The following is a 57,671-nucleotide window of genomic DNA, read 5'->3' on the forward strand; positions in this document are numbered from 1 at the left end:
TTTTTCGGACAATCGGTTCGCCGTTAATTTTACCGGCCCATCATAAATGTATTTTTCGACCTGTAACCCATAAAGATTTCTTAATCGGAATCGATCATTTAACATTTGTTCAGAAAGATATCCAGTCGCTGCAATTTCGAGTGGCTGATCAAAAGATTCGTTTTGCCAGATACAAACCGTTCCCGTTCTGGTCAAGAGTCCGTGCGTCATTTATCGATGAATAGTTGATTTTTTTCTTGGAAGCTATTTGTAGAAATAATGACAAGCACTCACTATTGTTAAAACAAAGGAGTTAGAAATGATTTATGGCAAAACCTTTCATACTTGAATGGGTCATTACAGAAAATGATCACGGAAAAACAACGAGACAATACTTACAAGAGCGGGGAATTTCTAAAACTTCATTAACCGATATAAAGCTTCATGGCGGCAATATTTTAGTAGACGGCGTTCATGTAACGGTACGGCATGTTTTAAAAAAGGGGGAGCAGTTAACTGTTATTTTTCCGGTTGAGGAGCCCAGCCAAACTCTCTTACCTGAAAAAATCCCTCTTCACATTGTTTACGAAGATGATTATGTACTGGTTATAAATAAACCGGCATTTATGAATACGATACCGTCCAGAGAGCATCCGACCGGAAGTCTAGTCAATGCGGTAATGGGTTATTATAAGGAAATTGGCTTAACGGCAGCTCCTCATATTATCACAAGGCTTGACCGAAATACATCAGGACTTGTTTTAGTGGCTAAATATCGTCACATCCATCATATTCTAAGCAAACAGCAACAGGAAAAACAGGTAAAACGGGAATATGAAGCTTTTGTTGAAGGAATTGTCGCGGAAAACAATGGGATGATTGAAGCACCCATTGGTCGAAAACAGGACAGTATTATCGAACGTACTGTAACAGATGGCGGTCAATACGCCTGCACCCACTTCCAAGTTGTTGAACGATATAAACAGATTACGCATGTTAGGTTAATGCCGGAAACCGGTAGAACGCATCAAATTCGCGTACATATGGCTCATATCGGTCATCCGTTAGTGGGAGATGATTTATATGGCGGTTCACAGATCTTTTTGAACCGCCAAGCTTTACATTGTCGCCGTCTTCATTTTCTCCATCCTGTAATGGAAAAAACAATGAAGTTTTCCGTACCATTGCCGGAAGATATGGAGAAGCTTTTGCAGATTTCGGCGGATGACCCGGGTCACTGAAAAAGTATAAAAATATTATTACTAAATTGATTTTCCAGATACGATATCTAGTTGGTTTATTCACTGATATGAAGCAAGTGAACGAATTTGAACAGTTTTTTTGTGGGGCGAGTATGCCCCGATTTTGCCATAAAAAAAGTTTTTAAGGAAATTTTGTGAATTTTTCCGGAACATATTTTTGGTGAGAAGGAACTTGAATGATCTCTATTTCCGGATAGCGAAGGGCCGTTAATTTTCCGCCGAATACACAACCGGTATCAATATTATATGTATGATTAACGATTCTTACGTTATGGACCGGAGTGTGACCGTAAACAATGATCCGATTGCCTTGATAATATTTTGCCCAATCTTTTCGAACCGGTCTCCCATCCGGAAGTTTTTCCCCGTTAACATCGCCATACAAAACAAAGGTTTGAACCTCTTTATTTGTATGACCGATAAAATCTTCGCGGATTCCGGCATGGGCGATGATTAATTTTCCGCCATCCAATTGCAAATACATGGGTGCTTCTTCATATAATTTGATAAATTTTGTCCGAATTTCTCGTTGCTTTTTTACAGGCAAATGTTCATATTCAGCAACCGTTGTCTCTAATCCATGAGATATTTGCACGTTATTTCCGAGAAAATAACGATATAATTTATTACAATGATTCCCGGGTGTATAAACTGCTTGATTTTGCTTAACAAGTGAATAAACAAGTTCAATTACTTTCACGGAATCCGGACCCCGATCAGTTAAGTCACCTAAAAAGGCAAGTGTTCGATCTTGATTATTCTTTATTTCATCATCAAAAAACTGATAACCTAATTTATCCAATAACTCCATTAATTCCTCATAGCAACCATGGACATCTCCAATAATATCGATTTTCATACAATTGAATCCCTTCTTTACAATTTAAAGCAGAACATCCCTTAACGAGGGTATTTTTTACTATAAATGAAAAATTGTTTCAATGAAAGTGATATTAGGTTGACTATTACCTTAGGGATTAGTCTATGATTATTTTGTGAGGTGATCGTTATGTTCATACATGAGGTTTGCAAAAAATGTTCCTTAACAAAAAAGGCGATATATTATTACGAAAAGCAAGGGCTTATTCGTCCGAACATTGGAGAAAATGGATATAGAAATTATAGTGATGAAGATGTATCAATATTAAAGGAAATTTTTGTTCTGAGAAAGTTGGGATTAACGATTTCTGAAATTAAAAATGTCCTTTTGAGTAGTAATAAGGCTGTGTCACTGTTAAAGTACAAATATTTAATGGATTTAAAGAGGGAAAAAGTAATGGAACAACAAAAATGCCTTGAACTACTTATTGAAAACTATAATGTTGATAAAGGAATAGATTATATTGACATTCATCTCAACAGGTCTTTTACCATTAAAGAAAAATTAATTCAGGCTTTTCCGGGCGTATACGGTATATTTTTGTCTGTTCATTTCGGTCCATTTCTAAATGAAAAAGCAGATACGCCAGAAAAAGAGGAAGCATATGGTAAAATTGTCGATTTTTTGGATAAAGTGAGAATAACACGGGAAATGGAAGAATATTTAGAAAGTGTTATTCCCTTAACGGATCAGGAAGTCATTGAAAAAATGAATATGACTTTCCTAAATGCAGTTGAAGATATTGAAAACTATATTGTTAACAATCAACAGGAAATTGAGGAGTATATCAAGTTTCGAAATTCGGAAGATTATAAGTCAACACCTGCTTTCAAATTGCAACAATTGTTGGTAGAGTTTCAGCAAAGTAGCGGCTATGATGAAATTTTTGTTGAAAATTTGAAGATTTTGAGCCCTTCTTATCTGGAATATTCAGAGAAACTTCAAGAAGCTAACAAAATATTGCTTGAAAGGTATCCGCAAACAGCAAAATTTTACTGAACTTTTCCCAAAGATCGGTGAGGTACTGGGTTATGTGTTTCTTTTGTTCGGAATGACAACAATTATTGGTAGAAAACGATAAAATTAGTCGTACACATTTTTTTCTACCACTTTCTTACTTTTCAATTTGTGAAGAATATAGTACTATTAGTAGTAGGTACTAATAACATGTAATAAACAGGAGTTTGGAATACATTGAATTTTGAAACGGAGGAAGAAATATGGTATTGTCGCTAAAAGGGAAAACATTTGTCATTATGGGTGTTGCCAACAAAAGGAGTATTGCTTGGGGGATTGCCCGGTCACTCGACAAGGCTGGTGCCCGACTGATTTTTACATACAACCAAGATCGCATGCTTAAAAATGTGAAAGAATTGGCGGAAACATTAGAAGGCAAAGATTATTTGTTGCTGCAATGTGATGTGACAGTTGATGAAGATATTACTGCTTGTTTTCAAGAAATAAAAAATCAAGTCGGTACAATTCACGGTGTCGCGCACTGCATCGCATTTGCCAACCGGGAAGATTTAGAAGGTGAATTTGTCGATACGTCCCGTGACGGCTTTTTGCTGGCCCAAAACATCAGTGCCTATTCCTTGACGGCCGTAGCCAAGGAAGCCAGACCGCTTATGACTGAAGGCGGAAGTATTATTACTCTTACATATCTAGGTGGCGAACGGGTTGTCACGAATTATAATGTGATGGGTGTTGCGAAAGCTTCGTTGGATGCAAGTGTTAAATATTTGGCGAATGATCTTGGAAAGGACGGTATTCGCGTTAATTCGATATCGGCGGGACCGATTCGAACATTATCTGCTAAAGGAATTCGTGGTTTTAATTCCGTATTAAATCAAATTGAAGAAAAGGCACCGCTACGGAGGACCGTGACGCAAGAAGAAGTGGGCGATACCGCATTATTTTTATTCAGTGATTTATCTCGCGGAATTACCGGGGAAAATATTCATGTCGATGCCGGATTCCATATTTTAAGCGGGATTTAATTTTTAAAGCTAGTTCGATAAATTGATCGGCAATGTCAGTTTTCTACATGACCTATGGGAAGTAAGCAAAGTCCGGCATCACGTCTTATTTCTTTAAGTGTGTGGTATGATGAAAGGAAGTATGCGTTAGGAAAGTAGAAATTGAAAAATTTATACTTTCCTATTAGCTAATGAAAGGAAAGGGATGTCACTTGGAAAAATACAGGGAAGTTTTGAAATTGTGGCAGTCCTATCAAATCAATTCGGCTGAAGATTTAGATAAATATTTGGACAGCTTCCGGATACTCTTTGCTTATCATTCCGGGAAAATAGAGAATGACGAGATTAATTACCACGACACGAGAGAAATATTTGAAAGCGGTAAAGTTATCAATTTCAGTGGCAGCCCTCGTGCTATATTTGAACAATATAATCAAAAACTGTGTTATGAGTATTTAAAAGAAAAAATAATAAAAAGAGAAAAATTAAGTGTTGATCTTATTAAAGAAATTGATAAGATTTTAACCGGCGGAACGTATGATGAAAAGCGATACATTGTCAATGAAGAGCGCCCGGGCGAGTTTAAAAAACATGATTATGTTACTGGTATTTTGGAAGTTGGTTCTTCTGCTGAAAATGTAGAAAGTGACATGATCCAATTGATTGAAGAAGTGAATGAGTATGACGGTAAAGAAATTTTAAAAGTGGCGACGTATTTCCATGCCCGTTTTGAATATATTCATCCTTTTGCAGACGGAAACGGCCGGGTAGGCAGAACAATGATGAATTATTATTTGATGACGCATAACCATCCCCCTTTCATCGTTTATAATGAGGATAAAAAATTATTTTATGAGTGTCTGCAAAAGTATGATGAAACAGAAGATTTGAATCCTCTGTATAAATTTTTTAAATATGAGACGGAAAAGACTTGGAAAAAGGCTTTAGAGCTTGCAAATGGAGAAGTGCGTGAACGAAAAGGACTGGAAGATTATACGTAATATAAAATGATAAAAACACTTGCTAATGAAACTTGGTTATGTTCTATTTTGTGAGGGGAAAAACATGGATGAAAAATATGCAGAAGATGAATTATAACCTGTTTCCGGGATGTAAAAAGATTCTTTCAACAACATAATACAATAAAATAAATAGAGCACACTGATTGGCAATATGTTTATTGTGACCAGTGTGCTTTTTTATAGAGTTTTTACGGCCAGATGATATCGGCTAACTCAGGAAAGTCGATAAACGGGTTACGGTTGCCTTGGATCTCATAAATAGCAAGATTGCGGTGTTTTTCGTAAACGGTCACCGGAAAATCCCGATTCCATTTTAACAATACAGGTATATGTATTTTTTTCATAATTGATTTCTTTATAGCATCCGGGTAGCGAACGAAAAAATAGAGCATTGCCCGGGCAACCGTCCCTTTGCCGTATTCCGGTTCAAAATATTCCCCGGAAGCAACTCCGCAATGATTACGAATTGGTTCTGTTTCTGATTCGGGATTATAAAAAGCATGGTCGCCATACGGTAAATTGGAACGTAATGTATTGCAATCCGGCTGACAAACAAATAAATGGTGAAGATCCCCTTTCATCGGTTCCGCTGCATTGAACCAACTTTGAGGAACAATATGCTCTGTGTTAAATTTTGACTCATAATCAATTGATTTCACTCTTTTTAACATTTCATGCTTATTCAAATATAAATGGTTTAATTCCTGAAATTTTTCATACCGCTCATTGACGGTCATAAAATCATCTAAAAGAAATGTATCCGGATCATTAATTTTTCCTGAATAAATACTTTTCATTGTCCCATCCGGTTGTAAATCGACCCATGTATATAAATACATATCTTTACTCAAAAAATAAGGAATGATATTTTTATGCGTCTTTTTTAAATAGGAATGGAGGGAATAAAATACATTTTTTCCTTTCCCATGAAGGTTCAGCTTTCTATAATACTTTTTCATGAACTGAGCATCTTTTTCCTTATCATAGTAGATATTCTCGTTTTCTTTTATTCTTTTAAGATTATTTTTTAACAAGACAATTGCTGCATTTTTTGCTATGATTCCCGGTTGATCAAACTCGGTCAAATCAAGTTCTATATCCTCACGATGATTTTCCAAAAAAACCCTTCCCCTCAAAACGATAGATTTCCTGACCGGTACCTAAAAAGGATCCGTAAATTTTACACAAGATTGGTATAATCCGTATTACGTACAACCCAAAAAACGGTATTTGAATGCAAATTTTCAGAACAAGAACTTTTTATGCGTTTACCTTTATCTTTATTTTACATAAATAAGTGTTCTTTTCCATTGATTAAGCAATTAACACAATTGCTTTTTTCCGCATACAAATAATAAGGCAGAATTTGTGTGAAAGGGGACAAAGCATGAAACAGAGCGCTAAAGGTAAAAAATGGAAACCAACCATGTTTATTCAACAGCCCGATTATATGATAGGAAATGTAAATGTTCAAAATGAGTATCGTTTTTTTATCGATTTTTATCATGATCGTGGTGGGGGCGAGCATATTATGGATAAAAAAGAAAGGACTCAAGCAGAAGCGACAGATGAGGAAAAAAATCATGATGGTCAAATGAGCAATCAAGAAAAAGAAAACAATACAGAAGACTTTATTGAAAAAATAAGTGGCGAGCTAATACTGGAAGAGGCGGTTAATGAATTAGACCCAATGAATAATAAAAACATGCCAACTGAAGAAGAACTTGGAACAGACACACCAGATGTCGAGGGTAAATTAAATATAGAAGAAAGTGAAGATGATGATAAATTATCAGAAGATGAGGATTTTTCATTAGCAGATCAAGAAGTAGTTGAAACAGATGGGAAGGAAACCGGGGGTACGCATGTAGAAGAATTGAATGAGGCTCGAGATGATACAGAAGAAACACTGAATGGGGAAAAATTGGAACGGAGACGAGAGATTAGACAGCTGGTCAGACGGTTGGCATTTTATCCGAATGTATTGGAGCGGCCGGTTTGTGAAGCGAAAATTAATGGGGATAAAGTATGGATTCAAATTCTTAGCAAACGGGGAGATCAAGTACGAATCAGGAGAAACAGAAAAATTGAGACCATTCATATTGATGAAATTGAAGAGCTTGAGGTTCAAACATAAAAAGAATAGAAAAGAATACACGCAAATGGAGATGCAACCCAGGAACTTGATTTAAAGCAGTTGCAACTCCATTTTTTTATTTATCCGTCATGTACGGTCACTCGAAGCAAAGGTGGGAGATAGGTGCACGTAAACTTCCCAATAAAAATAGTAGTACAGACTCATAAGTCTATACTACATCTAAAAAATTCTTAACCTGTAAAAGGTCCTGGTGTTACTGCCGGATGACAATTAACGCCACAGAAGCAGTTCAAGTCAACTGTAATGCATATACCGGTGTTTACATATCTGCCAAATGCACCTTGGTCTAAGAAAAAGAATAGTAAGTTAGCTAACCCAACTTGTGTTTTCTCATCGTTTGTCGTTTGTGCTACAGGAACGGCTTGTAGAAGTTCTAATGTTGCACAACAAGTTTCGGGATCGACATCTACAACACGGAAAGCGATTGATTCATATACATTTACATCAGGACCGGTACCGGTTCTTCTGATTCCCCTTCCGACAAAGTATTCACATGTACCTTTACAAATCAAAGAGACCGGGATGGTTGTATAGGGACTGGTTGCATTTAATCCGCCGCATAGTTCCTGAAGAGAGGTAGAACATCCACTGGTGCAATGACTATTGGCAGGGTCCACTTTTTCTTGGGCTTCTAAAATGTCAAGTAATATATCACAAACACAGTTATGGTCGAATGTATCTGGTTTAATGCCCATTATCTTTCCTCCTTATCAGTATTTCATATTCACTTACAGACTATGTGAGAAGGCTAATAACGGTATCGGTAAAACGCCTATTTTTAGTTTTTTTAATTATAAAGATGAGATTTCTTTTATATATTGAAGGAGGAGGGATTTTTTATGTTTAGTATTGATGGGTGGTCATTTTTTTTAATTGGATTAGCAACTTTCCGATTAACCCGTTTGATTGTCTTTGATAAAATAACCGAAATGATACGGATGCCTTTTTTTGATGAGGTGGAAGAAGTGAATCCTGCTGGTGACAAAGAAGTGTATTTAGTACCGAAACAAGGAAAGTTCAAAAGATGGATTGGGGAATTATTAAGTTGCTATTGGTGTACCGGGATATGGGTAAGTCTTTTTTTAGTTTTCCTGTATTCTTTTTATCCCATTATTGCGGAACCGTTCATTGTTATTTTAGCTGTAGCTGCAATTGGGGCAATAATTGAGACAATAATAAGCGCTTTTCTGGGCAAATAGAATGAACAAAGTTTTTAAAAATTTCGTAGACTAATATAAAAAGTTAGAAAAGGGGTTAGGACATGAGAAGTAGAACAATGAAAAAATCGATGGAATTAAAACAACCGAAAACAACAATGAAGAAGAAAAAAGATTGTGGTTGTGGAAAAAGAAGAAAACGGGAAACCGACCAATAATAAAGTGAAACTTCCATCAGTGGGGTTATTTACCTCACTGATAGTTAGTTGAACCAATCGGGCACTTACGGGCACTTATCTTCCCCTTTTACATTTCTGATTTCCCTTAAGCCACGGGAGGAAGATTTAGTGACCGTTTGTGCGGGATAAAGTGAAACTTCTATCAGTGGGGTTATTTACCCCACTGATGGTTAGTTGAACCAATCGGGCACTTACGGGCACTTATCTTTCCCCTACATATCTTTGATTTCCCTTAAGCCACAGGAGAAAGATTTAGTGACCGTTTGTGCGGGATAAAGTGAAACTTCCATCAGTGGGGGGAGGTGGAATAAAGCAAACAAGGGTGTCTTTGGAATAAAGATTGCCCTTTCTTTATGTTTTATAACAATTCTCGATTGTGCACATACACATTTTCATTGGTTTCCCAAGCAAAAAGGGAGGACGATTCATATAAAAGTATTGAAAAGAACAACAAATGAAAGGAGCAAAAAAAGATGCCTTTGCAATTACTATTGTTGCAAATCCAAGCAGCAGGGGTCACGATCAATGAAGTTTTTACATTACCAACCAACGTGCCGGGGGAACCTGATTTAACAGGGGTTCGTGTTTTAGAGGTCACCGGAGAAACTGTCACATTTGTAAGAGTCGATTCGCTGGGTGGAAATCGAATTATTGTTCCACTTGATAAAATTGTTGCGATCGATTACCCGCCTTTTGTTCAATAAAATACGAAAAAATAGAAAATAGGTAAAGAGACTGTGCTTCCAATTTAATCGGAAGCTCTTTTCTTTAAGGAAAACGAAAAGAGGGATTCGATGAGTAAAGATGATCGAAAGATATTATTTGTCACGCGTGACCTTTCGAACCGAATTGAAAAAAGTAGCTACTATTTACTTAAGGAATTAAGAAAAAAAGCAAATGTCATCACAAGTGATCTGGATGGTAACATTCACGACATTTTAAAAAACATCAACATACGGCCTGATTTTATATTACTTAATGATCGGAAACCGGATTATTGTCCCCATATAGGCGGATTTACCGATTTGGATATCCCGGTCGGGGCGATTGTTCATGAACTAAAATATAAACCGTATCAAAGAAGCCGATTTTATCAGCGAGAAAATATTCAATATCTCTTTACTCATTATCGAAATGCATTTTTATCCCTTTTTCCGGAATTCCATGATCGAATGATTTGGTTTCCCCATCATGTCCCAATTGATATTTTTAATGATTACCAACTCCCTCGGGACATTGATGTGTTAATGATGGGTGCGATTTATCCGCATTTATATCCCATGCGGGCAAAGTTTTATGAAATATTGAAAAACGAGCCGAATTTTGTTTACCATCCCCACCCGGGTTATCAGGAAATCCACAATTGGAAAAATGTCTATGCAGGTGAAACATACGCAAGAGAAATAAATCGGGCAAAAATTTTTGTTACTTGTGACTCAATCGAGCATTATCCTGTCATGAAATATTTTGAGGTATTGGCGTGCAATACGTTGTTACTCGCCACACCTTCTCAAGAATTGTCCGACCTTGGTTTTATTGATGGGGAGACGTTTGTGGCCGTGGATGAACATAATGTAAAAGAAAAGATTACCTATTATTTGCAAAATGAAGATGAGCGAAAAAATATTGCCAGACAAGGTTTTCAAATGGTTCAACGTAATCATTCAACAGAAAAACGAACAAATGAGTTACTATCACATATTAATAAAATCATAGATAAAAAAGCATGAAAGATATCTTATTAGGTTAACATCCAAAGGTTTCTTTTTTATAAAATTTCAATCGATTTATGTTATCCAAAATTAAATCTTATGTGGAATGCTTAAGAAAATCTATTTATGAGCTAATTACATGATTATTTAAAAATAGAGAAGTAACCAGTCCGTTATAAAAGAAAAAGAATAGTATAGTTGTAAAGCACAAAAAATCAGGAAGTGTTCAGATGAAGGTAATAACGATTTTAGGAACAAGACCGGAGATTATCCGCCTTAGTTTAATCATAAAAAAATTAGATGAATTCTGCGATAAACATATACTCGTCCATACCGGCCAAAATTTCACGAAAAATTTAAGCGACATCTTTTTTGAAGAACTGGAAATTCGCAAACCTGATTATCACCTGTTTAATCATAAAAACACTTTGGGAAATCAATTAGCGACGATGTTCAAGGAATTAGAACAAATTATTCAGGATGAAAAGCCGGATCAAGCACTTGTGCTGGGTGATACAAACAGTGCTTTAAGTGCAGTTTTATTGGAAAGAATGGGTGTTCCGGTTACTCATATGGAGGCCGGCAACCGTTGTTATGATTTGGCAGTACCGGAAGAGAAGAATCGCCGCGTCATTGATGCAATTGCAACATTCAATTTACCGTATACGCCAAATTCCAGAGAAAATCTGTTACGGGAAGGAATTCCTAATAACCGGATCATGGTGAGCGGTAACCCGATTTATGAAGTGTTGGTTCATTATCAATCGAAAATCAATGAAAGTCATATAAGAACAAAATTACATTTGCAAGAAAAAGATTATTTTCTTGTCACTTGTCACCGGGCGGAAAATGTCGATAACGCCACAAATTTAGCAGAAATTTTAAACGGTATAAATGCAGTGGCGGAACATTTTGATAAGCGGGTGATTTGCAGCATCCATCCCCGAACAAAATCAAAACTAAACAATCTTCAAAATAATAAACTTCATCCATTGGTTGAGTTTCATGAGCCATTCGGATTTTTCGATTTTATCCAACTTCAAAAACATGCCTTATGTGTCATGACCGATAGTGGAACGGTTCAAGAGGAAAGTTGTATTTTTCATGTACCTGCAGTAACGATTCGGAACAGTACAGAACGACCTGAAACGGTAGCGTGTGGAAGTAATATTGTTTCCGGAGTCGATGCCAAATCTATTCTTCGGGCAGTAAAAGTCATGGTAGATAGGCAATCTGAATGGGTTTTACCGATAGGCTATGATGATAAATATGTGTCAGATAAAGTAGTTAAATTTATTTTGGGAGGTAAAGGAGTTGTTTGAAGAACAAACCATCTTGATTACCGGAGCAACCGGTTCTTGGGGGCATGAACTGGTAAAACAATTATTGGAAAAAAGGCCTCGTGAAATTCGCATTTTCTCGAGAAATGAAGCGAGTCAAGTGGCCATGCAAAGGAAATTTCAAGACAATAGATTGCATTTCATTATTGGTGATATTCGTGATAAAGAAAGTTTAGTAAACGCAACACAAAATGTGGATTTACTTTATCATCTAGCCGCTTTAAAACATGTACCCGTTTGTGAAGATCAACCAATTGAAGCATTAAAAACAAATGTCATTGGAACGCAGAATGTAATTGAAGCGTCCATCTTAAACAAGGTAAAAAAGGTCATATATATTTCAACGGATAAAGCAGCCAATCCCGCTAACTTCTACGGTTTAACAAAGGCAATTGGTGAACAACTGATCACTCACGCCAACTCACTAACAGACGATACAAAATTTGTCACAATTCGCGGCGGAAATGTCCTCGGAACAAGCGGTAGTGTGATTCATGTTTTTAAAGAACAAATTGAAACGACCGGAAAAGTCAGTATTACGGATAAACGGATGACCCGGTTTTTCTTAACCATTGAAGAGGCTATTCATCTTGTATTCACGGCGACCGAATCGAGTGAGGGCGGCGAAATATTTGTGATGAAAATGCCGTCTTGCCGAATTCTCGATCTCGCCGAGGTATTAATTGAACAATCCGGGAAAAAGGATGTCGAAATAATTGAATTAGGGATTCGTCCCGGTGAAAAAGTCAATGAAGTATTATTTTCAGAATATGAAAGTCAAAACACAGTGCTCTTTGACGAACATTACTTTGTGATTTTACCTACAAAAGATTTTCCAAGATTAATAGAAAAATATCAAAACTGCCAACTTGTCGAAAGGAAGAGCTACAGTTCAAAAGATGATTTAATGAAAAAAGAGGAGATTAGAACGTTACTGCAAAGAGGAGGGTTCTTAAGTTGAAAATTCTCGTATTGGGCGGTGCCGGAATGGCCGGTCATATGATTGTCCAATATTTCCAGACGAAGACCGACTTTGAAGTGAGATATACAACGAGGACCCGGAAAAACGGAATTTACTTCGATGCGACAGATCCGACAGCAATCGAAGAAATTATCCGCCAATACAAGCCGGATGTGATCATTAATGTCATCGGTCTTTTGAATGAACAAGCGGTAAAAAATCAAATGGATGCGATTCTAGTAAATAGTTACCTTCCCCATTTTTTGCAAAAAGTCCTTGATAAATATGGCGGGAAGTTAATTCATATAAGTACCGATTGTGTTTTTTCGGGGGTCGTTGATAAAAATTCCAATTTTCGAATAAATGGAAGTGGAAGATATACGGAAAACGATGAACCGGACGGAACATCGGTTTATGCGATGACAAAAGCCTTGGGGGAGATCCGTTCAAATCACCACGTCACGCTTCGTACATCGATCATTGGCCCGGAGTTAAAGGATGGAATCGGCTTATTCCATTGGTTTATGAAACAAAAGGGTCGGATAAATGGCTACCGAAAAGTATTTTGGAACGGCATTACCACATTACAATTAGCCAAGGTAATTGAAACAGTTATTGAAAAAGATGGAGCCGGGCTTTTTCATATAACGGCTCCTGAAATCATTTCGAAATACGATTTATTAAAACAGATCCAACAAATTTTTTTAAAAAAAGATGTTACCATTCATCCTTATGACGAAATCGTGTTGGATCGTACGCTAAAAAATACGAGAACAGACATCGTTTTTCGGGTTCCGTCTTATGAAAAAATGTTGACGGAATTGTATGAATGGATGGTACGAAATGGTTAACCGGAAAATTCTGATTACCGGGGCGAGAGGGTTTACCGGGTGGCATGCGTGTCAATATTTTCTAAATAACGGCTACCATGTTGTCGGTCTTGTGCGAAAAAAACGTTTCAACAAAGATCTTCCGAATTATAAGGAATGGGAATGTGATTTAACAGATGAATTTTCAGTTTATGATACAATCAAAGCTATTAAACCTGACTATATACTGCATACAGCCGGAAAAAACGATGTGAAAGAATCCTGGGAAAAACCGGCCGAATATGTAACAGTGAATGTATTAGCGACTGTTCATTTATTGGAGGCTGTTAGAAAGGTTAAAAATAACGGGAAAATTTTAGTCATCGGTTCGGCTTTGGAATTCGATCCATCCGGGTTGCCAAATCACCCATACGGCTTGACCAAAACTTTTCAGTCACTTGTTGCGAAATCTTGGCAGACTTTATTTCATTTGCCAATTATGATTGCGAAACCGACCAATTTAATAGGTCCGGGGCCATCCAATGGTTTTTGTTCACTTATCGCTGAAAAAATTGCTTTGGCTGAAAAGGATTGTCTCGCCGAACCCGTTTTGATTGATGACTTGACACAAGAAAGGGATTTTTTAGATGTCCGTGATGCTGTTCGAGCATATGAATTAATTTTATTAAAAGGAAAAATTGGAGAGGTATATCCAATCGGAACCGGCTGTTATCGGACATTAATGAATGTAATTGATTCATATCAATCTTTAACTACCGTTCCTGTCCCCGTTCACATAAAAGCAAATAAACATGACTTGGGCATCGATAAAGGAAAAGGAAGAATGGATTTGACAAATATCCGTGCACTCGGTTGGCATCCCGGTTACCCGTTTCTTTCTTCTTTAAGCGATATTTTAACTTATTATCGAAATAAAGGTTGATTTTTATGCCAAAAGTATCGATTATCATCCCATTCTATAATTGCCCATATGTTTCTGAAGCGATTGCAAGTGCTTTGAATCAAACTTACCAAGAGAGGGAAATTATTGTTGTCAATGACGGCTCGACTAGGTTTACTGAGAAAATCCAACCTTATCTTGAGCAAATTCGTTATATTGAAAAAAGCAATGGAGGAACGGCAAGTGCTTTAAATGCGGGAATTCGTCTATCAGAGGGAGAATATATCGCGTGGCTAAGTTCGGATGATTATTTTCTACCGGATAAACTGGAGAAACAGTTAGAATGGATGATCAAAAATGAATTAAAAATTTGTTTTTCTTCCTTTTACCAGATGAATGAAAAAAGTGAAATTATTGGTGAACCAGTTACCCTTTATTTTCAAAATAATGAGCAAATGGAGCGGACGTTAAAAAGAAGAAATATTTTTAACGGTTCGACAGCAATTATCCACAAAAAAATTTTTCAAGAAATTGGTTATTTTGATGAGAGCCTTTTATACACCCATGACTATGATTTCTGGTTGCGAGTTGCACAAATAACCTCAATCGGCTACTTGGATGTGCCGACTGTTCTTTATCGAATTCATGAAGGTATGGGATCGAAAAAATATAAACCGGATATAAGGAAAGAGCTGCAGTATATTCGAAATAACAGCCGGTAAAATTAGAAACTGTCCCGTTTTTGCGGGGCGGTTTTTTATATTTATAATGGGAAAACAAAGCGAGTTTTGAAAAGCATATATTTTCGGTAATCAACATATTTCATGTTTACATGCTCACATATCCGAGTGATGGGAAACCAATCCATCCATTTCCAATGCATAAAAGTATGGATTAGGCAAAAAAATAAGTTGAACAAAGTTACATAAATTCAATTTAGTGAGGGAACAAAATGGAAAAGCGTTTGATGTTGTTTATTTTTAGCTTAAGTGTTTTATTATTCGGGTGCAGTACAGTTAATGATACACCGGAAACAAGGAGTTCATTAGTACGGACATCTAATCCGAATCCGATTGCAGTCAACAATAAAGATGAAAAATTGGCGGGGGATATTAAAAAAACAGCTTTATCCATTGATGGTATTTATGATGTGGCTGTGATTAAAGGGGAAGCAAAAGATTGCTTAGTTGCATTCAAAGTTCATCATCTTGAGCGATTTCGCATGAAAAAAATTGAAAAACAGTTAACGAAAGAATTACAGAAGCAATTTAAGGATTTGTCTTTTACCGTTTCCAGTGATTTTAAAATTTTTTTGGAAGCAGTTCGATTGAATGAAAAAGTAGAAAAGGAAAATTTGTCCAAGGAGAAAAAGGAAAAACGATTACAAGAGATCATTAAGCTAAGTCGAGAAAAAACGTGATTGGAGAGAAATGGTAGATGGGAAAAAACAATAAAACTTCGGAACAAAAACAATATGAAAAACTGGAGCAACAACATGAAACAAAACGACCGGTGTTAAAAAACTGTATAAAAGCTTTTTTCGTAGGTGGGACGATTTGCGCCATTGGACAAGCGGTCAGTTATTTTTATATTTACTTTTTTAATTTTACAGAACAGACAGCAAGTAATCCAACAGTTGCAACAATGATCTTTTTTTCCATGCTCCTGACCGGCTTTGGAGTTTATGATAGATTGGGTCAATTTGCAGGTGCCGGAAGTGCTGTACCTGTGACCGGGTTTGGAAATTCCGTTATCGCAGCAGCTATTGAACATCGCACAGAAGGTTTTGTACTCGGTGTCGGAGGAAATATGTTTAAGTTAGCCGGATCAGTTATTTTATTTGGTGTATTTTCCGCATTTGTTGTCGCATTAATAAAAACAATTGTTATTCAATGGTTTGGAGGTGGCTTTCAATGATTGTCGGAAAAGCCAGCTGGTTTTTTGAAAATGAACCTGTCATTATTGCGACCGGAGTTACTGGAGGACCGTTTGAAAAAAATGGAAAGCTAGCAGAGGACTTTGATCTCCTTTATGACGATTTATGGATGGGTGAAGACTCTTATGAGAAGGCACATCGGCTTTTGATTGATGAAGCTTGTCGGATCGCTCTGGAAAAGGCTGAATTAACGAAAGAGCAAGTGAACTTTATGATTGCAGGAGACTTGATCAATCAAATTACGCCAACGAGTTTTGCTGCTAGATCACTAGCTGTTCCGTATTTTGGCATATTTGGTGCTTGTTCAACCTCAATGGAAGGGCTGGCTCTTGCTTCTTTTCTAATTAATGGAGATGGTGCCGATTATATCGTTACCGGTTCAGCCAGTCATAACGCAGCGGCAGAAAGACAGTTTCGTTATCCGACAGAATATGGCGGCCAAAAACCTCCGACTGCCCAATGGACGGTGACAGGTGCAGGTTATGCAATAATTGCCAAACAAAACGAAAAATATAGTGAAAAACCGAAAATTACTGCAGCGACGATTGGAAAAGTCATTGATATGGGGTTGAGTGACCCGTTTAATATGGGTGGAGCGATGGCACCTGCTGCAGCAGACACGATTGAAACGCATTTTGAAGAAACCGGGAGAAATCATGAATATTATGATCTGATTGTTACCGGTGATCTGGGGAAAATTGGACGGGCAACAGTCCTTGATCTTCTTCATTCAAAAGGAATACATATTCCCGAAGAAAAATTTCTTGATTGTGGTTTAATGTTATATAAAGAGGAACAACCTGTTCAAGCGGGGGCGAGCGGGGCAGCTTCTTCAGCGACGGTAATTTATGGTCATTTACTTAAACAAATGAACTATGGTTTTTATAAAAAAATTTTATGTGTTGCGACTGGTGCACTATTATCCCCAATGACTGTTCAACAAAAAGAGACGATTCCTTGTATCGCCCATGCCGTATCTATTGAAAAAAATTCATAGATGGTGAACCTTAAAAAGGAGGGAAAATGATGTTAGCAATGTTTTTTTGGGCATTTGTTGTTGGTGGCCTATTTTGTGTTATCGGCCAGTTGCTTTTTGATGTGGCTAAATTGACACCGGGTCATACGTTAAGTTTGATGGTTGTTGCGGGTGCTGTTCTGGACGGACTTGGTTTATACGAACCATTAATGGATTTTGCCGGGGCGGGGGCAACTGTTCCAATCTCCAGTTTTGGGAATTCATTGGTTCATGGTGCGATGCAGGAAGCACAGGCTCACGGTATTATTGGCATTATTACAGGCATGTTTGAAGTAACAAGTTCAGGAATTTCGTCAGCGATTATTTTCGCATTTATCGGCGCACTACTTTTTAAAGCGAAAGGGTAAAGGGATTATCACCATTTTGAGGCAAGATGGACTTTTTTCTGGCAACAAGATCCTTTCTCGTCACCATTTTGAAGCAAGATGGACCTTTTTCTGGCAACAAGATCCTTTCTCGTCACCATTTTGAGGCAAGATGGACCTTTTTCTGGCAACAAGATCCTTTCTCGTCACCATTTTGAGGCAAGATGGACTTTTTCTTGGCAACAAGACCCTTTCTCGTCGACTTTTTTAGGCAAGGAACACTTTTTTAGCGACAAAACCATTTTTTATGAATCCTCTTCAATTTGTTTCTTTCGTAAAAATAATCCTCTTTTGTCCGATTTTTTTTGAGAAAATCAAAAAATTGCCTATACAAACTTACCTCTTTCTACATAAGCTAAATTGTAAACATAAAGAAGTGAGGTGAATTTGTATGTCTTGGGGATACGGAAGTTGCTATTCCGGATATGGTTATGGAGGTTCCGGTTACGGTGGTAATTCATTTGTTTTGATCGTTGTTCTGTTCATCCTTTTAATTATCGTTGGTGCCAGCTATTTATGTTAATATAAAAAAGGGTTGCCCATAAAGTTATTGTTTAACTTTTGGGCCCCTTTTTTTTATGTCAAAAAACCTTCTTTTGGAACAGGTACTTTTCCTAAAAATAGCCTGAACCATTCCGGAACTCATGCATAAAATAAAGTAGTTTTGAAAGGGAGTGTGAGAACAAAGGATGGAAAACAATTTCTTTAAAAATATAGAGAAAAAAACCGGTGTAAACATGAATGACATTTTTCAATTAGCTAATTCCATACAAGGTGCCAATTTACAAGATGAAACAACGGTTCGCCAAGTAGTAAAACAAGTATCAAAAATTGCGGGTCGTAATATTCCGAAAGAAATGGAAGACAAAATTGTTCAAACGATTATTCAAGATGGTAAAAAGCTTGATTTTAACACAATTGCAAATATGATGAACAATAAAAAGTAAGGTGCAACACCCTTACTTTTTATATGGTATAATATAAGTGTAAGGGGATTCGTTTTTAGGGAGGGGATTTCAATGGTAGCCATTTTACCTGTAAATCGCCAAGACTATACGCAATATGTTGAAAGAGTTCTCAATGCTAACGATAAAATGAAATCCGTTGCGGCTGTAACGAAAGCAGGCCGGGTTCCAGCGGTATTAACAGGTGCTTATTTATATAATGAAGAAAAACAGACACTTTTTTTTGATAAAGAAAAAGGGCAATATATAGATATCATTGTTTAGAAAATGTGAGCACAAGTTGGAAAGACTATCCGAAATCGTAATCGGACAGTCTTTTCTGTTGTCATTACCGGGCGCCGGGCTACAGGAAGTGTTCAGCTTATGTGTAACAGGACGTTGCGAATTTAGCTCTGCGCTTTTCTTTAAAGTTCCATTTCCATCGCTTTATGAGGGATTCCTGCATCCAAAAATTCATCGGAAGTTACGGTAAATCCCAATTTTTCATAAAAAGGCAGTGCGTGGGTTTGGGCATTGAGTTTCACTTTCTTTGCTCCTGTTTCTTTTGCATAACGAATAATTTCGTCCATCAATTGTTTACCGGAACCGTTCTTTCGATAGTTCGCTAAAATACAAATTCGTTCAATCTTTCCATAATCTTCCACTTCACGGTATCGTCCGGCTCCGATTGGCTCATTTTCGTCATTATACATAACAAAATGGGTTGCTTGGTTTAATTGATCGTATTGGTCAATTTCTTCCTCAATTGGAACCTGTTGTTCTTGAACAAAGACGATTTTTCTTATTTTTAACGCAGCTTGAAACTTTTCTTCGTTTGTTACTTTTACTACTTTCATCACTGTCACATCCTGAGCTGATAAGTTATTTTCCTAATAAAAATGTTTCGTACACATTCCAAATCCCATTGTCTAATTGATAAAGTAAGTGGAACCGGTCTATCGTTTCGGTATGCTCAATTTTTTGCAAACGCAGCTGACTGAATACATCTGCATGTTCACTGTTCGATAAGCTTTGACCAATGGTAATATGGGGAACAAATGCGTATTCAGGAGGATTACCGAAAGAGCCGGAATTTAATTCTTTAAATAATCCTTCCAGTTCCGCAGTTGGTTCGACCTTTAAATAAATGACGTTGTTTACAGGATGAAAAGAGCTAATTTTATTTGTTCTTAATTCAAACGGTTCATGTCTTTTTGCAATCTCTTCCAATTTTGCGGAAATTTCTACTAATTGTTCTTCGTTTGTTTCAAATGCAGCTTTTAGTGTCAAATGGGGCGGAATAAGTGAATATTTTGAGTCATATCGTTTTCGATATGAGTTAGCAAAATCCTGCAATTTTTTAGACGGAAAGATGACAATTCCAACTTGCATTAAGAATAACCTCCTTTAATTTGGTTCCTTCATGTCATTCTTTTATTATAACAAATATGAATCAGTTAGAGAAATAATTATTTGACTATAAAAAATATTGGGTAATACAAAGATTATAAAGGGAAAAGTTCAGTAAGTCCACGTTTTAAATCTTTTTGCCAATATTTCCAAGTGTGATTGCCCTCAATTTCTTCATAAAAATAGTCAACCGGCTTTTTCTTTAATTTTTTTGCAAGTTCTCTGTTAGGAGCGAGAAAATCTGCCGTATTCCCGTCTGTCATATCGACCTCTGTTTCCCGGTTGCCGATGACATGATATATTTTTAACCGGTTCCAATCCTTAAAATTGTCGACTTCTTCATAAACATATTCGTCAATATATGGTGAATGAAGCATTACTTTTCCAAATATATTCGGGTATTTTAGCGCTGTTAGTAACGATATCGTTGCCGCCAACGAATCCCCTGCCAATGCACGGGATGAGGCTGTTTCAGCAACAGGAAATTGCTTTTCAATAAATGGAACGAGTTCATTGGCTAAAAATTGCCGATAATTTGCCGAAAGTTTGCCTTCCGGGTGATATTTAACCTTGCGATCCGGTACGTTCTTATAAGGGATACCGAAAAATAAAATCGGTTCAATTTCACCGTTTTCAATCAAATCATCTAATACTCGGGCAATTCGCCCCAATTGAAAATAATCTTTTCCGTCTTGGGCAATACAAAATGGATATGTATATAATGGTGTATATTGCGGCGGCAAATAAACCAGAACTTGGGTTTCCTCCGCTAATTCGTTACTGAAGAATGTTAAGTCCTGAACAGTACCTTTTGTCATAAAAAATCCCCCATACTTTGTTTTTTCAAAATCTATATTAGCATAAGTTTATTTTAATAGTGATGAATATGACTTCAGGGGAACCATGATAGTCATGTATACTTTTCTCTGTATATTTTAAGGAAACATTGGTAAAATCAAATAATCTGGAAATGATAACAATTGAAAGTTGGATAGAAGGAAGGAATTTTGACGATGGGACATTTACAGGCTGGTACAGTTGTTACTCTAGAAGTGGTCAGAAATACGGATTTTGGGCATTTCCTTAGCGATGGGTCAAATGATGTATTACTTCATAAAAATGAGCAAAACGGTGACATACAAATTGGTCAAAAAGTGGAAGTGTTTTTATTTCAAGATAAACAAGGACGCTTGACTGCGACAATGTCTTTACCTGAAGTTCGGGTTGGCACCTATGGCTGGTGTAAAGTTGTTGAAGTGAAAAACGATTTAGGTGTGTTCATCGATATTGGAACAAGTAAAGATATTTTAATCCATAGAGATGATTTACCAAAGCTCAAGGAAGTTTGGCCGCAAATCGGGGGCAGTTTGTATTGTACATTAAAAACAGATAAACGCGGTCGTCTTCTGGGAAAATTAGCGACGGAAAATGTAATGGAAGAATTATTCGTAAAAGCGGATCGTAATGTATTAAACAAAAATGTAACGGGCATTGTTTATCGCACTTTACATAGCGGTACTTTTATTATCACTGAAGAAGGTTATCGCGGTTTTATCCATGAAAGTCAACGAGATAAGGAACCGCGGGTGGGGGATCGTGTGACAGGGCGGATTATTGATGTCAAAGTGGATGGAACAGTCAATGTCTCTTTATTAAAGCGAGGATATGAAACATTGGACGATGATGCTGAGAAAATTTATACTTATTTGCAAAGTCGCGGCGGAAGTATGCCATATTCGGATAAAAGTGCCCCTGAAGATATTGAAAAACGTTTTTCCATGAGTAAGGCTTCCTTTAAACGAGCACTTGGAAGACTATTAAAGGCAGGAAGAGTGTATCAAGAAGAGGGCTGGACGTATGTAAAGAAAGACTAAATAGGGGAAGATTCCGGTATTTAGAAGAAAGTGAACGAATTTCAATTATATTAAGATATATAAAAATTCACAGCAAAGATGCAAGTTCGGCATAAGGTTTATGTATAATTTTTCAAAGACCACCACGTCTAAAATTTGACGTGGCGGTTATCCTTTAGCTAATAGGAAAGTATAAATTTTTCAATTTCTACTTTCCTAACGCATAAGTGCTCTTGCGGCTCTGCTCTCGCCTAAAGGCTCGGCAATCGCCGAGTTTTCTTTACAGAATAAGAAAGTATAAAAATACAAGTAAATAACTTGGGATTAGTTTTATTGTCTAGCTCCAAGCGCCAGCGACTGAGAAACTAGCTCCCCTTTAATGTGCTCCTGCGCCATAGCCTATTCGAGGAAGCGGATGTTCAGCTCGTCGCAAAGCTTCATGAAGTATATCAAGGAAGATTACTCATGAAGTTCACTCTAGGAGTAGCTTCACTACGATAAGTCAACATCGGCTCGTCCCTCGCCGTGTTTCCTTTTCCTCGAAAAAGCTAATCGCTTTTTCTTCGTGCGATGTCTATTCGAGGAAGCAAATCTGTTCTCATTGCGGGGCGCTCCAGTTTGTACGTCGCTTAGCGGGCGCTCTGCGCTTTTCTTATTCAGCAGCAGCTGTTAATACCGGTACAACTTGTTTTTTCCTGGAAACAACACCTTCTAATAGGGCAGTATTATTTTCTAATATCACATTATATGCCTTTTCAACGAGCGCTGTATTCGTACCGAGGGCAAGAGCCGTTGAATTACTGTTTAAAATATCTGTGATCACAAACAAAAATAAATCAAGTCCTTTTTCATCGATAACCGATTGAATGGCAGCTTCCACTTCATCTTGTCTTGCCAAAACATCTTGCGGATCAACCGTATTAACCTGTGCAATAATCACTTTGTTTTCGCCAATATTAAATGGTTTAGCATCAAGGGAAATTAACTGTTCAGCTGTCTTTGAAGAAACATCTGCTCCGGCTTTTAACATTGCCATTCCGTATGTTTCCAACTCTACATTAGCAATTTCAGCAAGTTCTTTTGCTGCTTGTATATCTTCTTCAGTGCATGTCGGTGATTTAAAAAGCAAAGAATCAGATATGATTGCGGAAAGCATAAGACCGGCAATATCTTTCGGAATGACAACATTGTTTTCTTTGTAAAGTTTTTTAATAATCGTTGCTGTACATCCGACCGGTTCAGCACGGTAGTATAATGGATCAGCCGTTTCAAAATTGGCGATCCGATGATGGTCAATAACTTCTAAAACTTTAACGCCTTCAATATCGTCTGCGCTTTGACCTCGTTCATTATGGTCAACTAAAATTACTTTATCCGTTTCTTCGGTCACTTTTTGGACAAGGCGGGGCGTATCAACTTTGAAATAGTCAAGCGCATATTGGGTCTCGCTGTTTACTTCACCAAGACGAACCGCTTCTGCATCATATCCCAATTCTTTTTTTAACTCCGCATAAGCGATTGCCGAACAAATTGTGTCTGTATCTGGATTTTTATGTCCGAATACGAGTATCTTTTCCATTTGTGCCTCAACTCCACTTCCAAAATTTCTATTCATTTTAACACTAATATGGTACTCCAAATGAAAAAAATTAACAATATTTTCAATGAAATTATTGGAAAATCATACGTTTATGCAAAAATTATTATTTTATAATACTCAAGACTCAAGAATTATTCGACATACTTCTTCAAATTTCTTGCAAATTATGATATACTTTTATGGTCTGAAATAAGAAGAAAAATAGTAAGATTTAATTAATTCGTTATATGAAAAAAACAATAATTTATTTAAAAGATAAAATATTCCTGGAATATTTTTTTAGAATATGATATAACAAGACTAATAAAATTTTTCTAGTATAATTTTACCTTTATTTTCTGAAAATTCACTATTAAAGGGAGAATAGTACAATCAGGAGGCGCAAAATGGAGAAAGAAAAAGTGTCATTTTCAGAGTATTTAGTGATTGGAGTCATGTTATTTGCACTGTTTTTTGGAGCGGGTAATTTAATATTCCCGGCACATCTTGGCCAATTGGCAGGGGAAAACCTTTGGCCGTCGATTTTTGGATTTTTGATCACGGGTGTTGGATTACCGCTGTTAGGAATTATTGCCATTGGATATTCCGGAACGAATAATTTACAGGAGTTGTCCAGCCGTGTACACCCTATATACGGTGTTTTATTTACCAGTTTGTTGTATTTAACGATTGGGCCGTTTTTTGCAATTCCGAGAACGGCGACGGTTCCGTTTGAAGTGAGTATCTTACCGTTAATGGGAGACGTAAATCCAAAGATTAGCTTATTCATATTTTCATTCCTATTTTTTGCATTGACCCTTTGGTTATCATTAAATCCAAGTAAAATCGTTGACCGGGTTGGAAAGTTATTATCACCGGCCTTAATCATACTGTTAATTGTTTTAATTGTTCTTTCGGTAATTAACCCGATTGGATCAACGGGCAGGGCACAAGGTGAATATTTATCAAGTCCGTTTGCAAAAGGTTTTGTAGAAGGCTATAACACGATGGATGCCTTAGCTTCTTTAGTATTTGCAATCATTGTTATCAACGCGATTAAGGCATTAGGTCTTAAATCAAACAAAGGAATTTTGCTGGCAACTTTCAAATCAGGTGTTATTTCAGCGCTTTTCCTCGGAATTATTTATATTGGGATTGCGTACATGGGCTCAATCACTGTTCAAACGTTTGGTTTGTTTGATACAGGCGGACCGGTGTTAAGCAATGTTGCTTCATATTATTTAGGTAATTTTGGTTTAATCGTGTTGGCAATGATTATGATTCTTGCCTGCTTAACAACAAGCATTGGTCTGATAACTTCCTGTGCAGAATATTTCAATACGCTTTTACCTAATGTAAGTTATACAGTGCTGGCAATTATTTTTTCCGTTGTCTCATTTGTTATCGCCAACTTTGGGCTGGCTAACATTATTGCATTCTCGGTTCCGGTATTAATGTTTCTCTATCCATTGACAATTGTGCTTATGTTACTAACATTTGTTTCACCATTGTTCGAGCATTCGCAAATTGTATATGCAGGAACAATCGGTGTTACGTTCTTAATAAGTATTGTTGATGGATTGAAAGCACTATGTGATTCGTTAAAAATAGATTATTTCGGCTGGTTGTCATCAATCATATCTTTTTATAATGATTTTCTGCCTTTATATAGTCAAGGTTTAGGCTGGTTGGTTCCGGCCGTCATTGCCATCGTGTTAACAACAGTAATCAGTAAATTTTTTGTAAGGGAAGGAAAAACAATTATTCAGTAGAATGAAAGATGCATATAATGTATTTGGGCTGTCTCTAAGATTGGGGACAGTTCTCTTCTTTTGGATTAGAAAACAACTTGGTGGATCAAAAGCCCCTTTACGCAAAAAAAAGTGACTATTTGGTACCCCACCAAATAGTCACTGATTGATAACCGACAAATTAGACGTAGGCGGGTATCCCTCTCCCACCAATCTTTGCCGTTTGACTCGAATTTGGAGAGGGATCCTTGACTTACGTAAAAAATCGCCGTTTACCGAGTTTTTATATGAATATTTTTTCTGTTTTCTTTTGCAAGCGCTTGATAGATTCCCAAGCCCAAGAAAATCATTGTTAAAACAAACATGATTAAAGCAGTTCCATAAGACCCTGACATACTCACAACCCAATAAAGAAGCATAAAAATAAGTGATACGACAAATGATAAATTCATATATAAAAACCCCTTTCCGACCGTTAAAATGAAAATTATTAAACGCTTTGTCAAATTTGTTACATTTTATTGTCTATATTTTAAAACTCCGGTGAAAAAAAGTAAAGAAATATGATTGCGATTTCATTATTTTTATATAACCAATTGTCGTTGATTTACAATTGTAGAAAATCTATATTTTTTTGGAAAAACGAAAGGCAAAAGAGGGAGTACATCATGAAAAAATTTTTCCTTGGCTTCATAATTCCTGTTTTTGTGTTAATGATTTTCGGGTTCAATATGTGGACTGATTTTTTTCAGACCAACAAAATAATCCCGCCGGACCAAGTGAAAGGAATGAAAGCGGAAAATATGGATGATACTTATTTAAATTATTTTCAATCAGTCCTGGAAACGAAGGGAAAATTAAAGATTGCAGTAATGGGTAGCAGTGTAACAAAAGGAACCGGTTCCTCATCACCAAAAATGAGTTGGCCATCCAGGCTTAAAACTTTTTTACAAGAAAGGAATGAATTAAAATACCGGGACATTCAGCTTGTCAATTACGGATTTTCCGGATTTAAGGCAGAAGATTTATTGAAAGAAGGAAAAGCTGATCAACTGATTTTGGAAAAGCCGGACTTTATTATTCTGGAAACATGTATCATTAATAACTATCGACAATCATCAACCTTATTTGAAACAATAAAATACATTGATGATTTAGTCAATAAAATAAAGAAAGAACTTCCCGGTGCAAAAATCCTAATTATTTCACCAAATCCGATCCTTTCTCCTAATAAAAACCAAGTCGGCTTAACGTTTGAGGATTACCAAATGCAAACCACGGCCTATTTCCAACAAGAAGGATTAAACTATATGAATATTTACGACGAAATGAATAAATTGCTCTCCCAAAATAACCATAAACTTCAAGATTATTTGGCTGACGAAATTCACCCGAATGATCAAGGATATCAAGTTTGGTTTGAAATTTTACTCAAACATTTATTTTGAGATAATTTTTAGAAGATGTTCAAATAATCCGGTAAAAAGCAAATTTTCTATTCTTTCTTGGATAAGAAAACGTATGCGCTGGAGCCTCGGTACCTGAACTATTCAGTTTTTTTTATCTCACTTTTACATATTTATTTTCTTCCATAAAAATGTGTATTAAGATAGGGTTAGATTTTTTTATGGGAGGAACAAGTTATGTTACGTATTCGTGAAGCTGAAGTAGAAGATTTACCGGACATGTTAGCTATTTATAATTATGCGATTAAAAATTGGACGGCGACTTTTGATCTTGAAGAACAAACGCTACATCAGAGAAGAAAATGGTTTAATCAGCACGGTGATAAATATCCTCTCATTGTTGCCGAAGTAGATGGAACAGTAGCAGGTTACTGCAGCCTCAGTCCATTTAAAGATAAAAAAGCATATGAAAAAACTGTAGAGATATCGATTTATCTTTCCGAAGCATATCACGGGTTTGGTATCGGCAAAAAACTAATGGAAGAGATTATCTCCGAGGCAAAACAATTAAACTACCATACGATAATTGCCGTGATTACCGGTGGGAATAAAGCAAGCGTAAAACTCCATGAAAAATTCGGATTTGAATTTGCCGGATGTTTGAAAGAAGTAGGGTATAAATTCGGGGAATGGTTGGATGTTTGCTACTATCAGTTACGCCTGTAGAAGCCGCCATCGTGTACACATAATTTATTCCTAAAATTTCTTATTAGTTTAAACTCAGTTCCTTGTTCGAACTCTATACTTTCTATTATGTTCATACCTTTGAAAGGAATCGGGCAAACTGATAATAAATTCGAACTGGGGGCTGTATAACATATGAAGATTGAAGGAATGATCATATCCGGGGAATTCGATAAGAATGCGCAGGAATTTACGATCCAAAAAATTAAAAATTGGTATACCGAGACAGTAGTAAAAGAAGAGCAAGTTGAAAAATTATATGCTTATTTAATACGAAATAAGGAAGCAGAGGAGCAAATACTCACTCTTTACGATCAATTATTGGTCCGACTAACAAAAGATGAAATGAGCCTATTGCTATCCGATTTAGAAAATGTAGTTTCTCTTTATCAGTAGTATCAAAGGCTGCCGATTAACGGAATAACTTTTCGAAAATGCGTCGGGACTAGAAAGAATTAATAAAATTTATAAACCCGTTTACTGATAACTGCGAAAATGCGTCTGTGTCTGCCCCATTGGCAACTTTTTCCAGGGGTTCAAACTAACTTCAGGAAAAAGCCAGACGCATTTTTTCTTCATGCAGTGTGATTTTTACTATTAATGAATATGTTTTAAAGAAAAAGCTTCACACATCTTCTTCGTTCTGTGTTTAGTAATGGAGGAAATCAAAGTCCTCCCGACGCCACGCTTAAGCGACAGGACGTGGATGGGCATACGTTTCAACAGGGCACCCTTAGCCGGCCGGTTTATATGTCAAAATGTGCGGCACATATGTTTTTCCTATTTTGCGAACAATTTATTTTCATTCGGTAAAAGTGCTGCCAAAACCGCACCGATTAACGGTAATAAAGAAAGTATCGTAAAGACGGTCGATACGTCTAATAAATCCGAAATACTGCCTAAGAATACAGAACCGATTCCCCCTGCACCAACACCGAAACCAATTGATAATCCGGATGCCAGTGCAATATTTTTCGGTAATAATAATTGCATATAAACAACACTGATAGAAAAAGAAGAAAGTACAGTAAAGCCGAATAAAAGCAACACGATTACGGAGAGAAAACCACTGGTATGTGGGAAAAGTAACGCGAATGGTGTTGCCAAAAACATGGAACCGACCATGAGCCGTTTCATCCCAATTCGATCCGATAGCAAACCGCCAATAAATGTTCCAAGGGCCCCTGCTCCGACAAAAATAAAATTCAATAGTTCTGATTGCTCCAAAGTTAAGTTGCTTAAATAAAAAGGTAAAAAGATAACGACTCCAACCTGACACCATGACCGTAATAAAATGACCGTGACTAATAAAATAGTGCCGGGCAAATGATTTTCTCCCGGTAGTTCCTTCTTCTTAAACTGAAAATCTTTCACTTTCCCGTTAAGCCAGTTTAACAATGGAACGGTCAACACCAGGGATAACAAAGCAAGAGGTAAAAGCCAGATCAGACCATCAATTCCGGTATGAACGAGAAATAACGGAATCATTAACGGTCCAAAAGCTTGCCCTCCATTTCCGCCAACCTGAAAAATTGCCTGAGCCAACCCTTTCTTTGTACCTGATGCAAAATGAGTCCCTCTTGAAGCTTCCGGATGAAATACACCTGAACCGAATCCTGAAATCGCAACAAAAATTAATAACCAAATTAAATTCGGTGCAATTGCAGTTAGTGCCAACCCTGATATCGAGAGAAATAAACCGACAGCAAAAAACCATACCCGTGGCTTTCGATCAGTTAACACACCGAAAATGGGCTGTGTAATGGAAGAAGTTAAATAGGAAATTAGTACAATTAATGTTGATTGCGTATAGTTAAGATTGAATGCGTCTTTATACATAACTACAAGTGCCGGTACCATACCGGTCGTGACTAAGTCATTTAAAAAATGTGCCCCGCTAAACGTGTATAGTGCCCGCCGATAAAAACTACCTTCACCAACAATTGGGGCATTTTCAATCTTTGCTTGCATAAAATCGCCTGCTTTCAGTTACTAAAAAAAGGATATATTTCGTATTTTAACATAAAAGTGATGTGAGTCGGTTAAGAATTTTTTGCATTTATAGTTAAGAGGAATTCGACTAATGTTTTTTCGACATTTATAAACTTTTGCTAAAAATATAGATGGTTTTCAATCGTCAAATGAAATAGTACAGCCAAATACAGACAAATTGGCAACATATTCAACATATTTATCTTTTGTTTGACAAAATTTCAACAGCATTTGTGAGAAACTGTCGAACAATTTTTAAAGGGTTTCCGTTCATATTGTCAAATTTATTTATATACATGTAAAAATTGTTTGATTTTGCGAAAATTCACCGGTAGAAGATTTATTGGAAAAGGGGAGAGTAAGTTGTACTGGAGAATAAGTGACTTTACAGAAGAGATTAAACAAGCTGTCGGGGACGAAAAATTGAATCGAAAAACGGTGGATATTTGGTTTAAAAAATTGGAAGAGGAAAGAATCCATTATGTCAATCGAACAGAAGATACAAATGAAAAGGTATATAATGAGCTTGATTTACGAATCGGCATTTTTATAAAAAAGAAGCGAAATGAAAATTGGTCACTAAATGCTATTTTTAATGAGATTGCCGATCAGTTGGAAGTTCGACCATTTCCCGTTGAACATCTCGAACCAGCTAAAAATGAATTACCGGTCCCGTCAATTGCTAATATGTTGCAGCATTTGAATCTGAATCGCTTTAAAGAGGAACTACTTGTTGAGATTCGAGGTGCTATAGAAGAAGTTGCCGCCGGTCAGTTGCTTGAGTTGAAAAACCAAGTTGAATCAATCGCCCAGCGGATATCAGCACCGGATAAAACAGAAGATGAGAGAGAAAGAAGATTTCAAGATATGATCGTAAAAAGGCGAGTCGAGTACCAACTGGAAAAAGAGGCACTTCTGCTTTGGACAGCGAAACCGGTGGAAGAACGTTTCAAAAAGGTTGGATTGCTACGGAAAGAGGAAGACATTACAAAAAGAGATCTATTTGTTAAAGATTTTATTAATCGCCATTTTGCTGAACGCTTAAAGAAAGAAATTATTTTTGAAGAAAATGCTAAACAAGAAGAGTTACCGGTTTAAACATTTTATAAGTCAGGGAGGGATGGTGGCTTGGGTAATGTTACAATAATTTCCCGTCCCTGTCTGAGGAATTTTTATTTTTATTTACCGGGTGATAGTAATGAAGAAAAGCATCTAGATTTTGCAATTCTTTTTCCAACTGTCTTGCTTTTTTTACGGTTTTTTTAAATTTTCTTAAATCTTGTTTTCTCAATTTGGGACATTCCGGGTTTGTTTTCATCCAATCAAAATATTCACCGATGTATAGATCGGCCGGTTGATGACATCTTGGACAAATGTAGGGTGTTGAATAGGTTAAATCGATCAATGATTGTAATTCTTCTTGATATTTTCGATGTAATTTTCCGCAGGATGTACATTGATATAATGTATTTAAATCGTCTAGTTCTATTTGTTTCGTATTAGTTTTCTTCATTATGGTATAAGTACTCATTAAAATAATAAAAATGACAATGAAAACGAGAGGCCACATAAGATCATCTCCGTGTAATACCATTTTCGTGGATAATGACGGGGCAAGTATAAAGAGAATGCCCCATATTCAATGAAACGAGAGAGGTGTTACTTAAATTCATTGTAAACGATCTTTCAGCCAAACTTGGATATCTTCAAAATTTTCCTGGGTTACCCAATGACCTGCTTGATAGGATTTGAAAGTAACAATTGCTCCACGTTCTTGTAAAAACTCTTTACTTGCAACTCCCCATGAAAACGGCAATACTGGATCATCCTCGCCGTGGGAAATGAACAAGTTAAGATGTGCTAGTTCAGTATTTTTATACTCCGCTTTAATAAATGCAGGAATATATCCGCTTAAGGCAAGAACTCCTTTTATTTTTCCCAAATGTATTATGGCATAAGTCATTGATAAAATGGCCCCTTGGCTAAACCCCATTAAAAATAAGTTATTTTCATCAATCGGATAAGTCTTCGTTGCAAACAAAATAAAGTCATCGACCATTTTTATCGTTTGTTTAAAACTATTCTCATTTGGTTGACCGAGGTCTTCCATAGTAAAAAAAGCGTAACCCGGTGGTTGTACAATGGGTCCACGGAGACTGAAAATAAACATTTTTTCATTGAATGCCTGTACGAGTGGCGGTAAGTCAAGTTCGTTGCTACCCATACCGTGGAGAAGAAAAATAGTCGGGTACTTTTTGTCTGTTTCTATCGTCTTCGGTTTCATTAAGTTAAAATAAAGTGGTGCTTGCAAAATCTTTCACTCCCTCTCAACAGGTTTATTTATTTTCTATCATAGCAATAATAATGAGAAAGATAAAATTATTTTACCCCCGCACTAACGGTCACTAAATTTCCCCTTAAGCTTGGGAAAATAAAAGAAGCAAAGGTTGCCTATAAGCTTAGGTGATTCAAAGATGATAAACGGGAAGATAAGTGCCCGATTGGTTCAACTAACTACCGGTGGGGATAAGGAATCCCACTGGTTGTAGTTTCACTGCACCCCGCATGAATACCAAATCAAGGGCTCAAAGCTGTACTATTGACAAAAAGAATAATGGAGAAGTAAGATGTTTACTGCAGGAAACTTTTTAAGCCAAGGCCATGCTTATTGTTTGAATAATTTCACATATTTCAAATGCTTTAAAGCTTTTTTTAGCTAAATGAACGTTATGTAATCAGAAGCAAAAACGGAATATAAAGTAAAAGAAACAAATTTATAAACAAAAATAGACAAGCTTGACATAAGGGGAAAAACGAGATTATGGTAAATTTATTTCAAAATTTGAGTCCGATTGGACAAACTTTTTTAGCAACATTATTTACTTGGGGAATGACTGCTCTCGGCGCCGCCCTTGTTTTTGCAACAAGAGGAATGAGGCAAAAATTGTTGGACGGTATGTTAGGTTTTGCCGGTGGAGTAATGATCGCTGCAAGTTATTGGTCCCTGCTTGGGCCTTCAATAGAAATGTCGGCAAATCTCGGAATTCCCGCTTGGTTTCCGGCTGCCAGCGGATTTCTAATAGGCGGAGTTTTTTTATGGGGAATTGATAAGTTATTACCACATCTCCATCCAAATACACCACTTAGTCAGGCGGAGGGTTATCATCCAAAGGGAAGAAAAAGAAGTACGTTGCTCGTGCTGGCAATCACCTTGCATAATATTCCGGAAGGGCTCGCTGTCGGGATTGCCTTTGGTGCGGTGGCTAACGGAACAAGTGATGCAACGTTGGCCGGGGCGATCGCTCTTGCTCTTGGAATCGGAATCCAAAATTTTCCTGAAGGTGTAGCTGTCTCACTTCCGTTAAGAGGGGAAGGAATGACAAAAATGAGAAGCTTCCTTTACGGACAATTTTCCGGTATGGTTGAGCCGATTGCCGCAATTATTGGTTGTATCGCAGTGACCTTCGTTGAGCCGCTATTGCCATATGCATTAAGTTTTGCCGCCGGTGCGATGATTTTTGTGGTAGCCGAAGAGGTAATACCCGGTTCACAGGAAAAGGGAAATAAGGATTTGGCTGCGATGAGTTTAATGGTAGGATTTGTTATCATGATGATTTTAGATGTTGCACTTGGATAGTGGACTGTTTTTTAGACAAAAAAATCGAGTATGAATCTTGATTGGAAAACGGGATTTAAGGATAGACCCGCTTTTTCAAACAGAAAATTTTATATTTTCCAAGACTTTTAAAGGAATATTCACTTTGAATTGGAAAGTGTTGCACGGACAGGTTAACACAGCCAAAATTCCCAACATATTACCAACGCAGTTCCATAATGAGTTGGCAGCAATTAAATTGATTATTGGAATTATCAAAAGTAATTTGAATCGATGTTGGAGTAAAATGGACATGAAAATGAATATTTATACCGGTTGAACGGATTAGCTCTTCAACTCTTTGTTGATTGGACAATTGGGCAGAGTTCATTAGTTCATAAGCATATTGGTGATCTTCTACAACTTTATTTACAAATAGCTTGGCTTGCTCCATTAATTTTTGAAATTGCCGGGCAGATGTTTCAAATTTTCCAATGTTAACCGGTGGAAAAGGGCTTTGCTTCCGGATTTGAGTTGACATATTAGATAATGGAATCCGATAAAAACTCGTTACCAGGCTAAATGGACAAGAATATATTGGAATGTTAACGGGATAGAAATACACAAATGAACCTCCTCAGTTTATTCTGTTACATGTTCTATCCTATGTACATTGGCTTGGCACAGTTAACAACAGAAAAGGGACCATAAGTATATTGAAGGTGCCATAATACACTTAACATAGAAGGAGTTTCGTCACCAAAAACGAGCATTTTTCCGCCTGAAAAAGGTGACGAGAAAGGGTCTCGTCGTCAAAAACGAGCATTTTTCGCCTTAAAATGTTGACGAGAATAGGTCTCGTCGCCAAAAACGAGCATTTTACGCCTCAAAATGGTGACGAGAATAGGTCTCGTCGCCAAAAACGAGCATTTTTCGCCTTAAAATGTTGACGAGAATAGGTCTCGTCGCCAAAAACGAGCATTTTACGCCTCAAAATGTTGACGAGAATAGGTCTCGTCGTCAAAAACAAGCATTTTACGCCTCAAAATGGTGACAAGAATAAGTCTCGTCGTCAAAAACAAACATTTTTCGCTTCAAAATGGTGACGAGAATGGGTCTCGTCGTCAAAAACGAGCATTTTTCGCCTTAAAATGTTGACGAGAATAGGTCTCGTCGCCAAAAACGAGTATTTTTCACCTAAAAATGGTGACGAGAATAGGTCTCGTCGTCAAAAAAGTGGATTTTTCACCTAAAAATGGTGACGAGAATAGGTCTCGTCGTCAAAAACGAGCATTTTTCACCTAAAAATGGTGACGAGAATAGGTCTCGTCGCCAAAAACGAGCATTTTACGCCTTAAAATGTTGACGAGAATAAGTCTCGTCGCCAAAAACAAGCATTTTACGCCTCAAAATGGTGACGAGAATAAGTCTCGTCGTCAAAAAAGTGGATTTTTCGCCTCAAAATGGTGACGAGAATAAGTCTCGTCGTCAAAAAAGTGGATTTTTCACCTCAAAATGGTGACGAGAACGGGTTTCGTCGCCAAAAACGAGCATTTTTCGCCTTAAAATGGGTGACGAGAAGCAAATCGAATGGTAGCTGGCATCCTCTTTCCCGTTATTTTCCTCATATTATCAATAAAAACTACCTTAATTCCAACAATCCCCTCGTAGCAACAAAACAGCCTCTATAAAAAATTTCGTGAAATATAGTACTAAACCGTTATTTGTATGACACGACAATTGTCCATTAAGCCTCAGTTTCCTAAAAAATGTTTTTTAGGTGTGAACCATAATATACCTATGCTATTATTAATTTAAGATTCATAGCTATTGATGAGGAGGAGGTTGACTTGCAGCAGCTTGATAAAAAATTTACCTCTATTGGTCATTACATTACTAAAATATTCCAACACGTTTTGAATTTTTCACTCATAACACTGGGAATCATTTTACTGTTTTTGTTAATAAGAGAATTGGTTGATTTTTGCCGCCTGATTTTTCAAAGTGATGATAATGACTATAAAATATTTTTGGAAAGTATTCTTATCTTTTTCCTGTACTTTGAGTTCATTGCGATGATCGTAAAATACTTTAAAGAAGATTACCATTTTCCGCTTCGATATTTTATTTATATTGGAATCACTGCAATGATACGGCAAATCATTGTCAGCCATGATGAGCCTGTGGCAACTTTATTAAATTCTCTTGTAATTCTCATATTAATTATTTGCAACTTTATTATTAATCTGACTCCGCGTGAGCGACCAGAAAGCAAATGGTACTTTAAAATTAAAGAGTGAGGGGGACGCAATGTCTGAAACCGTAATTAGACCTTCTATTGAAGCAGATTTACCTGAATTAATCGCATTAAACCATCTTATATGGAATGGTACAAACTCACCGGCTACGATTCATTATCCGTCGGTAACGGAATACGCTGAACATTATCCGCCCGGAAGTCAATTTGTTGCTGTAATTGCCAATCGGATGGCAGGTTATATTGGCTACAAAAATCCGACCGGTTTATTGTCCAACAGCCATGTACTGGAAATTGACATCGGTGTGCACCCTGACTTTCAAAGGAGTGGCGTAGGGAAACAGTTAATTGACTATATTTTTAAGTGGGGCAAAGAAAACGGCTATTATAAAGTTTCAATCCGGGTGCTCGAAACAAATACGCAAGCCATTGCTTTTTATAAGGCAAAAGGGTTTATCGAACAAGGCAGATTGATAGACGAATTTTTCATTAACGGTCAATTTGTTGATGATTTGTTAATGTATAAAAAGTTATGAAACTGTCTGACTTTCTTTTTTGTTCAGGAGCTTTGAGATTGATACATATTTTTTAATAAAAATATATGAAAAATTGCCCTTAAAATTGTAGCAAGAAAAACGCTACGTCAAAAATGGAGAAAAAGCTAACGTTAAAAGAATGACGGGGGAATCGGAAAGAAATTTGATAATCAAACAGGAGGGGATTTCAAATGTACCAAGTAAATATTAGCCAAACTGTAAATGAGTTAAAGGAATTGCTGGATGAGGAAAGGGTTAGTCAAAATCCGACCGTTCTTGAACAACATAGTAAAGATGAATCATATCATACGCCAAGCTTACCTGATGTAGTTGTATTTCCAAAAACAAAAGAGGAAGTTGCGGCTATTATGAAGTTGGCCAATCAGTATGAAATTCCGGTCGTTCCCTTTGGTATCGGTTCAAGTTTAGAAGGGCATGTCATTCCTTATGAGGGTGGCATAACGATTGATTTTACCTTAATGAACGAAATTCTTGAAATTCGGGAAAATGATTTACTTGTTAAAGTTCAGCCGGGGGTAACGAGAACCCAACTAAATAAAGCCTTAAAGCAATATGGATTATTTTTTCCTGTTGATCCGGGTGCTGATGCAACTTTAGGAGGGATGGCGGCCACCGGGGCAAGTGGAACGACTTCGGTCAAATATGGAACGATGCGTGACCAAGTTCAAGATTTGGAAGTGGTACTTGCTGACGGAACTATTATCCATACGGGAAGTCTTGCAGTGAAATCTTCATCGGGTTACCATTTGACCGGGCTTTTTGTCGGATCAGAGGGGACGCTTGGATGCTTTACTGAATTAACATTGAAAGTATATGGAATTCCTGAGTACATGATGGCAGCTCGAGCCGTTTTTACGACAGTTGAAGATGCAGTAAATGCGGTTGTTGCCATTAGACAAACCGGAATCCCGGTGGCGAGGGTAGAATTTGTCGATGTCCATTCGATTCGTGCCGTTAATCATTTTGAACAGACAGATTATCCGGAAAAACCGACCTTGTTTTTCGAGTTTCATGGCAATGAAGCCGGTTTGAAAGAAGATGTAAAATTTACGAGAGAGATTTTGGAGGCGTTTCAGTGTCAAGAATTTATTCACGAAACGGATAATGCAAAAAGAAATCAACTGTGGAAAGCCCGTCATCATATGGCCTATGCTTTTATCCATACATATCGAAACAGAAAATTTATGTCCACTGATGTTGCCGTTCCAATTTCTGAATTAGCGGGAGCAATTGGGTTTGGAACAAATGTTTTGCAGGATTCCGGTATTCCGGGCGGGATTGTCGGCCATGTCGGTGATGGCAATTTTCATATTTGTATAATGATTGATGTAAATGATCCCGATGATATTGCCCGGGCAAACAAACTGAATCAAGAAATTGTGACCTATGCCTTATCCCGTGGCGGCACTTGTACAGGGGAACATGGTGTAGGTATCGGCAAGAAAAAATATCAGGAAAAAGAACATGGCGCGGCACTGGCTGTTATGAGGAAAATTAAAGAAGCTCTTGATCCAAAGGGAATATTAAATCCGAAAAAAATATTTTAAAGCATGTTTCCTAGAATGGTCGACTTTTTCTTATGAAAGTCGACCGCTTAAATGTAAGGGGGATTTGACTCATTTATGAAGATAAAAAACTTTCAAGAAATCTATGAACATTTATTTGAACACTACGGTCCGCAACATTGGTGGCCGGCAGATACCGACTTTGAGATGATGATTAGTGCCATTCTTGTTCAAAATACAAACTGGAGGAATGTTGAAAAGGCCCTTGAGCAGCTTAGGCCTTATTTAACACCCCAACAACTTGATGTATTGTCAAAAGAAGAAATAGCTCAATTCATCCGGTCAAGTGGATTTTATAATCGAAAAGCAGAACGAATTAAGTCGTTTCTGTCATGGTTAAAAAACTATCATTTTCATATTGATAGCATCAGGGATAAGGATAAAAAACAATTAAGAGAGGAACTGCTGCAAATATCCGGAATAGGAAAAGAAACAGCGGATTCAATCTTATTGTATGTATTTAATACACCTGTTTTTATTGTAGATGCATACGCAAAGAGAATTTTTTACCGTCTCGGGTACGATTTGCCTGATGACTATGATTCTTTTCGCCAGCTTGTTGAAAAGGAGCTGCCGCAAGATGTGCAATTGTACAATGAATTCCACGCTCTTTTGGTACAGCATGCAAAAACGTATTGCAAATCAAAGCCGATTTGTGACCGGTGTCCATTGTCCGGTCTTTGTAAACGGAGGGTGTAAAATGGTTATGTGAAATAAGAACTGGCTAAATATGTTGAATAAGTTGAATGGAGATTTGTGAACGATAATATAAAAAAGGTTAAATCTGAATGAAAAGCAAAACTGTCAATCGTTTTCTCTCCTAATTTTACCTCCCGTAAAATAAAAACTCCTAATAATTAGGTGCCCAAATCCTAATTATTAGGAGATTTATCTATAAAATAAATGTCCATTAAAGGAATTACTCAGTGTAATTAATAAAGAAAAAATTTTACATTTGTTGGCTTTTTGAACCGATTTTGTTCCGCTTTAAAAAACCTCTTTAATTTATTTCCATGTATTTCCAAATGTATCTTCAAATATAGTTTCTCCTAAAGGTCTACGTCCTTTTGGTTGTTCCTGTTCCTGTAAATTGCTTGGCAAATCTTCCCGCTCTCCTTGATAACCGATGGCAACCAGTGCTTGAATAGCATAGTCATCCGGAATTCCTAGCACTTCTCTTGCCTTCTCAAAATGAAAGCCTGTCATCGGATGGGTAACTAATCCGCATTTTGTAGCTTGTAAGGCAAGAAATCCCCAAGCGGCACCGGTATCGAAAGCATGTGATTTATTTTCGCCTCTTTCACTGTTTTTCTTTGAAAGAATAAGGACTAGTACGGGTGCCTTTTTACACCAAGTTAAATTAAATTCACTAACAAAAGAATAAAACTTTTCGCGAGCCTCTTTTGTCCTGGCTATAATAAAACGCCAAGGTTGTTCATTATATGCTGATGGTGCCCAGCGAGCCGCTTCAAATATGGAAAGTAAAATATTTTCGGGAACTTCTTGTTCGGAAAAGGACCTCGGCGACCAACGATTGATAAACACATCATCAATTTCATGTTCAGGTTTTCTATAATTTTTCGCGTCGTTAATTATCACTTCTGTAAAACCTCCTCGTTATACCATTGACATTATTTTAATATATTTTTAATGATGATACAAAAATAAAAGGAAATTTTTTATACAACAGGAAACCGGGATTGCACATTCCAGGAAAAATAATTGAACGGCGATAAGGGTTTGCCTTAATAACTTTCAAAGAGAATAAAATTGATATTGTATTTATCATTTGTGAACAAAGAGTTAAAAGGATTGATAATCCATTCAGAAATTGTCGATTAATGGCGAAATATTTTGTATATATTTTATTGATGGATGATTCCTACTTTGGTATATTTTATATTGTAAGCGTTATCAACTAGTATCCTACTTTATAAAACTATTAAAGGAGGAATTTTATGAGCCAATTAACCGTTCAATTATTAGAAAAGGTAGAGAAGTTTTTAACAGGAACGAAGAAGATGTACATTAATGGCGAGTTTGTTGAAAGTGCATCAGGGAAAACATTTGAAACTTATAATCCGGCCACTGGAGAGGTATTGGCAACCGTATATGAAGCTGGACCTGAAGATATTGACCGAGCAGTAAAAGCGGCACGGCGAGCCTTTGATGAAGGTCCGTGGTCACGGATGAGTGCTGCAGAGAGAAGTCGTTTAATGTATAAATTAGCGGATTTGATGGAAGCAAACAGCGCAGAATTGGCTCAATTGGAAACACTTGATAATGGGAAACCGATTCGGGAAACTTCGAATGCTGATGTTCCGTTGTCCATAGAACATATGCGATATTATGCCGGATGGTCGACGAAAATTGTCGGGCAAACAATTCCGGTAGCTGGTCCATATTTTAACTATACCCGTCATGAACCGGTCGGGGTTGTCGGGCAAATTATTCCTTGGAATTTTCCGTTACTTATGGCTATGTGGAAATTAGGAGCGGCTCTTGCCACGGGATGTACCGTTGTTTTAAAACCGGCAGAACAAACGCCACTTTCTGCTCTATATTTGGCAGAGCTAATTGAAGAAGCCGGATTTCCTGAAGGTGTTGTCAATATTGTTCCCGGATTTGGAGAAACAGCCGGTGAGCCGCTTGTTGATCATCCGGAAGTCAATAAAATTGCGTTTACCGGTTCAACTGAAGTGGGAAAACTGATTATGGAACGAGCTTCCAAGACATTAAAACGGGTGACCTTGGAATTGGGTGGAAAATCACCAAATATCATTTTACCGGATGCTGATTTGACGAAAGCGATACCGGGTGCATTAATGGGCGTGATGTTTAACCAAGGTCAAGTATGTTGTGCCGGATCTCGTGTATTTATTCAGAAAAAAGATTATGATAATGTTGTCAGTGATATGGTCAGTCATGCGAAAAGCATTCAGCAAGGTTTCGGTTTAAAAGAAGACACGGAAATGGGACCGCTTGTTTCTACTGAACAACAAAATCGTGTCCTTGGCTACATTGAAAAAGGCTTAAATGAAGGTGCAGAACTGCTGACGGGCGGTAAAAATCCGTTTGAACAAGGATATTTTGTGGAACCGACCATTTTCGCCAATGTCAATGATGAAATGACGATTGCGAAAGAAGAAATTTTTGGTCCGGTTATTTCAGCCTTACCTTATGATGATCTCGATGATTTAATTGCCCGGGCAAACAACAGTGATTACGGTTTGGCCGCCGGGGTTTGGACACAGGATGTCGCAAAAGCCCATTACATTGCTAGCAAGTTACGTGCCGGAACTGTATGGGTGAACTGTTACAACATGTTTGATGCCGCCAGTCCGTTTGGTGGTTACAAACAATCCGGGTTTGGTCGTGAAATGGGCTCTTATGCACTGAACAATTATACAGAAGTGAAGAGTGTTTGGGTTTCTATGCAATAAAAAATTTACCACCACTTGAAATTGGGCTCTTTAGTCGCCCTGTCCAAATATAATGAATGCCACCGGTTACGTATAGCCGGTGGTTTTTTTAGTTTTACACTAATTAAAAATTTATTTAAAAATTAATAAAAAACTATTGACATAAAGTTGCAATGAACTTATAATTCAAAACAATAACAAAAACTTTCATTCAATAAAAGCGAAGAAAGGACACAAGTAGTGACTTATCTCCCTGTTTTAAGAGAGCTGATGGTGGGTGCAAATCAGTACACAGATAAGCATGAATTACACTCCTGGAGCTTCTTTTTCTCAAAATTTCCTTTGAGAAAAAGACGGTCGTGCACGGATCGTTATCCAAATGAGTGGTGAGTGTTTTTGCTCACAATTAGGGTGGTACCGCGATACATTCGTCCCTGCTGGTTATTCCAGTAAGGACTTTTTTATTATCATTTGTTTTTGTTAGTAAAGTGAATATGTGAAAAGCAATGAAAGGACATGAGTAATGCTTAATCTCCCTGTTTTAAGAGAACTGATGGCGGGTGGAAATCAGTACACAGATAAGCATGAATTACAATCCCGGAGCTTCTTTTTCCCGGAAAATTTTCAGGGAAATAGACGGTCAACAGATCGTTATTGTCTTAAGTGGTGAATGTTACTATTCACAATGAGGGTGGTACCGCGGTTAAAAAATCGTCCCTGTTGTTCTTGCAACAGGGACTTTTTTGCTAATAGGAAAGTATAAATTTTTCAATTTCTACTTTCCTAACGAATAAGTGCTCTTGCGGCGCTGCTTTCGCCTAAAGGCTCAGCAATCGCCGAGTTTTCTTTATTATAAATCTATTCTTATCTAAAATTCTATCTAGGGGGAGTTTTACCATGAGTGAAAATCAGTTGGCCAAATTACGTGAACAAGTGGATCAAATTAATTTACAAATTCTCGAACTTTTAAATGAGCGTGGAAAAATTGTTCAAGCAATTGGTGAGGAAAAGAAAAAACACGGAACAAATCGTTTTGATCCGGTACGGGAACGGGAATCGCTGGACTTACTTTTAAAAAACTATGACGGACCGTATACGGAAGCAACGATAAAACATCTTTTTAAGCAAATTTTCAAAGCAAGTTTAGAATTACAGGAAATCGATTATGAAAAGACGTTGCTTGTATCCAGAAAAGCTCATCCGGAAAATACGGTTGTCAATATAAACGGGGAAACAGTCGGTGACGGTGTGCAACGCTTTGTTATGGGACCGTGTGCTGTTGAAAGTTATGAGCAAGTTCGGGAAGTTGCTTTAGCGTTAAAAGAACACGGGTTAACCTTGATGAGGGGTGGAGCTTATAAACCAAGAACTTCACCGTATGATTTCCAAGGATTAGGTGTGGAAGGATTAAAGATTTTAAGACAAGTTGCCGATGAATTAGAATTGTCCGTTATTACGGAAATTGTAACCCCGCAAGATGTTGAGTTGGCGTTGGATTATGTCGATGTCATTCAAGTCGGTGCACGCAATATGCAAAACTTTGAACTTTTAAAAACAGTTGGTACTGTGAAAAAACCGGTTTTATTGAAACGGGGGCTTTCAGCAACCATTTCTGAATTCATTAATGCGGCAGAATACATTATGGCTGGCGGAAATGACCAAATCATTTTATGTGAACGCGGCATTCGGACATATGAAAGAGCAACGAGAAATACACTCGATATTTCCGCCGTTCCGATTTTGAAAAAAGAAACCCATTTACCGGTTGCAGTGGATGTGACTCATTCAACCGGCAGAAGAGATTTACTATTACCGACCGCGAAAGCAGCCTTGGCGATTGGTGCGGATTTAGTAATGGCAGAAGTCCATCCGGATCCGGCTGTTGCCTTGTCTGATTCGTTACAACAAATGGATATACCGCAATTCCATGACTTTATGAATGAACTGAACGCATTTAAGGAAAGGCTTGTTTAATGAGATTTAGATTTTGACATAAGAGGTATGCCCAATGTTTCATGGTATGTGTGGGGCGGAAACTTTCCATCAAACCGCCCCATCCGTATCATTGTGCAACATGAAAGCAGGTGTTAAAGTGGATGGTAAAAAAAGGGTACTACTAATTGGAACAGGATTAATTGGCGGATCAATTGCCTTAGCCATTAGGAAGGAAACGGAAGCTGTCGTCATAGGTTATGATATTAATAATGAACAAGCTGAAAAGGCAAAGCAGTTATCTGTCATTGATAAAGTGGCGACTAATTTTCGCAAAGAAGCTGAATGTGCCGAATTAATAATTTTGGCATCACCTGTAGAAGAAACAATAAAAATTATGCGGGAATTGGCAACATACCAATTAAAGGAAAATGTATTGATCACAGACGTGGGAAGTACAAAACGGAATATTATGAATTTGGCCAATGAGTTATGGAACGGAGATATTACGTTTATCGGAGGTCATCCGATGGCAGGTTCCCATAAAACAGGGGTGGAAAGCGCCAAGGCTCATTTATTGGAAAATGCTTTTTACGTTTTAACACCGCAACCATGTACTTCCTATGAAAAAATAGAGGAGTTAAAGGATTTACTTAAAGGAACAAAAGCAAATTTTCTTGTTTTGGATGCAGCTGAACATGATTATATTGTCGGTGTGGTCAGTCATTTTCCTCATATTATTGCTTCAGGGTTAGTTACCCATGTAAAAAAACATGCGAATCGGAATCCTTTTATCAATATTTTAGCAGCGGGAGGATTTCGTGATATAACGAGAATTGCGTCGAGTAGTCCCCGAATGTGGAAAGATATTGTATTACAAAACCGGGATAATTTGTTGGACCTTTTAGATGATTGGATAATGGAAATTAGAAATATTCAAAGTATCATTCAAACAGGAAATGAACATCTGATTGCCGGCTTTTTTGAAGAAGCAAAAATATATCGTGACGCACTGCCGGTTCGGTCCAAAGGCGCCATTCCCGCGTATCACGATTTGTATGTTGACGTGATAGATCAAACGGGTGCCATTGCTCGAATAACCGGATTAATTGCAGAACAAGAAATTGATATTACGAATTTGAATATTATTGAAGCTCGTGAAGGCCTGCTCGGTGTTTTGAGGGTATCGTTTCAAACGGAAGCAGATTTGTCCAATGCTCGTAAAATTCTTGAACAAAATGGTTATAAAACTTATTGAAAAACAAGATAGATTGGTACATGAATAACCGATACCAATCTATCTTTATTTCATTTCATCGAATGAACATCTATCTTTCCTGACAAACTTCCCATTTTATCCGTTCTTCTCGATCCGGATCATGAACGACTTCACAATTCGTATTAAATATCAAAGTAGTTCGGTTTTGCAAGTCATATTTTGGCCAGTTCGGTAAATCGTTCATATTTGGATCTCCGTTTTGCGCAAACGCAATCCAAGCATTATGCATTTTCTTGGAAAGTTCTTGTCGATCAGGAGAATCACCGGTAAAGTTTTCAACGCCATGTTTGCTAATTGTATTCCAAACAAACGGTATTTCTAAAGCATGACAAGATTTTAGTAAACCGTTAAAGGCTTGGCTTTCCCAATCGAATCGGTACATCCAGACCGGGGATCCTAGTTCGGCCTGTATTTCTGCAACATGAATGGCAGGATGGGTAAATGTCATAATCGTCATTAATTTTTCATACAACGATTGTGTCAGTTCTTTACCTTTGATGAATTCTTGGGAGATTTTTGTCCAACGAGTACCGAAAGTTTGTTGGAATCGTTTCTTTATTGCTGCTTGGTCCTCTTTTTTCCATATTGGATCAAAGACTGTGAAGAGGCGATATTCATCTTTATTTGTACCAATAAGCACAGGAATATCTTTTGCGGCACCTTCAGCCAATAGTTCTTTCGGATGTTTCGGTAAAATTTCACCGTCAATGACTGGAATTAAGCTCATCATCGGTAGTTTTACCGATACTTCAATTAACTGTTCTACCGGAATTTCTTCTAATTTTTGAATTTCTGTTTTCTCAAGTCCCAGTTCATGAAGGAGAAATTCGGTATTCTTTGTCGCCTTTTCATACTTAATCACATGACTGGCGGCACCGCTCTGAAGAATTGCTTGATTAAACAACCCCTTTGCTTTTGGACTGGCAAGTAACACACCTACACTCATTGCGCCTGCAGATTCGCCAAAAATCGTAACTTGATCCGGATCGCCGCCAAATGCTGCAATATTTTCCTTGACCCATTTTAAGGCAGCAATCTGATCTAAAATCCCACAGTTACCGGAATTTTGATAACCGTCGCCCCCAAGTTCAGCAAGGTGCAAGAAGCCTAAAATGCCCAACCGATAATTGATGGTAACAACAACAAGATCGCCATTTTTAGCAAAAGATGTACCTTCATATAACGGACTTGAACCGGAACCGGAAATAAAAGCGCCCCCGTGAATCCAAACGAGAACCGGTCGCTTTTTCCCATCAGTGCCGGGTGACCAAATATTAAGAGTTAGACAGTCTTCACTCATATGGGTGGTTTGATTACCGAGAAAACTCATAATTTCTAATGAAGGTTGCCAGGCACTAGGTCCAAATTCGCTACAATCTTTTACGCCATCCCAGCTTTCGGCACTCGTTGGTGGACGAAAGCGGTTGGGACCAATTGGTGGAGCAGCATATGGTATCCCTTTCCATACATATACATCATTTTCTTGTATGCCTTTCACTTTACCGTAAGCGGTTTCAACAATCATTTTTTCCCCTCCAATTAAAAAAATCATCTGTATATATTATTCTATCTTTTTGGACAAATACCTTTTTTATTGGTCATTTTTAAAGCGAAACCGACCACCTAAGTGTCCATTTTTTTAGAAAAACGTATGGTGTCCGTACAATAAAAATCTAATAACAAATTATTGGGGATGTCCACGAAAAAAGACGGAATAACTCGAAATTTCCGGTCATATATATGGGTGATGATGGGAATGGAAGGGAGGATTTTATGTTTACACAGTATAAGTATTGGCAGCCGTACGTTAGTCCGTTTGATCCATGTCCACCGATACGAGTAAAAAGTTACAATACCCCACCGCAATTGTATTTAGGATTTCAACCAAGAGGACTGCCGCAGTTCTCTACAGCAAAAGAAGCATTGTTTCATGGAACACTATGGCCTGCTCTATTCAGTCCGTATCAGGATCCGCAAATAAGGGGGGAAGAAGATGAGTAAGAAGATGCCTCCTGAATATTATCAGATGCTTGAAGAAATTCAAGCGATTGATTTTGTTATCGTTGAATTAAATTTGTATTTGGATACGCACCCGGACGATACCGCAGCGATTAAACAATTTAATGAAGCAACTAAAAGAAGTATGGAATTAAAAGCAGAATTTGAAAAGAAATTTGGCCCGCTCATGCACTTCGGTTACAGTTTCTCAAATTATCCGTTCAATTGGAAAGACACCCCATGGCCATGGCAAGTTTAATATGCTTTCTATACTAAAATGTATTGATTGGAGGTTGCAACATGTGGTATTACGAGAAGAAACTCCAATATCCAGTAAGAGTAAGCACCTGTAATCCCAGACTGGCAAAATTTCTCATAGAACAGTATGGTGGTGCAGACGGAGAATTGGCTGCTGCTCTCCGCTATTTAAATCAGCGCTATACCATTCCGGATAAAGTTGTTGGTTTGCTAAATGATATTGGAACAGAAGAATTTGCCCATTTAGAAATGATTGCCACAATGGTTTATAAGCTCACAAAAGATGCCTCACCTGAGCAATTACGGGATGCAGGACTCGGAGATCATTATGCGGATCACGATCGGGCTTTGTTTTATCATAATGCAGCTGGTGTTCCGTTTACTGCAACTTATATCCAAGCTAAAGGTGATCCGATAGCCGATTTGTATGAAGATATCGCAGCCGAGGAAAAAGCCCGCGCAACTTACCAATGGATTATTGATATGTCCGATGACCCAGATTTAAACGATGCTTTGAAATTTTTACGAGAAAGAGAAATTGTTCATTCGCAAAGATTTAGAGAAGCAGTTGAAATATTAAAAGAGGATCGAGGAAAGAAAAAGTATTTTTAATTTTTTTTTTTTTGAGTTCATTGCTCCGTGCGTATTGAACTTAATGTATCATAAAGAAACATATTCACTCGACAAGCCAGTCCCCAGTCCGTATCAAAATAAAGTGAAACTTCCAGCAGTGAGGATTCTTCATCCCCGCTGCTGGTTAGTTGAACCAATCGGGCACTTACGCTTTGATTACCATTAAGCCGCAAAAGGAAGATTTAGTAACCGTTTGTGTGGGATAGAGTGAATACTGGATGAAAAAAAGCGGGTTTGACTCTAGAAAGTCATTAACCTGCTTTTTTTTATAGATTTACATAATCTTCCAGTTTTAAATAATAATATTCCTCTTAGCTTGCAGTTGATTAAAAATAGTTGTAAGAGGAAACATAATTTCATAAAAAACCAGATAACACACAGAGGAAAACATTGATATTTGTTCGTATTTTAGCTTAAATATAAAACAAAGGAAAAATTTTACCAGTTATAAAGAAAAATGAATAATTTTTACTCATTTTGACTGTTTATGATTGATTTTGAATGATTTTGGTGATATTATGTCACTGTAGGAGGGCCGCCTATGTTAACTGAAGAAAGGCATTCATATATTTTAAAAAAGTTGAAAGAAGAGGGAATTGTCAAGTCCCAAGATATTATAAGGGAGCTCAATTGTTCTGAATCAACCGTAAGAAGAGATCTCATTTTACTAGAAGATGCCGGGCACCTGAAACGTATCCATGGAGGCGCCAAACGGGTTTACGATTTGGATGAAGAATTATCAGTTGTTGAAAAATCCGCCAAAAACGTTCAAGAAAAAACATTAATTGCGAGGTATGCAGCTTCTCTTATAAAAGAGAACGATGTGATTTACTTGGATGCCGGAACAACAACTTTAGCAATGATTCCTTTTTTAAATAAAAATATTACAGTTGTAACGAATGGTGTACAGCATGCTTCATTATTGGTAGACCAGCAACTGCGTGTTTACCTTCTTGGTGGAGTGGTCAAAAACACAACGAAAGCGATTGTTGGTGTAAACAGTGTTAGTGAATTGAAAAAATATCGATTTACGAAAGCTTTTCTCGGCATTAATGGTATTGATGAAGAGTATGGCTGTACGACACCCGATCCTGAGGAAGCCTTATTAAAATATACTGCTATACAGCAATCCTCAAATTCATATGTGCTTAGTGATCATTCAAAATGGGGAAAGGTAAATTTTGCGAAGGTGTGTGATTTAGATGAAGTGACGATTATAACAGATCAGATTAAACATTTAAAAAATCATAACATTTTTGAAAACGCTACGATATTGGAGGCAACATCATGATTTATACATTAACAATGAACCCGTCAATAGACTATATCGTACATGTCAAAAACGTTCAACTTGGCGAACTAAACCGAATGGAGGCGGATTTTAAATTCCCGGGAGGAAAGGGAATAAACGTATCCAGGATTTTGCATGAATTAATGACAGAAACGATCGCCCTTGGTTTTATTGGTGGTTTTACCGGTGATTTTATTGAAAATTGGTTAAAAAATGAAGGAGTAAATACTGATTTTACACGCGTTGTCGGAGATACAAGAATCAACATAAAATTAAAATCGGATGTTGAAACCGAAATCAACGGAATTGGTCCAAAAATATCCGCTGAAGAAGCAAATGCTTTATTAAATAAGCTTAGTCAAATTTCGAATGAAGATATAGTCGTATTGTCCGGAAGTAAACCGCCTTCTTTATCTGAAGATTTTTATCACAAAGTGGCAAAACGAACCAGAGAGAAAGGTGCAGAATTTGTCATCGATACAACAAGTAATGAATTGAAGACGATTTTGCCTTTCCGTCCATTACTAGTAAAACCGAATTTAGAAGAATTGGAAGCCATTTTTGATATTAAAATGAATGGTCTGGATGATGTAATAACATACGGAAAAAAATTACTTGAATTAGGTGCCCAAAACGTCATTGTTTCAATGGGTGGCAACGGAGCATTGTTATTCACCGATGAAGATGTATACCAAGGAATCAATCCAAAAGGAACCGTGAAAAATTCGGTAGGAGCGGGTGATTCTTTAATAGCCGGTTTCATTAGCCGCTACGTCGAAACAAAAGACGTTGTTTCCGCTTTTCAATTAGGTATTGCCTCAGGTAGTGCAACCGCTTTCTCAAGTGATTTGGCAAAAAGAAACGAGATTTTATCCTTAGTAAAAAAAGTTGGAATTAAACGTCTTGATTCAACAAACCCATATTAAGATGAGGTGAATAGTAATGAAAGTAACCGAATTATTAAGAAAAGATATTATGCTTATGGATTTGCAATCAACTACCAAAAATGAGGTTATTGATGAAATGATTGCAAGTCTTGAAAAACATCATGTCATAAATAACGCTGACCAATTTAAGGAAGCAATTTTAAAAAGGGAAGAACAAGCTACAACAGGCCTTGGTAACGGGATTGCTATGCCTCATGCCAAAACGGCAGCCGTAAATGAAGCAACCGTCCTGTTTGCCAAAAGTAACAAAGGAGTCGATTATGAATCATTGGATGGGGAACCGACATACCTATTCTTTATGATTGCTGTTCCGGATGGTCTATATGATACACATCTGCAAGCATTAGCAGCTCTTTCCCGCTCATTACTGGATGAAAAATTTATTGAAGGATTAAAGTCTGCAAAAACGCCGGATGAAGTCGTTAATATCTTCCGAAAGAGAGAAGAAGAAAGTGAAGAAAAGGAAGTAAACGTACAAGCGGATACAAGTGAAAAACCGTTTATTGTGGCTGTAACGGCTTGTCCGACGGGAATTGCTCACACTTACATGGCGGAAGAGGCGTTAAAGAAAAAAGCAGCTGAAATGAATGTGGACATTCGTGTCGAGACAAATGGTTCGGAAGGTGTAAAAAATCGTTTAACAGATGATGAAATTCGGCGAGCAAAAGGAGTTATTGTTGCCGCCGATAAAAAAGTTGAAATGTCCCGTTTTAATGGTAAACCGCTTTTAGAGAGACCGGTAAGTGAAGGTATTAACAAACCGGAAGAGTTAATCTCAAAAGTAATCAAAGGTGATGCCCCGACCTTCCATGCTGAAAATGATGATAGACAAAAAGAAGAACCGTCCAATACTTCTGTATGGGGAAAAATTTACAAAGACTTAATGAATGGCGTTTCCCATATGCTTCCTTTCGTTGTCGGTGGCGGGATTTTGATGGCCATTTCCTTCCTGTTTGAAAGTACATTAGGTGATGATAGTGTAACGTTTAAGTTTTTAAATACGATTGGCGGAAATGCCTTCAACTTCTTGATTCCAATTTTAGCCGGATATATTGCGATGAGTATCGGTGATCGTCCGGGATTAATGCCCGGTATGGTCGGCGGTTTGATGGCAGTGAACAGCAATGCCGGATTCTTGGGCGGTTTGGCAGCAGGTTTCTTGGCAGGATATATTGTTGTATTCTTGAAAAAACTATTCCGCGGTATGCCAAGATCATTGGAAGGGTTAAAACCAATACTACTATATCCGATATTGAGCTTGTTCATTGTCGGTACGCTGATGTATTTCATTATTGGCCCGATTTTCTCAAGTATTAATACGGCGGTTGTCGACTTCTTAAGTGATATGGGAACAGCCAATGCGGTATTATTAGGTGCCTTACTTGGCGGAATGATGTCAATTGATATGGGTGGACCATTCAACAAAGCGGCATATACTTTCTCGATCGGTGTATTTACCGATACCGGCGACGGAAGTTTTATGGCTGCAGTTATGGCCGGCGGGATGATTCCACCACTTGCAATAGCCTTGGCAACTACCTTCTTTAAGAATAAATTTACGGATGAGGAAAGACGTTCCGGTTTGTCTAATTATTTACTCGGAATATCCTTTATTACTGAAGGGGCAATTCCGTTTGCGGCTTCTGATCCGTTACGTATTATCGGTTCATCCATTGTTGGTTCTGCGATTGCCGGCGGGCTAACTCAGCTTTGGAATACGGCTATTCCGGCACCACATGGAGGAATTTTCGTCATTGCCCTTGCTGAAAGACCATTTATGTTCTTGATAGCCTTACTTATTGGTACAGTCATCACCGGTTTACTCATTGGCTGTTGGCGAAAACCGGTAAAACAATAGGATATATAATGATGCTATTTTCGGCTCCTTAGGCACTTGTCTAAGGGGCCTTTTTTTACGTCAACTATTCACGTATAAAATGAAAATTTTAACAACATAATGATGGATAAGTAAAAATTATTTTGTTGGTAAAAATATGAAAAGGAGAATGATTATGTCAGGTCTAGGTTTGAAACATGCAGATAGTCATTCAGCAATTCATGAAGCAGCATTGGAGGAGGCAAAGGAGCTAAACAACATTCTAGCTAGATTAGTAAAAGCGGGACAAACTGAAAAGGCATTGCAGACAGCCTATATTGCAGTAGAACATTGGGAAACTCGTACACTCAGACATGCTCAGGCAGAAGAGGAAGGATTATATAAAGAATTAGCAGAGGAACATCCTGAATTGAAGGCTGCAATCACAGCTTTAGTTCGCGACCATAATACAATGCGGTACTTGGTCAAACAAATTAAGCAAACACTTGAAACAGATGGATTTACTGAAGAAGTATTGCAACAATTCCATGCATTAGTTCATGTTGATGCTTACCATAATTTTGAGGAAGAAAAAATATTGCCTCACCATTAAATTCGGAGTTGAGAATATGTCAAACGGAGAGCAACCTATATTTCTTTACAAAGTATCCCCTAAACTATATCGATATATCATTACAGAATTAGAAACTAATTTCCATATTCAACCCTATGATGTTCAATTGGAAGCGATTAATAAAGATGAAGGCATAAAATTAATTGTCCGGTTTGGAGAAAATTTCAACCACAGCTCTGAACAATTTTTTTCTAATGAGCAATTAGAAAATGAAAAACTTGCACTGAAAGAATTTATCGCTAAAACGGGAGGACAATGTATTCAAGTTTTGAAAGATGATTATTTTAATAAGATGACGCCATGATTCTGCCTTAAGGAGGTTATAAATTGTTTATATTTGAACAGGAAGCAGATTTCGTTCAAGATCGTGAAGACCTTTTGTATGTATTACAACTTCGGTTTGGTGAAATTGCTCCGGGAATCATCGAAGCAATCTATCAAATCAGTGATTTACATACTTTGGAGCGACTTATTTTAATCGCTGCTAATGCCCCAACTTTTAAAATATTTCTGGAAGAGTTGGAAACAGGAAATGAAAGCTTTCGGATTGTTGGAAATCGTTTTAATCCGATTGACCCAGCTATGGAAGGGGGAAATCATTATGGTAAAGCGTAAAAATAAATTATTAGATTCTCTTAAATATATAAAACGTGGCAAGATCATAAATGACGGGTGGACTGAAGAAAGCCCGCGTCCACGGGATACGGAAGAAATTTACCGACGTCGTTGGCAGCATGATAAAATCGTCCGTTCGACCCACGGTGTCAATTGTACCGGTTCATGCAGTTGGAAAATATATGTAAAAGACGGAATTATCACTTCTGAAACACAACAAACGGATTATCCTTCAACGGGAGACGATTATCCGGAATATGAGCCAAGAGGTTGTCCGCGGGGCGCAACCTTTTCCTGGTATACGTACAGTCCGGCCAGGGTGAAATATCCATACATTCGTTCCGATCTATATGAATTATGGAAGGCGGAAAGATCTGTCGAGGAAAACCCGATTCAAGCTTGGAAAAATATTGTCACGGACCCGGAGAAAAGAAACAAGTATGTGAAAGCTCGCGGAAAAGGCGGCTTCGTACGAGCAAACTGGCAAGAACTTTGTGAACTGATTGCAAGCTCAGTTATTTATACGATAAAAAAATACGGACCCGATCGAGTAGCCGGTTTTAGTCCAATTCCGGCCATGTCAATGGTAAGTTATGCGGGTGGTGCTCGCTTTCTGTCATTAATCGGTGGTACAATATTAAGTTTCTATGATTGGTATGCCGATCTTCCCCCTGCGTCGCCACAAGTTTGGGGAGAGCAGACCGATGTCCCGGAAAGTGCGGATTGGTATAATGCTAAATATTTTATTATTTGGGGAACAAATTTACCACAAACAAGAACACCTGATGCCCATTTTATGGTGGAAGCAAGGTATAACGGGACAAAAGTGGTCGGAATCAGTCCGGATTATGCCGAATACGACAAGTTTGCCGATATTTGGCTCCCGGCCCGGGCAGGTACAGATGGAGCGTTAGCCATGGCGATGACCCATGTAATTTTAAATGAATTTTATGTCAAACAACAAGTCCCTTATTTTATAAACTACGTCAAAAAATATACCGATTTACCATTTTTAGTCACTATAAAACAAAACGGAAGCGATTATCGAACAGATACTTTTTTACGGGCAAAAGATTTGGGCGATACACAAAATTTAGCAGAATGGAAGACAGTGGTATGGGATGAAAATACGAATAAACCGGAAATCCCTAACGGAAGTATCGGTTTTCGTTGGGATGGAGACAGCAAATGGAATCTTGACTTGACGAAAGTGAACGGGAAGGAAATCAATCCTTTATTAAGTTTCCTTAATCAATCCGATGAGGTTATTGAAGTTACATTTCCTTATTTTGCTGAAGAAGAAGGCGGTGTCATTCGCCGCGGTGTTCCGGTTAAACATGTAAAAGATGCGGATGGGCACATTTTAAAAGTGACGACAGTTTTTGATTTAATGATGGCCCATGTTGGTGTTAATAGAAGTCTTTCGGGTGAATATCCTGAAGATTATCATGACCCTCTTCCATATACACCAGCATGGCAAGAAGAAATTACCGGGGTACATCGAAATCATGTGATTCAAGTTGCTAAGGAATTTGCCGATAATGCTGCGAGGACTGAAGGAAAGTCAATGATTGCCATGGGGGGAGGAACAAATCATTGGCATCACAGTGATCAAATCTATCGTGCCATTTTAAATCTAGTCTTATTGACCGGTTCTCAAGGAGTAAACGGTGGCGGATGGGCTCATTATGTCGGTCAGGAAAAAGTACGCCCTTCAGAAGGTTGGAATGTTGTTTCATTCGCCGGTGATTGGGGAGTGCCATCTAGGCTACAAAACGGAACCTCGTTTTTTTACTTTGCAACTGAGCAATTCCGCTATGAAACAAAGGAAAATATGAAACAAAATCGGTGGAATGGTAAATACACATATATGCACCCGGCTGATATCAATGCACTTTCTGCGAGACTTGGTTGGTTGCCGTCATTCCCACAATTTTCCCAAAACTCTATCGATATTGTGAAAGAAATTAAGGAAAATGGTGCAAAAACTGAACAGGAAATAATTGAAAATGTCGTTCAAAAAATAAAAGCTGGAGAGATTGATTGGGCGATTGAAAACCCTGATGATCCTCGTAATTTCCCGCGTGTCTTTTTCAATTGGCGATCCAATTTACTTGGTGATAGCGGAAAAGGCCATGAATATTTTGTAAAACATTTTATTGGCGCGGATAATGCAGTATTGACCGAACCAAAAAATTGTTGGCAACCGGAAACCGTTAATATTTCGGAAGATGCACCTGAAGGAAAAGCTGATTTATTTGTCAGTATCGATTTCCGCATGACAAGTTCCGGATTATTTTCCGATATTGTATTACCCACTGCAACCTGGTATGAAAAATACGATATCAGCAGTACGGATATGCACCCGTTTATTCATCCGTTTAATGCCGCTATCAGTCCGCCGTGGCAAGCAAAAAGCGATTGGGATACGTTCAGAGAAATTGCTAAAGTCTTCTCTGAACTTGCAAAGCGCTATTTACCGGAAACGGAAGAGTTGTTAATGAGACCGCTGGGACACGATTCCCCAGATGAAATTGCCCAAGCCTACGGAAAAATAAAAGATTGGCGAAAAGGGGAAGTTGAGGCAATTCCGGGAAAAACAATGCCACATTTGAAAGTAGTAAAACGTGATTACCCGAATGTTTTCCATATGATGACATCAATCGGCCAGGAAATTAAGAAAGGTTACGGTGGCAAAGGGGTCATTATACCGGGTGACAAAGTATATGAGGAACTGAAAGATCGATTAGGCATAAATAATCGTGAAGGAATCGGTAAAGGTCATCCGGATTTATATACAGACCAAAAAGCAATTAACTCCATTTTATTAATGTCCGGTGCAACGAACGGAAAACGGGCTGTAGAAGGATGGAAATCGTTAGAGAAGAAAACAGGACAAAAATTAGCGGAGATTGCCCTACCGAGAGAGGAAGAAGATTTTACACTGGATGCGCTAACAATCCAACCGCGAACATCGATTTCAACACCGATTTGGAGCGGGTTGGAAAAAGAGAATAGAAGATATTCGCCTTTTACCGTCAATACGGAATATAACATCCCTTGGAGGACACTGACGGGACGACAAAGTTTTTATCTTGATCATGAGATGATTCTCGACTGCGGGGAGGCACTGCCAATCTACTTACCACCGCTTGCGAAAGCACCTTTTACGAAAAGGGAAAAGGGGGTACCGGATAACGGTAAATCGATTACATTACGGTATTTAACTCCTCACCAAAAGTGGGGGATCCATACGATGTTTACCGAAGCAACACCGATGGTTCAGTTATTCCGAGGCTGGCAGGTTGTTTGGATAAATGAAGAAGATGCAGCTTCTATTGGGATAAAAGATAATGATTATATTGAGGTATATAACCGAAATGGTGTTGTTGTTGCCCGGGCAGTTGTTACTTATCGGATACCAAAAGGGATGTGTTATATGTACCATGCCCAAGACCGGACAATGGGGGTTCCGGGAACAGAAATTAACAAAAAACGTGGCGGGACTCACAACAGTATAACAAGGGTCACTTTAAAACCAACCCATATGATTGGCGGATACTCACAATTAAGTTATGGTTTCAATTACTACGGACCGACCGGCCATCAACGTGACACGATGGCAATAGTCAGACCATTGAAGGAGGTTAACTGGCTTGAGAATTAAAGCACAAGTAGCAATGGTGATGCATCTCGATAAATGTATCGGCTGTCATACTTGCTCAGTCACTTGTAAAACAACTTGGACAAACCGGCCCGGTACGGAATATATGTGGTTTAATAACGTTGAAACAAGACCGGGTATCGGTTATCCAAAAAGATGGGAAGATACAAAGCGGTATAAGGGCGGCTGGGTATTAGAAAACGGGAAACTGAAATTGCGTGCCGGCGGTCCGATAGCGAAACTGGCCAATATTTTTTATAACCCGAATATGGCAGAGTTGGAAGATTTCTATGAACCGTGGTCTTATGATTATGATAACTTAATCCATAGTCCCAAAAGAGAAAATCTTCCTGTTGCAAGGCCCTTTTCGCAAATAACCGGAAAATACATTGACAAACCGGAATGGGGCTCAAACTGGGATGATGATTTAGCAGGCGGCAGTGAAAATGTGAAGCGAGATCCAAATGTAGAAAAACTGCAAGAACATATTAAAATAGAATATGAAAAAACTTTTATGATGTACTTACCAAGGATTTGTGAACATTGTTTAAATCCGTCTTGTGTCGCATCTTGTCCGACAGGTGCTCTATATAAGCGTGATGAAGATGGGATTGTTTTAGTGGACCACGATGCATGCAGGGGTTGGCGTTTTTGTCAAAATGGCTGTCCCTATCATAAAGTCTACTATAATTGGAACACCCATAAAGCAGAAAAATGTAATTTCTGTTATCCGCGGACAGAGGCGGGGTTACCGACAATTTGTTCTGAAACTTGTGTCGGTCGGATTCGCTATATCGGTGTTGTTTTATATGATGCTGATAAAGTAAAAGCGGCAGCATCAGTTGAAGATCCAAAAGAGTTATATAAGGCACAACTTGCATGTTTCCTGGATCCGTTTGACCCGGAAGTACAAGATCAGGCGAGAGAAGCGGGAATAACTGATCCATGGATTGAAGCGGCAAAGGAATCGCCAATCTATAAATTAGCAATCAAATGGAAAATTGCCTTGCCACTCCACCCGGAATACCGGACATTACCAATGGTTTGGTATGTGCCGCCTCTTAGTCCGATTATGAATCATATTACGAATGAGGATGAATTAAAAACAGACGGCTATATTCCGGCTGTTGATCAAATGCGTATTCCAATGGAGTATTTGGCTTCGATTCTAGCTGCCGATGATGTGAAAGTAATTCGGAAAGTGTTATTAAAACTTACCGCCATGCGTGTATTTATGCGAGGAAAAACAGTTGGGGGTATCGATGAATTCCGTCAAAGTGAATTGTTAAAGGAAGCAGAAACTACTCCCGAAGAAGTGGTAGAAATGGCAAGATTATTAGGTGTTGCCAAATATAAAGAACGTTATGTCATCCCGACCGGACGCAGGGAAATGGATGATGACCTTTTTTATCAGCAAGGTGCCTGCAGTATAGAAGATTTGGCACCGAAAGAAGGAATGAATCCAAGATACGGTATGATGAAAGTGAGAGAGAATTTATGAATAATGAGAAACGTACCATTCTTGTCATTTCTGCCCGCCTATTGGATTACCCGGCGAATGGGATAAAGAATTTAATTAATGATATAGAAGAATTAGTAGAAAATTTAATTGCTAAGACAGATGTAAAGGAAGAGATTAGGCAAATGTACAAGCCTTTATCCGATTTCAATGATACAGAAATTCAAGAACTGTACGTTGAAACTTTCGATTTGAAAACGAAGCTTGGTCTTTATTTGACCGCTCATGAATTGGGTGACAGCAGTCGGCGAGGAGCCGCTTTAATTAAATTACA

At 37.8% G+C, this 57,671-nt stretch carries 62 protein-coding genes and 2 other annotated features (2 of these 64 running past the window's edge); of the genes, 48 read left to right on the top strand and 14 right to left on the bottom strand.

What is annotated here, in order from left to right; all coding sequences use genetic code 11:
• Positions 1–224, top strand: the 3' portion of a protein-coding gene (locus tag NSQ14_RS06195) for an NAD kinase (RefSeq protein ID WP_041846038.1). Its footprint begins 571 nt before the window's first position; only the last 224 of its 795 coding nucleotides appear in the window; its start codon lies off the left edge, out of view; it ends in the stop codon at positions 222–224.
• An 81-nt stretch (positions 225–305) separates the two neighbouring features.
• Positions 306–1,220, top strand: coding sequence for an RluA family pseudouridine synthase (locus tag NSQ14_RS06200; protein ID WP_346216991.1), 915 nt, complete (start codon positions 306–308; stop codon positions 1,218–1,220).
• 142 nt (positions 1,221–1,362) lie between these two features.
• Here the strand turns inward: NSQ14_RS06200 and prpE are convergent, their stop codons facing one another.
• Positions 1,363–2,100, bottom strand: coding sequence for a bis(5'-nucleosyl)-tetraphosphatase PrpE (prpE, locus tag NSQ14_RS06205; RefSeq protein ID WP_346216992.1), 738 nt, complete (start codon positions 2,098–2,100; stop codon positions 1,363–1,365).
• 150 nt (positions 2,101–2,250) lie between these two features.
• Between prpE and NSQ14_RS06210 the strand changes: the two genes are divergently transcribed.
• From NSQ14_RS06210 to NSQ14_RS06220, 3 genes are all read left to right on the top strand, one after another.
• Positions 2,251–3,120 carry a MerR family transcriptional regulator gene (locus tag NSQ14_RS06210; protein WP_346216993.1) on the top strand — a complete coding sequence of 290 codons (870 nt, stop codon included), beginning with the start codon at positions 2,251–2,253 and terminating at the stop codon, positions 3,118–3,120.
• Positions 3,121–3,341: 221 nt separating this feature from the next.
• Positions 3,342–4,121: an enoyl-ACP reductase FabI gene (gene fabI / locus NSQ14_RS06215; protein WP_034769167.1), complete on the top strand. Its 780-nt coding sequence runs from the start codon at positions 3,342–3,344 to the stop codon at positions 4,119–4,121.
• A 218-nt stretch (positions 4,122–4,339) separates the two neighbouring features.
• Positions 4,340–5,101 carry a Fic family protein gene (locus tag NSQ14_RS06220; RefSeq protein ID WP_200890296.1) on the top strand — a complete coding sequence of 254 codons (762 nt, stop codon included), beginning with the start codon at positions 4,340–4,342 and terminating at the stop codon, positions 5,099–5,101.
• A gap of 209 nt (positions 5,102–5,310) precedes the next feature.
• Here the strand turns inward: NSQ14_RS06220 and NSQ14_RS06225 are convergent, their stop codons facing one another.
• On the bottom strand, positions 5,311–6,240 hold the full coding sequence (locus NSQ14_RS06225; RefSeq protein WP_235370304.1) for an endonuclease I family protein: 930 nt from the start codon (positions 6,238–6,240) through the stop codon (positions 5,311–5,313).
• A 269-nt stretch (positions 6,241–6,509) separates the two neighbouring features.
• Here NSQ14_RS06225 and NSQ14_RS06230 point away from each other — a divergent pair, with 269 nt between their 5' ends.
• The gene (locus NSQ14_RS06230; RefSeq protein ID WP_346216994.1) at positions 6,510–7,259 is read left to right on the top strand and encodes a hypothetical protein; all 750 of its coding nucleotides are present in this window, start codon (positions 6,510–6,512) and stop codon (positions 7,257–7,259) included.
• Positions 7,260–7,450: 191 nt separating this feature from the next.
• Here the strand turns inward: NSQ14_RS06230 and NSQ14_RS06235 are convergent, their stop codons facing one another.
• Complete coding sequence (locus tag NSQ14_RS06235; protein WP_041847573.1) at positions 7,451–7,975, bottom strand: CotY/CotZ family spore coat protein; 525 nt, start codon at positions 7,973–7,975, stop codon at positions 7,451–7,453.
• 144 nt (positions 7,976–8,119) lie between these two features.
• On the opposite strand from NSQ14_RS06235, the gene NSQ14_RS06240 reads away from it, so the two are divergent.
• The 15 genes from NSQ14_RS06240 (at position 8,120) to NSQ14_RS06310 (ending at position 18,965) form a co-directional block, all read left to right on the top strand.
• The gene (locus tag NSQ14_RS06240; RefSeq protein WP_034769174.1) at positions 8,120–8,479 is read left to right on the top strand and encodes a DUF1360 domain-containing protein; all 360 of its coding nucleotides are present in this window, start codon (positions 8,120–8,122) and stop codon (positions 8,477–8,479) included.
• A 670-nt stretch (positions 8,480–9,149) separates the two neighbouring features.
• On the top strand, positions 9,150–9,380 hold the full coding sequence (locus tag NSQ14_RS06245) for a hypothetical protein (protein WP_034769176.1): 231 nt from the start codon (positions 9,150–9,152) through the stop codon (positions 9,378–9,380).
• A gap of 90 nt (positions 9,381–9,470) precedes the next feature.
• Complete coding sequence (locus NSQ14_RS06250; RefSeq protein WP_342019950.1) at positions 9,471–10,406, top strand: glycosyltransferase; 936 nt, start codon at positions 9,471–9,473, stop codon at positions 10,404–10,406.
• A 212-nt stretch (positions 10,407–10,618) separates the two neighbouring features.
• Positions 10,619–11,710, top strand: coding sequence for a non-hydrolyzing UDP-N-acetylglucosamine 2-epimerase (wecB, locus tag NSQ14_RS06255; protein ID WP_342019951.1), 1,092 nt, complete (start codon positions 10,619–10,621; stop codon positions 11,708–11,710).
• Positions 11,703–12,689 (top strand): polysaccharide biosynthesis protein, encoded by a 987-nt coding sequence (locus tag NSQ14_RS06260; protein WP_216407099.1) that lies wholly within the window; start codon positions 11,703–11,705, stop codon positions 12,687–12,689. Before wecB ends, NSQ14_RS06260 begins: the two co-directional genes overlap by 8 nt.
• A complete protein-coding gene (locus NSQ14_RS06265) occupies positions 12,686–13,540 on the top strand; it encodes a dTDP-4-dehydrorhamnose reductase family protein (RefSeq protein ID WP_341287556.1) in 855 nt (284 codons plus the stop codon). The genes NSQ14_RS06260 and NSQ14_RS06265 overlap by 4 nt, the downstream gene beginning before the upstream one ends.
• On the top strand, positions 13,533–14,441 hold the full coding sequence (locus tag NSQ14_RS06270; RefSeq protein WP_227139665.1) for an NAD-dependent epimerase/dehydratase family protein: 909 nt from the start codon (positions 13,533–13,535) through the stop codon (positions 14,439–14,441). Before NSQ14_RS06265 ends, NSQ14_RS06270 begins: the two co-directional genes overlap by 8 nt.
• Before the next feature lie 5 nt (positions 14,442–14,446).
• Entirely contained in the window at positions 14,447–15,121 is a 675-nt protein-coding gene (locus NSQ14_RS06275; RefSeq protein WP_041846050.1) for a glycosyltransferase family 2 protein, read from the top strand.
• 230 nt (positions 15,122–15,351) lie between these two features.
• Entirely contained in the window at positions 15,352–15,819 is a 468-nt protein-coding gene (locus tag NSQ14_RS06280) for a sporulation protein (RefSeq protein WP_251249141.1), read from the top strand.
• 17 nt (positions 15,820–15,836) lie between these two features.
• The gene (spoVAC, locus tag NSQ14_RS06285; protein ID WP_041846052.1) at positions 15,837–16,316 is read left to right on the top strand and encodes a stage V sporulation protein AC; all 480 of its coding nucleotides are present in this window, start codon (positions 15,837–15,839) and stop codon (positions 16,314–16,316) included.
• Positions 16,313–17,332 carry a stage V sporulation protein AD gene (spoVAD, locus tag NSQ14_RS06290; protein WP_034769195.1) on the top strand — a complete coding sequence of 340 codons (1,020 nt, stop codon included), beginning with the start codon at positions 16,313–16,315 and terminating at the stop codon, positions 17,330–17,332. The genes spoVAC and spoVAD overlap by 4 nt, the downstream gene beginning before the upstream one ends.
• 29 nt (positions 17,333–17,361) lie before the next feature.
• On the top strand, positions 17,362–17,718 hold the full coding sequence (gene spoVAE, locus NSQ14_RS06295; RefSeq protein WP_034769197.1) for a stage V sporulation protein AE: 357 nt from the start codon (positions 17,362–17,364) through the stop codon (positions 17,716–17,718).
• 409 nt (positions 17,719–18,127) lie between these two features.
• Positions 18,128–18,259, top strand: coding sequence for a YjcZ family sporulation protein (locus NSQ14_RS06300; protein WP_072012659.1), 132 nt, complete (start codon positions 18,128–18,130; stop codon positions 18,257–18,259).
• A 166-nt stretch (positions 18,260–18,425) separates the two neighbouring features.
• Positions 18,426–18,683, top strand: coding sequence for a stage VI sporulation protein F (locus tag NSQ14_RS06305; protein WP_034769202.1), 258 nt, complete (start codon positions 18,426–18,428; stop codon positions 18,681–18,683).
• A gap of 72 nt (positions 18,684–18,755) precedes the next feature.
• Positions 18,756–18,965 carry a hypothetical protein gene (locus tag NSQ14_RS06310; protein WP_034769203.1) on the top strand — a complete coding sequence of 70 codons (210 nt, stop codon included), beginning with the start codon at positions 18,756–18,758 and terminating at the stop codon, positions 18,963–18,965.
• A 140-nt stretch (positions 18,966–19,105) separates the two neighbouring features.
• Here the strand turns inward: NSQ14_RS06310 and NSQ14_RS06315 are convergent, their stop codons facing one another.
• The 3 genes from NSQ14_RS06315 to NSQ14_RS06325 all read right to left on the bottom strand — a co-directional run bounded on the left by NSQ14_RS06315 (position 19,106) and on the right by NSQ14_RS06325 (position 20,908).
• On the bottom strand, positions 19,106–19,537 hold the full coding sequence (locus NSQ14_RS06315) for a GNAT family N-acetyltransferase (RefSeq protein WP_041846054.1): 432 nt from the start codon (positions 19,535–19,537) through the stop codon (positions 19,106–19,108).
• A 25-nt stretch (positions 19,538–19,562) separates the two neighbouring features.
• Positions 19,563–20,072 carry a YjcG family protein gene (locus NSQ14_RS06320; RefSeq protein WP_041846055.1) on the bottom strand — a complete coding sequence of 170 codons (510 nt, stop codon included), beginning with the start codon at positions 20,070–20,072 and terminating at the stop codon, positions 19,563–19,565.
• 113 nt (positions 20,073–20,185) lie between these two features.
• Entirely contained in the window at positions 20,186–20,908 is a 723-nt protein-coding gene (locus NSQ14_RS06325; RefSeq protein WP_034769209.1) for an alpha/beta hydrolase, read from the bottom strand.
• Positions 20,909–21,103: 195 nt separating this feature from the next.
• Between NSQ14_RS06325 and NSQ14_RS06330 the strand changes: the two genes are divergently transcribed.
• Positions 21,104–21,964: a CvfB family protein gene (locus NSQ14_RS06330; protein WP_041846057.1), complete on the top strand. Its 861-nt coding sequence runs from the start codon at positions 21,104–21,106 to the stop codon at positions 21,962–21,964.
• 631 nt (positions 21,965–22,595) lie between these two features.
• On the opposite strand, the gene NSQ14_RS06335 is transcribed toward NSQ14_RS06330, so the two are convergent.
• Complete coding sequence (locus NSQ14_RS06335) at positions 22,596–23,522, bottom strand: manganese-dependent inorganic pyrophosphatase (protein WP_342019953.1); 927 nt, start codon at positions 23,520–23,522, stop codon at positions 22,596–22,598.
• Between the two features lie 407 nt (positions 23,523–23,929).
• Here NSQ14_RS06335 and brnQ point away from each other — a divergent pair, with 407 nt between their 5' ends.
• The gene (gene brnQ / locus NSQ14_RS06340) at positions 23,930–25,294 is read left to right on the top strand and encodes a branched-chain amino acid transport system II carrier protein (RefSeq protein ID WP_346216995.1); all 1,365 of its coding nucleotides are present in this window, start codon (positions 23,930–23,932) and stop codon (positions 25,292–25,294) included.
• Positions 25,295–25,545: 251 nt separating this feature from the next.
• Here brnQ and NSQ14_RS06345 read toward each other — a convergent pair whose 3' ends face one another.
• Entirely contained in the window at positions 25,546–25,725 is a 180-nt protein-coding gene (locus NSQ14_RS06345) for a hypothetical protein (RefSeq protein ID WP_034769220.1), read from the bottom strand.
• Positions 25,726–25,941: 216 nt separating this feature from the next.
• Here NSQ14_RS06345 and NSQ14_RS06350 point away from each other — a divergent pair, with 216 nt between their 5' ends.
• The 3 genes from NSQ14_RS06350 (at position 25,942) to NSQ14_RS06360 (ending at position 27,819) form a co-directional block, all read left to right on the top strand.
• The gene (locus NSQ14_RS06350; protein ID WP_346216996.1) at positions 25,942–26,721 is read left to right on the top strand and encodes an SGNH/GDSL hydrolase family protein; all 780 of its coding nucleotides are present in this window, start codon (positions 25,942–25,944) and stop codon (positions 26,719–26,721) included.
• Between the two features lie 195 nt (positions 26,722–26,916).
• A complete protein-coding gene (locus NSQ14_RS06355; RefSeq protein ID WP_251241875.1) occupies positions 26,917–27,405 on the top strand; it encodes a GNAT family N-acetyltransferase in 489 nt (162 codons plus the stop codon).
• 153 nt (positions 27,406–27,558) lie between these two features.
• A complete protein-coding gene (locus tag NSQ14_RS06360; RefSeq protein WP_034769223.1) occupies positions 27,559–27,819 on the top strand; it encodes a hypothetical protein in 261 nt (86 codons plus the stop codon).
• Between the two features lie 384 nt (positions 27,820–28,203).
• Here NSQ14_RS06360 and NSQ14_RS06365 read toward each other — a convergent pair whose 3' ends face one another.
• Positions 28,204–29,394, bottom strand: coding sequence for an MFS transporter (locus tag NSQ14_RS06365; protein WP_346216997.1), 1,191 nt, complete (start codon positions 29,392–29,394; stop codon positions 28,204–28,206).
• 384 nt (positions 29,395–29,778) lie between these two features.
• Between NSQ14_RS06365 and NSQ14_RS06370 the strand changes: the two genes are divergently transcribed.
• Positions 29,779–30,513, top strand: a complete 735-nt coding sequence (locus tag NSQ14_RS06370) for a hypothetical protein (protein WP_034769225.1) — start codon at positions 29,779–29,781, stop codon at positions 30,511–30,513.
• A gap of 40 nt (positions 30,514–30,553) precedes the next feature.
• Here the strand turns inward: NSQ14_RS06370 and NSQ14_RS06375 are convergent, their stop codons facing one another.
• Together NSQ14_RS06375 and NSQ14_RS06380 are read right to left on the bottom strand one after the other, a co-directional pair.
• Positions 30,554–30,985 carry a hypothetical protein gene (locus NSQ14_RS06375; protein WP_346216998.1) on the bottom strand — a complete coding sequence of 144 codons (432 nt, stop codon included), beginning with the start codon at positions 30,983–30,985 and terminating at the stop codon, positions 30,554–30,556.
• Positions 30,986–31,084: 99 nt separating this feature from the next.
• Positions 31,085–31,726, bottom strand: a complete 642-nt coding sequence (locus NSQ14_RS06380) for an alpha/beta hydrolase (RefSeq protein WP_251241878.1) — start codon at positions 31,724–31,726, stop codon at positions 31,085–31,087.
• Between the two features lie 510 nt (positions 31,727–32,236).
• Between NSQ14_RS06380 and NSQ14_RS06385 the strand changes: the two genes are divergently transcribed.
• Complete coding sequence (locus tag NSQ14_RS06385) at positions 32,237–33,052, top strand: ZIP family metal transporter (RefSeq protein WP_340499908.1); 816 nt, start codon at positions 32,237–32,239, stop codon at positions 33,050–33,052.
• A gap of 178 nt (positions 33,053–33,230) precedes the next feature.
• Here the strand turns inward: NSQ14_RS06385 and NSQ14_RS06390 are convergent, their stop codons facing one another.
• Entirely contained in the window at positions 33,231–33,635 is a 405-nt protein-coding gene (locus NSQ14_RS06390) for a hypothetical protein (RefSeq protein WP_341287570.1), read from the bottom strand.
• Between the two features lie 838 nt (positions 33,636–34,473).
• Here NSQ14_RS06390 and NSQ14_RS06395 point away from each other — a divergent pair.
• The 5 genes from NSQ14_RS06395 to NSQ14_RS06415 all read left to right on the top strand — a co-directional run bounded on the left by NSQ14_RS06395 (position 34,474) and on the right by NSQ14_RS06415 (position 38,088).
• Complete coding sequence (locus NSQ14_RS06395; RefSeq protein WP_346216999.1) at positions 34,474–34,701, top strand: hypothetical protein; 228 nt, start codon at positions 34,474–34,476, stop codon at positions 34,699–34,701.
• 159 nt (positions 34,702–34,860) lie between these two features.
• A complete protein-coding gene (gene psiE / locus NSQ14_RS06400) occupies positions 34,861–35,310 on the top strand; it encodes a phosphate-starvation-inducible protein PsiE (protein ID WP_412679847.1) in 450 nt (149 codons plus the stop codon).
• A gap of 10 nt (positions 35,311–35,320) precedes the next feature.
• Positions 35,321–35,803, top strand: a complete 483-nt coding sequence (locus NSQ14_RS06405; protein ID WP_346217000.1) for a GNAT family N-acetyltransferase — start codon at positions 35,321–35,323, stop codon at positions 35,801–35,803.
• A gap of 191 nt (positions 35,804–35,994) precedes the next feature.
• Positions 35,995–37,371, top strand: coding sequence for an FAD-binding oxidoreductase (locus NSQ14_RS06410; RefSeq protein WP_346217001.1), 1,377 nt, complete (start codon positions 35,995–35,997; stop codon positions 37,369–37,371).
• 75 nt (positions 37,372–37,446) lie between these two features.
• Positions 37,447–38,088 (top strand): endonuclease III domain-containing protein, encoded by a 642-nt coding sequence (locus tag NSQ14_RS06415; protein WP_043988630.1) that lies wholly within the window; start codon positions 37,447–37,449, stop codon positions 38,086–38,088.
• Between the two features lie 306 nt (positions 38,089–38,394).
• Here NSQ14_RS06415 and NSQ14_RS06420 read toward each other — a convergent pair whose 3' ends face one another.
• Positions 38,395–38,982 carry a nitroreductase family protein gene (locus tag NSQ14_RS06420; protein ID WP_034769284.1) on the bottom strand — a complete coding sequence of 196 codons (588 nt, stop codon included), beginning with the start codon at positions 38,980–38,982 and terminating at the stop codon, positions 38,395–38,397.
• A gap of 365 nt (positions 38,983–39,347) precedes the next feature.
• Between NSQ14_RS06420 and NSQ14_RS06425 the strand changes: the two genes are divergently transcribed.
• From NSQ14_RS06425 to NSQ14_RS06435, 3 genes are all read left to right on the top strand, one after another.
• On the top strand, positions 39,348–40,832 hold the full coding sequence (locus NSQ14_RS06425) for an aldehyde dehydrogenase family protein (protein WP_034769244.1): 1,485 nt from the start codon (positions 39,348–39,350) through the stop codon (positions 40,830–40,832).
• Between the two features lie 193 nt (positions 40,833–41,025).
• Positions 41,026–41,250 (top strand) — a binding site (T-box leader).
• Positions 41,251–41,308: 58 nt separating this feature from the next.
• Positions 41,309–41,533: a binding site (T-box leader), on the top strand.
• A 175-nt stretch (positions 41,534–41,708) separates the two neighbouring features.
• Positions 41,709–42,785 carry a bifunctional 3-deoxy-7-phosphoheptulonate synthase/chorismate mutase gene (locus NSQ14_RS06430; protein ID WP_041903478.1) on the top strand — a complete coding sequence of 359 codons (1,077 nt, stop codon included), beginning with the start codon at positions 41,709–41,711 and terminating at the stop codon, positions 42,783–42,785.
• Between the two features lie 100 nt (positions 42,786–42,885).
• Positions 42,886–44,001: a prephenate dehydrogenase gene (locus NSQ14_RS06435; RefSeq protein WP_041903496.1), complete on the top strand. Its 1,116-nt coding sequence runs from the start codon at positions 42,886–42,888 to the stop codon at positions 43,999–44,001.
• Positions 44,002–44,071: 70 nt separating this feature from the next.
• On the opposite strand, the gene NSQ14_RS06440 is transcribed toward NSQ14_RS06435, so the two are convergent.
• A complete protein-coding gene (locus tag NSQ14_RS06440; RefSeq protein WP_346217002.1) occupies positions 44,072–45,547 on the bottom strand; it encodes a carboxylesterase/lipase family protein in 1,476 nt (491 codons plus the stop codon).
• A gap of 248 nt (positions 45,548–45,795) precedes the next feature.
• Between NSQ14_RS06440 and NSQ14_RS06445 the strand changes: the two genes are divergently transcribed.
• From NSQ14_RS06445 to narJ, 12 genes are all read left to right on the top strand, one after another.
• Positions 45,796–46,023, top strand: coding sequence for a spore coat associated protein CotJA (locus NSQ14_RS06445; protein WP_346217003.1), 228 nt, complete (start codon positions 45,796–45,798; stop codon positions 46,021–46,023).
• The gene (locus NSQ14_RS06450) at positions 46,016–46,279 is read left to right on the top strand and encodes a spore coat protein CotJB (protein ID WP_034769253.1); all 264 of its coding nucleotides are present in this window, start codon (positions 46,016–46,018) and stop codon (positions 46,277–46,279) included. The genes NSQ14_RS06445 and NSQ14_RS06450 overlap by 8 nt, the downstream gene beginning before the upstream one ends.
• A gap of 41 nt (positions 46,280–46,320) precedes the next feature.
• Positions 46,321–46,890, top strand: a complete 570-nt coding sequence (locus NSQ14_RS06455) for a manganese catalase family protein (RefSeq protein ID WP_034769255.1) — start codon at positions 46,321–46,323, stop codon at positions 46,888–46,890.
• 562 nt (positions 46,891–47,452) lie between these two features.
• Entirely contained in the window at positions 47,453–48,202 is a 750-nt protein-coding gene (locus tag NSQ14_RS06460) for a DeoR/GlpR family DNA-binding transcription regulator (protein ID WP_328185889.1), read from the top strand.
• On the top strand, positions 48,199–49,128 hold the full coding sequence (gene pfkB / locus NSQ14_RS06465) for a 1-phosphofructokinase (protein ID WP_346217004.1): 930 nt from the start codon (positions 48,199–48,201) through the stop codon (positions 49,126–49,128). Before NSQ14_RS06460 ends, pfkB begins: the two co-directional genes overlap by 4 nt.
• 16 nt (positions 49,129–49,144) lie before the next feature.
• A complete protein-coding gene (locus tag NSQ14_RS06470) occupies positions 49,145–51,007 on the top strand; it encodes a fructose-specific PTS transporter subunit EIIC (RefSeq protein ID WP_346217005.1) in 1,863 nt (620 codons plus the stop codon).
• 154 nt (positions 51,008–51,161) lie between these two features.
• Positions 51,162–51,578, top strand: a complete 417-nt coding sequence (locus tag NSQ14_RS06475) for a hemerythrin domain-containing protein (protein WP_346217006.1) — start codon at positions 51,162–51,164, stop codon at positions 51,576–51,578.
• 16 nt (positions 51,579–51,594) lie between these two features.
• The gene (locus NSQ14_RS06480) at positions 51,595–51,903 is read left to right on the top strand and encodes a hypothetical protein (RefSeq protein ID WP_041847552.1); all 309 of its coding nucleotides are present in this window, start codon (positions 51,595–51,597) and stop codon (positions 51,901–51,903) included.
• A 23-nt stretch (positions 51,904–51,926) separates the two neighbouring features.
• Positions 51,927–52,214 (top strand): hypothetical protein, encoded by a 288-nt coding sequence (locus tag NSQ14_RS06485; protein WP_251241885.1) that lies wholly within the window; start codon positions 51,927–51,929, stop codon positions 52,212–52,214.
• Positions 52,201–55,881: a nitrate reductase subunit alpha gene (locus NSQ14_RS06490; RefSeq protein ID WP_346217007.1), complete on the top strand. Its 3,681-nt coding sequence runs from the start codon at positions 52,201–52,203 to the stop codon at positions 55,879–55,881. Before NSQ14_RS06485 ends, NSQ14_RS06490 begins: the two co-directional genes overlap by 14 nt.
• Positions 55,871–57,379: a nitrate reductase subunit beta gene (gene narH, locus NSQ14_RS06495; protein ID WP_328185898.1), complete on the top strand. Its 1,509-nt coding sequence runs from the start codon at positions 55,871–55,873 to the stop codon at positions 57,377–57,379. The genes NSQ14_RS06490 and narH overlap by 11 nt, the downstream gene beginning before the upstream one ends.
• A protein-coding gene (gene narJ, locus NSQ14_RS06500) for a nitrate reductase molybdenum cofactor assembly chaperone (protein WP_034769269.1) crosses the window boundary here: on the top strand, positions 57,376–57,671 show its start. 307 nt of this gene lie beyond the right edge of the window; the window shows 296 of its 603 coding nt (coding positions 1–296); it begins with the start codon at positions 57,376–57,378; the stop codon falls past the right edge of the window. The genes narH and narJ overlap by 4 nt, the downstream gene beginning before the upstream one ends.

The sequence above is a fragment of the Caldifermentibacillus hisashii genome (assembly GCF_039654145.1).
GTDB classification, from domain to species: domain Bacteria; phylum Bacillota; class Bacilli; order Bacillales; family Caldibacillaceae; genus Caldifermentibacillus; species Caldifermentibacillus hisashii.

Excerpts from the sequence above, each read along its gene's own strand:
- NSQ14_RS06200 (WP_346216991.1), top strand. The coding sequence starts at position 306 with ATGGCAAAACCTTTCATACTTGAATGGGTCATTACAGAAAATGATCAC.
- prpE (WP_346216992.1), bottom strand. The coding sequence starts at position 2,100 with ATGAAAATCGATATTATTGGAGATGTCCATGGTTGCTATGAGGAATTA.
- NSQ14_RS06210 (WP_346216993.1), top strand. The coding sequence starts at position 2,251 with ATGTTCATACATGAGGTTTGCAAAAAATGTTCCTTAACAAAAAAGGCG.
- fabI (WP_034769167.1), top strand. The coding sequence starts at position 3,342 with ATGGTATTGTCGCTAAAAGGGAAAACATTTGTCATTATGGGTGTTGCC.
- NSQ14_RS06230 (WP_346216994.1), top strand. The coding sequence starts at position 6,510 with ATGAAACAGAGCGCTAAAGGTAAAAAATGGAAACCAACCATGTTTATT.
- NSQ14_RS06235 (WP_041847573.1), bottom strand. The coding sequence starts at position 7,975 with ATGGGCATTAAACCAGATACATTCGACCATAACTGTGTTTGTGATATA.
- NSQ14_RS06240 (WP_034769174.1), top strand. The coding sequence starts at position 8,120 with ATGTTTAGTATTGATGGGTGGTCATTTTTTTTAATTGGATTAGCAACT.
- NSQ14_RS06245 (WP_034769176.1), top strand. The coding sequence starts at position 9,150 with ATGCCTTTGCAATTACTATTGTTGCAAATCCAAGCAGCAGGGGTCACG.
- NSQ14_RS06250 (WP_342019950.1), top strand. The coding sequence starts at position 9,471 with ATGAGTAAAGATGATCGAAAGATATTATTTGTCACGCGTGACCTTTCG.
- wecB (WP_342019951.1), top strand. The coding sequence starts at position 10,619 with ATGAAGGTAATAACGATTTTAGGAACAAGACCGGAGATTATCCGCCTT.
- NSQ14_RS06270 (WP_227139665.1), top strand. The coding sequence starts at position 13,533 with ATGGTTAACCGGAAAATTCTGATTACCGGGGCGAGAGGGTTTACCGGG.
- NSQ14_RS06275 (WP_041846050.1), top strand. The coding sequence starts at position 14,447 with ATGCCAAAAGTATCGATTATCATCCCATTCTATAATTGCCCATATGTT.
- NSQ14_RS06280 (WP_251249141.1), top strand. The coding sequence starts at position 15,352 with ATGGAAAAGCGTTTGATGTTGTTTATTTTTAGCTTAAGTGTTTTATTA.
- spoVAC (WP_041846052.1), top strand. The coding sequence starts at position 15,837 with ATGGGAAAAAACAATAAAACTTCGGAACAAAAACAATATGAAAAACTG.
- spoVAD (WP_034769195.1), top strand. The coding sequence starts at position 16,313 with ATGATTGTCGGAAAAGCCAGCTGGTTTTTTGAAAATGAACCTGTCATT.
- spoVAE (WP_034769197.1), top strand. The coding sequence starts at position 17,362 with ATGTTAGCAATGTTTTTTTGGGCATTTGTTGTTGGTGGCCTATTTTGT.
- NSQ14_RS06300 (WP_072012659.1), top strand. The coding sequence starts at position 18,128 with ATGTCTTGGGGATACGGAAGTTGCTATTCCGGATATGGTTATGGAGGT.
- NSQ14_RS06305 (WP_034769202.1), top strand. The coding sequence starts at position 18,426 with ATGGAAAACAATTTCTTTAAAAATATAGAGAAAAAAACCGGTGTAAAC.
- NSQ14_RS06310 (WP_034769203.1), top strand. The coding sequence starts at position 18,756 with ATGGTAGCCATTTTACCTGTAAATCGCCAAGACTATACGCAATATGTT.
- NSQ14_RS06315 (WP_041846054.1), bottom strand. The coding sequence starts at position 19,537 with ATGAAAGTAGTAAAAGTAACAAACGAAGAAAAGTTTCAAGCTGCGTTA.
- NSQ14_RS06320 (WP_041846055.1), bottom strand. The coding sequence starts at position 20,072 with ATGCAAGTTGGAATTGTCATCTTTCCGTCTAAAAAATTGCAGGATTTT.
- NSQ14_RS06325 (WP_034769209.1), bottom strand. The coding sequence starts at position 20,908 with ATGACAAAAGGTACTGTTCAGGACTTAACATTCTTCAGTAACGAATTA.
- NSQ14_RS06330 (WP_041846057.1), top strand. The coding sequence starts at position 21,104 with ATGGGACATTTACAGGCTGGTACAGTTGTTACTCTAGAAGTGGTCAGA.
- NSQ14_RS06335 (WP_342019953.1), bottom strand. The coding sequence starts at position 23,522 with ATGGAAAAGATACTCGTATTCGGACATAAAAATCCAGATACAGACACA.
- brnQ (WP_346216995.1), top strand. The coding sequence starts at position 23,930 with ATGGAGAAAGAAAAAGTGTCATTTTCAGAGTATTTAGTGATTGGAGTC.
- NSQ14_RS06345 (WP_034769220.1), bottom strand. The coding sequence starts at position 25,725 with ATGAATTTATCATTTGTCGTATCACTTATTTTTATGCTTCTTTATTGG.
- NSQ14_RS06350 (WP_346216996.1), top strand. The coding sequence starts at position 25,942 with ATGAAAAAATTTTTCCTTGGCTTCATAATTCCTGTTTTTGTGTTAATG.
- NSQ14_RS06355 (WP_251241875.1), top strand. The coding sequence starts at position 26,917 with ATGTTACGTATTCGTGAAGCTGAAGTAGAAGATTTACCGGACATGTTA.
- NSQ14_RS06360 (WP_034769223.1), top strand. The coding sequence starts at position 27,559 with ATGAAGATTGAAGGAATGATCATATCCGGGGAATTCGATAAGAATGCG.
- NSQ14_RS06365 (WP_346216997.1), bottom strand. The coding sequence starts at position 29,394 with ATGCAAGCAAAGATTGAAAATGCCCCAATTGTTGGTGAAGGTAGTTTT.
- NSQ14_RS06375 (WP_346216998.1), bottom strand. The coding sequence starts at position 30,985 with ATGTGGCCTCTCGTTTTCATTGTCATTTTTATTATTTTAATGAGTACT.
- NSQ14_RS06385 (WP_340499908.1), top strand. The coding sequence starts at position 32,237 with ATGGTAAATTTATTTCAAAATTTGAGTCCGATTGGACAAACTTTTTTA.
- NSQ14_RS06395 (WP_346216999.1), top strand. The coding sequence starts at position 34,474 with ATGGTGACGAGAATAAGTCTCGTCGTCAAAAAAGTGGATTTTTCACCT.
- NSQ14_RS06405 (WP_346217000.1), top strand. The coding sequence starts at position 35,321 with ATGTCTGAAACCGTAATTAGACCTTCTATTGAAGCAGATTTACCTGAA.
- NSQ14_RS06410 (WP_346217001.1), top strand. The coding sequence starts at position 35,995 with ATGTACCAAGTAAATATTAGCCAAACTGTAAATGAGTTAAAGGAATTG.
- NSQ14_RS06415 (WP_043988630.1), top strand. The coding sequence starts at position 37,447 with ATGAAGATAAAAAACTTTCAAGAAATCTATGAACATTTATTTGAACAC.
- NSQ14_RS06425 (WP_034769244.1), top strand. The coding sequence starts at position 39,348 with ATGAGCCAATTAACCGTTCAATTATTAGAAAAGGTAGAGAAGTTTTTA.
- NSQ14_RS06430 (WP_041903478.1), top strand. The coding sequence starts at position 41,709 with ATGAGTGAAAATCAGTTGGCCAAATTACGTGAACAAGTGGATCAAATT.
- NSQ14_RS06435 (WP_041903496.1), top strand. The coding sequence starts at position 42,886 with ATGAAAGCAGGTGTTAAAGTGGATGGTAAAAAAAGGGTACTACTAATT.
- NSQ14_RS06440 (WP_346217002.1), bottom strand. The coding sequence starts at position 45,547 with ATGATTGTTGAAACCGCTTACGGTAAAGTGAAAGGCATACAAGAAAAT.
- NSQ14_RS06445 (WP_346217003.1), top strand. The coding sequence starts at position 45,796 with ATGTTTACACAGTATAAGTATTGGCAGCCGTACGTTAGTCCGTTTGAT.
- NSQ14_RS06450 (WP_034769253.1), top strand. The coding sequence starts at position 46,016 with ATGAGTAAGAAGATGCCTCCTGAATATTATCAGATGCTTGAAGAAATT.
- NSQ14_RS06455 (WP_034769255.1), top strand. The coding sequence starts at position 46,321 with ATGTGGTATTACGAGAAGAAACTCCAATATCCAGTAAGAGTAAGCACC.
- NSQ14_RS06460 (WP_328185889.1), top strand. The coding sequence starts at position 47,453 with ATGTTAACTGAAGAAAGGCATTCATATATTTTAAAAAAGTTGAAAGAA.
- pfkB (WP_346217004.1), top strand. The coding sequence starts at position 48,199 with ATGATTTATACATTAACAATGAACCCGTCAATAGACTATATCGTACAT.
- NSQ14_RS06470 (WP_346217005.1), top strand. The coding sequence starts at position 49,145 with ATGAAAGTAACCGAATTATTAAGAAAAGATATTATGCTTATGGATTTG.
- NSQ14_RS06475 (WP_346217006.1), top strand. The coding sequence starts at position 51,162 with ATGTCAGGTCTAGGTTTGAAACATGCAGATAGTCATTCAGCAATTCAT.
- NSQ14_RS06480 (WP_041847552.1), top strand. The coding sequence starts at position 51,595 with ATGTCAAACGGAGAGCAACCTATATTTCTTTACAAAGTATCCCCTAAA.
- NSQ14_RS06490 (WP_346217007.1), top strand. The coding sequence starts at position 52,201 with ATGGTAAAGCGTAAAAATAAATTATTAGATTCTCTTAAATATATAAAA.